Here is a 57,196-nt window from a genome sequence, read left to right as displayed (position 1 = left end):
GGATGACGGCGGAGAGCTGCGCTCTCCGCTGGAAGGGCTGGCGCTATAAGCCCAGTTCGCTCAGTGAAGGATGGTCGTGAGGGCGTCGGCCCTGCGGCCAGTGAAACAGCCGCTGTTCTTCACTGATTTTCAGATCGTTGATGCTGGCATAACGCTGCTGCATTAAACCCTGCTCATCAAAGGCCCAGTTCTCGTTGCCATATGAGCGATACCACTGCCGTTGCTGGTCATGCCATTCATAGGCGAACCGCACCGCAATCCGGTTCTGGTCAAAACTCCACAACTCTTTAATCAGCCGATACTGCTGCTCCCGCTGCCATTTTTGCTGCAGGAAGGCGATAATTTCTGCCCGGCCGGTCAGAAAGGTATCGCGATTGCGCCATTTGCTGTCCGCTGAATAGGCCAGAGCGACCCGCTCCGCATCCCGGCTGTTCCAGCCATCCTCAGCCAGCCGGACTTTTTCAATCGCCTGTGCAGCCAGGGTAAATGGCGGTAGAGGCGGACGTGTATTTTCCAACTTTCTCTCCTTAACAGCGCAGGCAAACGCATTGTCAGCATTCGTTACAGTCGTATCAGAGTTCCAGGGCGTGAATCTGGCAGACGGCACGCGCCGCTTCCTGACCTTTTTTCACGAAATGCTGAGTATAGAAGTCGATAAACTCGGCCGATGGCTGGAAATTATGCGGCGTGAGTGACACCGAGAAGACGGGCACATTGGTTGCCAGCTGTGCCTGCATCAGACCACTTACCACAGCCTGCGCGACAAAATCATGGCGATAGATGCCGCCATCCACCACCAGTGCTGCACAGACAATCGCATCGTAGTTGCCAGTCTGCGCCAGGCGTTGCGCCAGCAGCGGCATTTCAAAAGCGCCCGGAACATCCCATGTTTTAATCTCATATGAGGTACCGCGGCTTTCCAGTTCCTGTTCGAATCCTGTCAGAACCTGAGAAACGATTTCGCTGTGCCAGTTAGCTTTAATAAAGGCGACTTTCAACGGCTGCATGACTTACTCCAGTAAAAGGTGACATCCAGTGGTAACGGGCCAGATTGCGCCTCTGCACCCCGAATCAAAAATAGTGCGCCCGGCAGGCCAGTAACCTGCTGACAGCCTTCACTATACTGTAATGTAAAGAGTCTGTGTCCATCATTGTGATTATATGTAAATAACTGAGCGATGGCTTACCCGCTTATGCTGCAGCAAAAGCCTGCAACGTCTCCTGCAAGGTATTCCACACGCACGCTTCAGCCCGCCAAACCGCCTCACACCCTGTTGTTTGCGTAACAGCTTCCAGTTACGTTATTGCTTAAATAAAATACTGGATATTTGAACAGGTGTTTGTATAATTAATCGACTGCCCGCCGGGTATTGGTAGCGTTAGCGAGGGGTGAACCCATGATGATTTCAACTGAAAGCCTCAAATCTCTGGAACAATCGGTCACAATGAGCAGTCGTGAACTGGCTCAGATGACCGGTATTACACACGGAGAAGTGAAGCGGTTAATCAAAAGTCTGGAGACGGCTCAGCGTCTCTCCCAGCCGCTCAGCGTGAATGAGTATGAGCGGGAAGGGGAAGTGCGTCAGGAGTACCGTCTGTGCAAGCGTGACTCGCTGCTGGCCGTGGCACGCCTGTCGCCAGGCTTCACTGCAGAAGTGCTGGATCGCTGGCAGGACCGCGAGAAGACGACCCATCTGCCTGACTTTACCAATCCGGCTGAAGCCGCTCGCGCCTGGGCTGAGCAGTTTGAACAGCGTCAGGCGGCGGAGCAGCAGCTGGCTCTCTCGGCACCCAAGGCGGCGTTCTTTGATAACTTCGTTGAGGTTGATGACTCGCTGGGCTTTCGGCAGCTCTGCAAAATGCTGAAAGTGAAAGAACCGGAGTTTCGCCAGTTTCTGCTGGAGCGCAACATCATGTATCGCGCAAAAGGCACCCTGACGCCGCAGCACTACCATATGCAGGCCGGCTACTTTACGCTGCATACCGGCACGGGTGAAAATCAGCACGCTTTCTCTCAGGCACGTTTTACGTCTAAAGGGGTGAAATGGGTCGCCAGTCTGTGGGCAGGGCATCTCTCTGCTCAGCCAAAAGGCGCAGCCGCGTAACCGTTCCTGTGATCTTGCGGGCTGGCGCGGATGTATAAGTGCTGGCAGATGTGCCTGTAAAAGTGCAGATATAAAAAAAGGCCGCAACAGAGTGCGGCCTTTTTGGATCGTTAATGATCGATTATCAGGCGAATTACCAGCCTTTAATCGCATCACCCTTGTAAACTTCTTCGGCTTTGGCCGCGACTTCCGGTGACTGCAGCGCAGACTTCAGCTTCTGAATTTTATCGCTGTCTTTATTATCTTCACGTGATACCAGCGCATTGACGTAAGGCGATGAGGCACTTTCCATAAATAAGCCATCGCGGTGCGCTGATAATCCAGCCTGAGCCGAGAAATTAGTATTAATGATCGACAGGGTCACGTTGGGATCGTCTAAGGTGCGGGTCAGCTGTGGGGTGTCCACTTCAACCAGCTTCAGATTTTTTGGATTTTCGATGATATCCAGTGAGGTCGGCAAATAACCCACATCCGGTTTGAGTTTAATCAGACCCTGCGCCTGCAGCAGCAGCAGGCTGCGTCCCAGCGTGGTGGCTTCGTTAGAGATGGTGATAGTGGCACCATTCTGCAGCTCACTGATGTTCTTAATTTTGTGCGAATAGGCAGCAATCGGGAAGACGAACGTTTTACCCACTACCGCAAACTTATAGCCGCGCTCTTTAGACTGTGATTCCAGATAAGGCAGGCTCTGGAAGGCGTTTGCATCGACTTCTTTGTTATTCAGCGCTTCATTTGGCAGTACATAGTCATTGAAGTTAAGTACTTCGACATCCAGCTTATATTTATCCTTCGCCACCTGCTTTACCACCTGCCAGATTGCTTCATCAGGCCCGGTATTAATCGCTACTTTAACTTTGTTATCGTCATCTTTTGAGCAGGCGGATAATAGTAGAACAGAACTGGCGAGTAATGCCGTAAACAGACCTTTCATTATCAGAAATCCCTCAGGTGGTTGATGGCTTCAAAGATAATACAGAACTCACAGGTTGCGTACTGACTGAGGAATATATCTTATAACCACAACGCAAATATTGAACATTAATTAATCAGTCATTCAGCCAGTCCGCTAATGGCCGGTTTTCATCCCAGTATTCGCTGGCGGAAAATTCCTGTTAACAAGCTTATTAAAACGCAGGCGGGCATCAACACAGTTTTCTTCTAAGCTTACTTATCGGTCACTACTGGCATTCTATTGATTATTAACAGGGATTAACCATGTCGAAGCAAGATAACAGGATTAACGCGGTTGAAGTGATGCGCAGCAGCCAGGCCTGGAACGGTGACGTTCTTGAGGCCTATCCCACCGGCGAACCTGAGCTGACCGTTATGCGGCTCTCGCTACCTGCCCATACGTCATTGCCCTGGCATACCCATCCAATGCCGAATGCGGCGTTTATTCTTTCCGGCACCCTGATTGTTGAGGATAAAGAGAGCGGCGAACAGCGCACCTTCCATGCGGGTGAAGCCCTCAATGAGACGGTCAACAGCGCGCATCGCGGTTACACCCTGGATGAGCCAGCCGAACTGGTGATTACCTATGCCGGTGTAAAGGGGCAGGAACTGACCGAGCCACTGCCGGGCGAGCCGGAAGAGTTTTAAGCGCACTTACTTCATGACGCACCACGGTAGTGTCGCCCGCTGCCGTTTAAAAACCCTGCTCAGACTTGATTCGGATCAGTAAAGGGTGCGCCTGCACAGACCAGGATTAAACGCTCTCTGCTTCATCCACACCAATTAAAAAGGAATTTTCATGGATAAGAATGTTGCTCTGCTGCTTGCCCCTGGCTTTGAAGAAGCTGAGGCTATTATCACTCTCGACATCCTTTCACGTCTGGGCGTTCAGGTTACAACTCTGGCCTGTCAGCCCTATCGCGAAGTGAACAGTTATCATCATGTGAAGGTTGTCGCCGATGAGCTGCTGGAGGCGAATCGGGACAGGCTGTTTGATGCGGTGATTGTGCCGGGTGGTCCTGACGGCAGCAAAAATCTGGCGGCAAATGCGGCAGTGATAGATTTTATTCGCCGCCATGATGAGGCGGGCCGCCTGGTCTGCCCAATCTGCTCCGCAGCGGCCAGAGTGCTGGCGCCACAGGGTCTTTTAAGGGGGCGTCGCTATGTCAGTTCTGGGACGTCATCAGAAGGTGTCACCGATGGCGTTTACGTTAATGCCTCGGTAGTGAAAGATGGCAATCTGCTGAGTGGACAGGATCTGGGCGCGGCGTTTGATTTCGCCTTCGCGATCGCTTTTATCCTGACTGGCGAGGCTGATAGTGCCACCGAGCAGGCTGAACATATCAGTCACAAGCTTAAGGTGGATTTCGCTAAGCTTTAATGAGCGGTGTTTCGCGCCCTTAAAGCGACATGCTGACAGGGCGCAAAGACATCCGCGACAGAAAAGGCATTTACTCCCCGCCAAACCCCGCTTCCCGCAGTACCTTTTTTGCCTGCTCCGATTCTAAAAAATCCGCCAGCCGACGCGCCTCTGGCGTAATGACTGCACAGGCGTAGCGCGCAACAGAATTGAAAGCCGCAGGGATATCAACGACTTTCAGCCCGGCAATCTGGCTCAGGGCAGCCCGATGGCTGGCATAACCGATAAACAGATCCGCCTGATCATCGAGGATAATCCATTCTGCCGCCAGCATGCCTGCGGGAATCGGTGCAGAGTCGCGCCCACCCACCAGTGCCTTTGCGCGCTGGCGCACCGCTTCACCGGCTTTGCCCATCCGGGTGAAAAGGGCCTGCGCGTAGTCGCCAGAGGGATCGGCTGTGGGCGTAGAGGTTGCGATCCGCAGTGTGTCGCGGGTCACTAGCTGATACCAGTCGTCTCCCGCCTGTAGCCGATCGCTGCGAACCGTGATGCAGAGTTTATTAGTTGTGAACGGTATGACTGCCAGCGCTCGCCCAGCGTTCAGCAATTTTTGCGGATGCTCCTCACTGGCTGAAGCAAAGAGATCGCAGGGCTCACCGGCTTCAATCCGTTCGCGAAGCAAACCGGCGGGGCCAAACCGGGTTTCAACTGGCTCAGGAAAGTACGCCATCAGCGCGGGCCAGACCGCTTTCAGGCTGCCCGCCGCCAGTACGCGCATCACTCTGTTCCCTGATAAGCGGTGCGATAGAAGCGCTGATACCACTTATTGGCCAGCTTATTCATGTCCACATCCTGAAATTTCTGCGGATAGAGTTTTTTCGCCATCCACAATTCGCCAATCCCCATCGCTTCCGGCATTGGATAACCCCATGCTTTGGCGTAGTCCGGCATCAGCCAGACACGATGATTTTTTACCGCGTCGATAGCCTGCCACTGTGGTGAACTGTTGATTTCATTCACGACGGAGGGATAACGGTCCTGCACAAAAATCACCTGCGGATCCCAGGCGATGACCTGCTCCATCGACACGGTTTTGAATCCCTTTACAGTCGCTGCGGCGACGTTGACCGCGCCCGCATGCAGCATCATCAGGCCGGTATATTTCCCTGATCCGTAGGTGGTCAGTTCCGGGTTCGCCATATAGGCGCGAATGCGTTTTTCCGCCGGAACATCTTTCAGGCGATCGCTGACGATTTTGCGGCCCTCATCGGTGGCCGTAATCAGCGCTTTTGCTTCTGCCGGTTTATTGATGATCTCGCCGATAAGCGTAATCCCTTCACGCAGTCCTTTGTCATAGGCCATTTCCTCATCGCGGATAGAGGGGTTCATTTTTGCCTTTTCACCCGGCTCGTCATGACGCAGTGAGATAGCCACCACCGGAATGCCCAGCGCGGTAATGCTGTCGATCATCTCATGCGGCGCATAGTTGGTCACAAACACCACCTGCGGATGCAGCGCCACCAGTTTTTCGGGATCAACATGCGTCAGATCCCCCAGTGTCGCTTTCTGATTCAGCTCAGGAGCCAGGCGGGCATAGCTGTCGCCAAGCTGCTGCTTCCAGTTCGCCATCACACCGACGATTTTATCGGTCGCGTTCATCTGCACCAGCAGGTTAAGCGTCTGATGCTGAAGCACCACAATACGATCAACACGGTCAGGAATCGTGACCTGGCGGCCAGTCTGATCGGTTATCTGGCGCGATGCCTGGGAAAAGAGCGGAAGGAGTATCAGTAAACCGAGTGTGCATGCCTGCCAGAAGCGCTTCATTAACTATCCTCAAAATTCGTTATGCATTGGATTATATAACGATAAGTGACAGGCGTCACGGTCCGGGTCTGCATTCCGGCATAGATGTGAGTACGAAAAGAGACTGACTGAGGGTTCTGATATCTCTTGCCTGCCCGGCACTGATTATGTGCAACGCCCGTTACTGACTCACCATCACGGTGCCTTCTGGATTCTGCTCTCTTTATTTCTCTGATTTTACGTAAGTTAATTTCTGGCACGCCATTTGCTGAAGTCTGAACAGTAAGCAGCGTTCGACACAATTGATAGCAAATAGCTGGCTAGGGTTCCGGTTCACGCAGGTGAATGTCTGGTCCGAGAGCTGGCGACCTCTGTGAGGTTACACGGCGGGACAAAAGCCCGGGAGACAGCGGCACCAAATGGTGTCTTGCGCTGCTCCCGTTTTTTTGTGCCAACCAGAGGTCAACCATGAAGAATTCACCCCTCCTGACGCTTATTCTGTCGCTGACGCTGCTGGTCAGCGCGCCATCTTTCGCCGCGGTCAAAAAAGAGTTCAATATCTGCTGGACCATCTATGCGGGCTGGATGCCCTGGGGCACCATCAGCAACGAGAAAATCATCGATAAATGGGCCAGCAAATACGGCATCAAAATTCATATCACCCAGCTCAATGACTATATCGAGTCGATCAACCAGTACACCGCGGGTCAGTTCGACGGCTGCACCATGACCAACATGGATGCCCTGACCATACCTGCGGCGGGCGGCATTGATTCCACGGCGCTGATCACCGGCAGCTTCTCTGATGGCAATGACGGTGTGGTGCTGAAAGGCGTAAACAAAAAACTCAGCGACCTGAAAGGGATGTCTGTCTATCTTCCTGCGCTGTCGGTTTCGCACTACCTGCTGGTTCGCGGTCTGGAGAAGGCCGGTTTACAGGAAAAAGACGTTAAGGTCGTGAACACCTCCGATGCCGATATCGTCTCCGCCTTTGGTACCAGCGGCGTGCAGGCGGCGGTTGCCTGGAATCCACAGCTTTCAGTGATCAAGAATACCCCACAAACCACAGAGGTGTTCAGCTCTTCGGCCGTGCCGGGCGAACTGATTGACATGATGGTGGTGAATACAGAGACCCTGAAAGATAACCCCGCGCTGGGTAAGGCACTGACCGGGGCCTGGTTTGAGATGATGGCGAAAATGCAGGCCGGAGATGCGCAGGCGCTGAGCGCGATGGCTGCCGATTCCGGTACTGACCTCGCCGGATACAAGGCGCAGCTGAAAACCACCCACCTGTTCTGGACCCCAGCCGAAACCCAGACATTTGTTTCTTCCCCCGATCTGGCGAAAACCATGCAGCGCGTCGCCGCGTTCTCCTTTGATAAGGGATTACTGGGCGAGGGTGCACAAAGCGCTGACTTCATCGGCATGAGCTTCCCTGGCAACATCACCGTCGGTGATACAGCGAACATCAAACTGCGCTTTGACGACAGCTATCTGAAGATGGCCGCTGCGGGCAAGCTGTAATCACCGATCTCAGGAGTATTTGCCATGCGCCACATCAACCGCTATCCCCGGCAGGGAATGCGCCTGACGCTGATGCTATTACCTTTTGTGCTGCTGATCGCCGTCTGGTTTATCAGTTCGGCTGTGCGTCTTGAAGCCAACCCACACGACAAACTGCTGCCCGGCCTGTCACAGATGATCGCCGCCATTGATCGGATGGCCTTCACGCCGGACAAGCGCAGCGGCGAATATCTGCTGTGGGCGGATACGTGGATTAGCTTAAGCCGTCTGCTGACCGGCCTGGCGATCTCTTCACTGATTGGTCTCTGCATCGGTGTTGCTGCGGGCGTCTTCCCGATGAGTCGCGCGGCGCTGTCACCCTTTATGACCGTGATGTCGATGATCCCACCGCTGGCGCTCCTGCCGATGCTGTTTATCGTCTTCGGGCTGGATGAGCTGTCAAAAGTGATGCTGATTGTTATCGGGATTACGCCGATGCTGGCGCGCGACCTTGAACATCGGGCGCGGGAAATCCCCGCAGAGCTGTTTATCAAAGCACAAACCCTGGGGGCGAACAGCTGGACGGTGGTGCTGCGGGTTGTGCTGCCGCAGCTCTTGTCGCGGCTGATCACCTCGCTGCGGCTGTTGCTGGGATCCGCATGGCTCTTTCTGATCTCCGCCGAGGCGATTTCCGCAACCGCCGGACTGGGCTATCGCATTTTCCTGGTTCGTCGCTATATGGCGATGGATGTGATCATTCCCTATGTCATCTGGATCACGCTGCTGGCGTGGCTGATGGATCTCGCGCTGCGTCAATTGCACAAAGCCTGTTTCCCCTGGGCGGAAGGAGGCCGGGAATGAGTTTTATCGATATCAAAAATATCTGGCAGGAGTATGGCGACCACGTGGTGCTGGAACGCATCAATCTGCAGGTCAAAGAAGGTGAATTCTGCTCGCTGGTGGGGGCGTCCGGCTGTGGTAAGTCGACGTTTTTACGCCTGCTGCTGGGTCAGGAAAAGCCGACACGGGGATCGATCACACTGGATGGCGAACAGCTGCGCGCGGAACCCGATCGCAGCCGTGGCGTGGTGTTTCAGCGTTACTCCGTTTTCCCTCATCTCAACGTGCTGGATAACGTCGCCATTGGCCTCGAACTTCCGGCTTCACCGTTTACTGGCCGACTGTTTGGCACCCGAAAACGCCATGCCCGTGAGCAGGCAAAACAGATGCTGGAGAAAGTCGGGCTGGGCCATTCTCTCGATAAATATCCGGCGCAGCTTTCGGGCGGGATGCAGCAGCGGCTGGCGATTGCGCAGGCTTTTGTGATGCAGCCGCGCGTACTGCTGCTTGATGAGCCCTTCGGCGCGCTGGACCCCGGCATCCGCAAAGATATGCATGCGCTGCTGCTCCAGCTCTGGAGCGAAACCCGCATGACGGTGTTTATGGTCACTCACGACCTTGCCGAAGGCTTCAATCTTGGCACCCGGCTGCTGGTTTTCGACAAAGTGCGCATCGATCCTCAGGCCCCCAATGCCTGGGGCGCGCGTATCACTTACGACATCCCGCTTAATGAAACGCGGCTGTCGCAGCTGGCAACCCGCAACAAAAACAACATTTATCCCCTCAAGGAGACCGCTCAATGACCGCACTTTTTCATTCAGCTCCGAGCCTGCGCGAAGAGCAGCTGCCTGGCGGAGGGCACACCTCGCTGATTCTGCGCAAAGGGCAAATCCTGCGCCTGACCGACATCGAGGGCGGCGCGAACGTCAGCATGATGATGCTCAATCCCCACGAGAAAAGTGAACGCCTGAATCTGCCGGATACCCTGAAAGGCCAGCATACGGCTCGCCTGACCACCGGGCACTGTTTCTACTCCGACATGGGACGCGTACTGGCCGCGATTGTGGCGGATAGCTGCGGCTGGCACGACCCTTTTGGCGGCGTTCTCAACGCGGCGGAAGCGCACGATAAGTATGGAGCCGGACGCTATCAGGAGCTGCGCAACGGCTTCTACCGCAACGGCACAGATAATCTGCTGGTTGAGATGGGCAAATGGGATCTGGGCCTGGAAGATCTGCTGATGGTCGTCAATTTTTTCAGCAAGGTCACGGTTGATGATAAGGGCCGCTTCAGGTTCAGCGCTGGCAACAGCCGCGCCGGCGATTTCACTGAACTGTACGCACCCATGGACGTGCTGATGGTGCTGACCGCGCTGCCACATCCGCAGGATCCCGCCGCTGACTATCTCCCGCGACCGGTTCAGCTGAGCTGGTATCAGGCCGACGATATGCAGGCCGTCAGCGAAGCGATGGTCACGCGTGGTGAAAACCAGCGCGCGCTTCATAACACCCAACTTTTTGCCCTGTAAGGAGGCTGCGATGACCCTTATCAACTCTGATCGTCGTCCTGAAGATGCCGTCTATCGCCACGTGATACCGGCAGGCGAGCCGTGGCTGTTCGAAGTGAAAAAAGGGCAGACGCTGCGCCTGCTCGACCTCGAAGGGAATCAGGCAATTGATACCCTGTTCTATAACAGCGATAACCCGCGGGAACGCTACGATCCTCAGCGCACGCTGCGTCGTCAGGGAAACGTCTATCTGACCACCGGCAGCGTGCTCTATTCGAATCTCGGCAATCCGCTGCTGACTATCGTTGCCGACACCTGCGGTCGTCACGATACCCTGGGCGGAGCCTGCTCGCAGGAGAGCAACACCGTGCGCTATGCCCAGGATAAGCGCTACATGCACAGCTGCCGGGATAACTTTCTCTGTGCCTGCCTGCACGATGGCCGCCTTCACAAACGTGATATCGGTGCCAACATCAACTTTTTCATGAACGTTCCGGTTACGCCGGAAGGCGGTCTGACCTTTGAAGACGGGCTATCGGCACCCGGCAAATACGTTGAGCTGGTAGCCGAATGCAATGTGATGGTGCTGATCTCCAACTGTCCGCAGCTGAATAACCCCTGTAACGGCTGGAACCCGACGCCCGCCGAAGTGCTGGTGTGGAACTGAGTCAGCGTTGCCATGGCGACAAGCGGGACTGAGTTTCTCAGCCTTTTGCGCCAGACCTCTCAACACACCACCGGCGTACGCCTGTTACGTGCCGGTCAGCCCCGGGGACGGCCCCAGGGAATATCGAATTTTGCGGGACGACCCGCATCCCTGAGAGTTCGCTTATGTTTGATACCTTACTGATTGCTAATCGCGGTGCTATCGCCTGTCGCATCCTGCGCACGCTGCGTGCCATGCAGGTGAAAGGGGTCGCCGTTTACTCCGAAGCCGACCTGAGCAGTTTACATATCCGCGAGGCGGATGTGGCGCTAAGTCTTGGCGAAGGCCCGGCTGCACAAACCTATCTGGTGACGGAAAAGATCATCGCCGCCGCGCAGCAGAGCGGAGCGAAAGCGATTCATCCTGGCTACGGTTTCCTTTCGGAAAACGCCGCCTTTGCTGAGGCGTGCGAGGCTGCCGGTCTGATTTTTGTCGGCCCCACACCGCAGCAGTTGCGGACTTTTGGCCTGAAACACACGGCCCGCGCGCTGGCGGAAGCCGAAGGGGTGCCGTTGCTGGAAGGCAGTGAACTGCTGGCAGATATCAGTGAAGCCCGCCGCGCCGCAGAGAAGGTCGGCTATCCGGTAATGCTCAAAAGCACCGCGGGCGGCGGTGGCATCGGTATGCGTGTCTGTCGTGATGCGAATGCGCTGTCAGAGGCGTTTGAAACGGTCCAGCGCCTCGGCCAGAACAACTTCAGCGATGCCGGGGTATTTCTCGAAAAATATATCGAACGCGCCCGTCATCTTGAAGTGCAGATTTTCGGTGACGGCAAGGGCGAGGTAATCGCGCTGGGCGTACGCGACTGCTCGGTACAGCGGCGTAACCAGAAAGTGATCGAAGAGACGCCAGCGCCGAATCTGCCCGCAGGTATGGCGGAGGCTTTATGCGCGGCGGCTATCGCGCTGGGAAAAGCGGTGAACTATCGCAGCGCCGGAACGGTTGAGTTTGTCTATGACAGCGGGGCGCAGCAGTTCTATTTTCTTGAAGTGAATACCCGGCTGCAGGTTGAACATGGCGTCACGGAGCAGGTGTGGGGTGTTGACCTGGTGCAGTGGATGATTGAGCTGGCAGCAGGCGATCTTCCTCCGCTTCACGCGTTAGCCGCCACGCTGAATCCTCAGGGCCATGCCGTGCAGGCGCGAATTTACGCAGAAGATCCGGGGCGGCAGTTCCAGCCTTCGCCCGGGCTGTTAACCGAAGTTCTCTTTCCGGCAGCCGACGGTAAAACCCTGCGTATTGACCGCTGGGTGGAAGCCGGCTGCGAAGTCCCGCCATTCTTCGACCCGATGCTGGCAAAAGTTATCACCTGGCGCCCCACTCGCGAGGAAGCCATCGCCACCCTGGCACAGGCGCTGGCGGAGACCCGTTTCTATGGCGTAGAAACCAATCGTCTCTATCTGTTGCAGATTCTGGCCTTCTCGCCCTTTACGGCTGGCGAACCCTGGACCCGCTGCCTGGAGCAGCTCGCCTATCAGGCGGCAACGGTTGAAGTGGTGAGTGCCGGAACCCAGACCAGCGTTCAGGACTATCCCGGACGTCTGGGATACTGGGCGGTAGGCGTGCCGCCATCGGGGCCGATGGACGATCGCGCACTGCGTCTGGGCAACCGTCTGCTGGGCAATGAGGAGGGTGACGCCGCGCTGGAAATCACCCTGAATGGACCCACCCTGAAATTTAACACTGAGATTCAGGCGGTGATCTCTGGCGCGCCGCTCACTGTCACATTGGATGGCGTCGGACAGTCAATGAATTCTGTTTTTACCATTCCGGCCGGGGCAACGCTGAAGCTGGGCGCGATAAGTGGCGCGGGCGTCAGAAGTTATCTCTGTCTGAGCGGCGGCATTCAGGTGCCGGACTATTTAGGCAGCAAAAGCACCTTTACCCTTGGTCAGTTTGGCGGACATGCCGGACGGGCACTGCGTAGTGGTGACGTGCTGCATCTCGCTCCGCGTTCTGCAAGCGCAACCGGATCGGAACTGCCCGTCGGACTGCAAACAGAGCTTGCCACGGTGCGCACGCTGCGCGTCATTTATGGTCCGCACGGTGCGCCTGAGTTTTTTGCGCCGGAGTATATCGAGACGTTTTTTGCCACAGAATGGGAAGTGCATTTTAACTCCAGCCGCACCGGCGTTCGCCTGATCGGGCCAAAGCCAATCTGGACCCGCGACAGCGGTGGTGAAGCAGGGCTGCACCCCTCAAACATTCATGACAACCCGTACGCGATCGGCGCGGTCGATTTTACAGGTGATATGCCGGTGATTCTGGGGCCGGATGGCCCGAGCCTTGGCGGGTTCGTCTGCCCGGTGACGGTAATCGAGGCTGACCTCTGGCAACTGGGACAGCTCAAAGCCGGTGACAAAGTGAAATTTGTCGCGGTGGATATTCCTACCGCCCGCCGACTGGCAGAGGGCCGACGCACCGAACTGACCACGCTCCAGCCACAGGAAACAGACTGGCAGCCTGCGCCGCTGATTTCGCCCATCGTGATGACCTGCGGCGCAGCGGATAAATGCCTGGTGGCGCGCCTCTCTGGCGATATCCATCTGCTGCTGGAGGCTGGCGAGCCGGAACTGGATCTGGTGTTACGTTTTCGCATTCATGCGTTGATGCAGGCGCTGGAAGCGCAATCCCGCAACGGCATTATTGATATCACGCCGGGGATCCGCTCGCTGCAAATCCACTTTCAGCCGGAGACGCTGACGCCCGACGTGCTGCTGATGTGGGTGCGCGGTGAGTGGGAGAGGGTCTGCATTAGTGATGACCTTCAGGTTCCCACACGCGTGGTGCATCTGCCGCTCTCCTGGGACGATCCGGCCTGTCAGAAGGCCATCGAAAAATATATGACCACCGTGCGGCAGGATGCGCCGTGGTGCCCGAGTAATCTTGAATTTATCCGCCGTATAAACGATCTGCCAGATGAGCAGGCTGTCTGGAACACGGTCTTTGAAGCCAGCTATCTGGTGATGGGGCTGGGCGATGTCTACCTCGGCGCGCCGGTCGCCACGCCGCTGGATCCCCGTCATCGGCTGGTGACGACAAAATATAACCCGGCCCGCACCTGGACGGCGGAAAACTCGGTTGGCATCGGCGGTGCCTATCTGTGTGTGTATGGCATGGAGGGGCCAGGCGGCTATCAGTTTGTCGGCCGCACGCTGCAGATGTGGAACCGGTATCATGAAGTCGCCGATTTTGGCGGTAAACCCTGGCTGCTGCGCTTTTTCGATCAGATCCGTTTTTATCCGGTTTCAGCCAGTGAGCTGTTGCAGATTCGCCGCGATTTTCCCCTCGGTCGCTATCCGCTGCGCATCGAGCACAGCACGCTGCGGCTGGCGGAATATCAGGATTTCCTCGCCCGTGAAGCGCAGAGTATCGGTCGGTTTCGCGATCACCAGCAAGCCGCATTCAATGCGGAACGTGACCGCTGGATCGCCAGCGGGCAGGCCCATTTCGACAGCCAGGAAAGTGTGGCCGATGAAGGCGGAGACGCGCCGCTGCAGCCGGGCGAGCAGGGGGTTGAAAGCCCGGTTTCCGGCAATTTATGGCAGGTGCAGGCGACGGCGGGCAGCCGGGTGCGGGAAGGCGATACACTGGTGGTGCTGGAGTCGATGAAGATGGAGATCCCTCTTCTGGCGCCGTGCGACGGCATTGTTCAGCAGGTCAGCGTGCAGCCAGGCAGCGCTGTACGTGCAGGGCAACGCGTGGCGGTGATTGTTGAGGATAATGCGGAAAGATGATGACACCTGATCGCCTGGTGGCGCAGTGATAATCTGACCCTGTGCCCGCTGATGGTTCCAGACTGGCGGGCGCAGGCGAGTCCGATCACGGCGACGGGCTATTCGCAGCTCGCGCCCAGTTGGCTTAACCAGCTGATCATCGCCTCACTGCCTGGCTGGCTCAGGGTGCGTTGCGGCCAGACAAGGTAATAAGGTTTGCTCAGCGGCAGGCAAAGATCATCCACTACCACCAGGTCGCCCCGCGCCAGTTCCGCCGCGATAAGGCGTCGCTGCCCCAGCAGCACACCAGCTCCCGCGACGGCCGCATCAATCGCCAGCGAGGTCAGATTAAAGCTGAATGCGGGCTGCGGCAGAGGTTCGTCCATGCCTTTAGCCTGAAACCAGCTTCGCCAGTCCGGCAGAAAACGGCCTTCATTACCCCAGTCGAGGTGGATCAGCGGCGCCTGGCTTAAGATCGTTTCCGGCGTAAAGCGATGTAACAGAGCAGGACTGGCCACCGGCAGTACGTCATCATGAAACAACTTCAGCTTATCTGACTGCGGGTAACGATCCTCACCAAAGCAGATCACAAAATCGGCGGGCATCGCGGTGAAATCGACCTGAGAATGCGTACCGTGTAACGAGAGATCGATATTCGGGCAATGGTCGCGCCAGCTCGCCAGCTGGGGCAACAGCCATTTGGACGCCAGCGCCGGTAATGTGTAAACGGTGAGTTTTGGCGCGCTGGCCGCATGGCGGATGTTTTGCTGACCGAGATGCAGAATATCAAACGCCTCAGTGACATAGCGCAGATACTCTTTTCCGGTTTCGGTCAGCATCACGCCGCTCTGCGTACGTAAAAACAGGGCGCTGCCGAGTTGCTCCTCCAGCTGGCGAATCTGCTGACTGACTGCCGCCGGGGTTAAGGCCAGTTGAGCGGCCGCTTTTGCCAGGCTGCCCAGTTCGGCAGCCACTTTAAATGACTGTATGACACTGATCTTTGGCAACCTTGGCAATTGGGCAGGCATTAACACTTCCTTATCAGGGCATTAAGTTTTTATCGTTACGCAGCGTTGCAGGCGACCGGTAGAGTAACATCACACCTGCTCATCATGAGAATTGTTGCTATGCTTGGTTCCCTTGTCCGTCTCGATCTTCATCCACTGGCCGATCATGGCTGGCGTCAACGTTGTCGTGAGCAGTTAAACCAGTCCGGCGCGCTGGTACTGCGTCAGTTTTTAAAACCACACGCTTTAGAGGCGATCATCGAAGAGGGCAATGCACAACGTCACCAGGCTTATCACACCCGCAGCAAGCACAATGTCTATCTGATGAAACCTGATGACGCTTTCAGTGCTGAGCATCCGCGTAACAGGGATGTGATCAGCACCAAAGGCTGCATCACTGATGATGTTATCGCTGCCGACTCGCCGCTGCGCCAGCTTTATAATGATGAGCTGTTCAAACATTTCCTGTGCGATGTGCTGGGTGAAAAAGCGCTCTATACCTATGCTGACCCGCTTTCCTCGATCAACCTGCACTATGCATCACACGGCCAGGAGCTGGGCTGGCACTTCGACAACTCCTCATTTGCCATCACCTTACTGGTGCAGAAACCGCTCGCGGGCGGCGTGTTTCAGTATGTGAAAGATCTGCGGGATGCCGATGCCGGTGAGATGAACTTTGCCGGTGTCGACACAGTGCTGGAAGAACGCCAGACCGTTAACGCGCTGGAGATAGATGCCGGGGATCTGGTGCTGTTTCGCGGCCGTAATTCCCTGCACCGTGTGACCCCAACTGAAGGCGAGGTCACCCGGATGCTGGCCGTGCTGGCTTACAATACGCAGCCGGATATTGCGTTGTCAGAAACCGCGCGTATGACCTTTTACGGCAGACTATGACATCATGGCGTGTCTGCAAGGGCACGCCAGCCGCGCAGAAAGATTTGCTGCGTGCGGAAAGCCACCAATGCACGCCAGTCCGCATCTTCTGGCCAGAACCCCTCGACCAGTTGCTGCTTTATCACCTGGCCGCCCGCACTGGCAGGGTCGCCATAGAGGTGCAGCCAGTGATCTTCACGCACCCGCTGATGCATATCCTGCCCATCGTAAGTCCCGCATTCCACCACCAGAGGCAAAATCCGGGTGTCAGCCAGCGATGTCAGCAGATAGTGCGACAGATAGCCGGTTGCCGTTGCTGTCACACCAGTTACGCTGTCACGTCCGGCGCCAGTAAACAATAAGGTCAGCCACTCACCGTAAATGACTTTGCCCCAGTCATGCGCCGGATAACGCTGCTCCGCAATAGAGAGCAGCATCGGATGCCCCCATGCGCCAGCCCCGGTATGAAGGTCAAAGCTGATGATGGTTTTCACCACAGAGAGATGCTGTTCAACGATTGCCGCCATCGTAAGGTGTGACCAGCAGGGCTTCTCACCGCCGAAAAAAAAGCCGTCAGCAAAACTATACTGTCCGGCTTCTGTGACACGTTTAACCGCCTGCCAGCCCGCGCCCTCGAGTGCGTCGGCCAGTTGCCGATCGGCGCTTGCACGGTCGCCATGATAAATATCGTGCCACTGTGCATAATCCGGGTTAGCAGGAGGTGGCTGACTGAAATCGATAAAGTTACGGTTCAGATCAATATTGTCTTCGTTCACGCGCCGTAAATGCGCCGCGCCCCATGGATTGAGCAGATGAATCAGCAACAGCGCGGTATCAGCGGGCAACGCTTTTTCATCCAGCGTCTCGAGCCAGGCTATCTGGCAATCGGAACCATAATAGCCTTCAACGCCGTGAGTGCCGGAAACGACCAGCATCAGACGTGATGCGCTGGCCGGTCCTATCCGTGCCACGTCTGTATACAGGGCTTCTCCCAGAGGACCAGGCAGAGGATGCGGATAAGAGGTCGTTTCAGCACCTTTGCTCTGCGCCGCTGCCATAAAGCGCGCGCGCTGAACGTGGTATTCGGGCAACGCCATAGTCTTCATACTCCTGCGATTCTTCACGTTGTGCGGATCAGGGATAAACATTGAATTTAAAATATTTTTTGGTGAGCTGGTCATAAGTCCCGTTTTTATGCATCTCCGCCAGTGCCGTGTTAATCATCTTCAGGTTTGCCTCATCTCCTTTGCGTAGCGCGATACCCACGCCATCACCAAAAATCACTTTATCCACCAGGGTCCCTTTGATGGCGTACGGCTTGCCTTCGGCTGAGGTCAGGAATCCCTGTTCAGCAGAGACCGCATTGGCCAGGCTGCCATCAAGACGCCCGGCGACCAGATCCGGATAAACTTCCATCTGGTTAGGATAGGAGATGACTTTAACGCCCTCCGGCTCCCATTGGGTTTTGGCATAGGTTTCCTGGATGGTGCCCTGTGCCACACCGATCGTCTTACCGCGCAATGAGGCAACATCAGTCGTCAGCGTGCTGGCAGCCGGTGCCAGTAAAGCACTGGGCGTGTTGTACAACATATCGCTGAAAGCCACCTGCTGACGACGCTTATCGGTCATCGACATCGCTGACAGGATGGCATCAAATTTCTTCGCCTGAAGGGCAGGGATGCTGCTATCAAAACCCATTTGCACCCACTGGCACTTCACCTTTGCCTGAACGCAGATGGCATTGCCCAGATCAACATCAAAGCCCTGCAATGATCCATCAGCCGCCTTGAATTCAAACGGTGGGAACGTAGGGTCAACGCCAAAGCGCAGGGTCTGCTGCGCCAGTGCCGCGTGACTAACTGTTGTGAGCGAAAACAGTAATGCGAGGGATAAGCTCTTTTTCATGTTTTAATTCCCGGATGCAAATGAATTTAAGCGCGACATTCAAATTTAATAACATGCGACCTGTTTTCCTGCCAGCGAATAAACCGCAATCATCCAGATTAAAATCTTATGTTATTAAGGTACTGTGCGAATTATTTATACGGCGTTAATTTTTACTTAATACTGTGCATCAAATGACTGAGCCATACCAGGGTGTGGCGCAGGTCCGGGCCTGAAGCCGCAGGCGCTGGGGTTGGGGTTGGGGTTGGGATAATAAGACAAGCCCCAGCGCCAGTTTTTAGATTATCGCGCAGCAGTGATTTATCATGACAGGGAATTAAGTAATGCGCCTGCGTTAAACTGAATTGTCATTAGCCAGACAGTAAATATTTACCTTCCCGCCCTGCATAAAATAAAGTTTATGGGATTTAAATCAGTTGAGATAAATTAACGCTTAGCCCATCAGAATAATGTGATGGATGCGCTTATTTTCTGCTGTACAGCGCTAAACGTTCATGCAGGAAATCTATAAACGCGCGTACTTTTTCTGGCACATGACGAGTATTAGGGTAGAGCGCGTAAATTCCCTGACGGGGGAATTGATGATCGGGCAGTAGCCGTACTAATCCACCTTTATCAATCTCATCCTGCACCAGCCAGGCGGGCAGAATCGCCACGCCAGCACCGGCTAAAGCAAAAGCGAGTAAAGAAGAGGCACTGTCAGCCGTGATCATGGCAGGCTGAAATGCGCTCATCAGCACAGACTCGCCTTCGGGCGTGATCACCTGCCAGCTGAGTGGCGTCGATAAACGGCTATGCGCAATCCATTTTGCTGACGCGAGATGTGAAAGATCCCGGATAGACGCTTCATTCAGGCTGTTGAGATAACAAGGTGCAGCGACCGCCAGGATATCAAACTGATCGATAAGGCGGGCGTGATGACTGGAATCGGCAAGATGCCCAAGTCGTATCGCCACATCAAAGCGGCCGGCAATCAGGTCGTCGTTTTTTGATGATGAGACGTGATGTATGCGTAACTGTGGGTGTTGGGCTGCAAAGCCAGCAAGGGCAGGGACGATCACACGAGCGCCATATTCCAGAGTGGTTGTGATCCGGAGTGTCCCGCTTAATCCAGCGTGATCACTTCTCACATCCTCTAATACGCTTTCCGCATCCTGAAGAAGCTGAAGGCAACGATGATAAAATCTTTCACCCGTATCCGTGGCTGAAACGCGTCTGGTGCTCCTGATGAGTAACGAGACACCCAGCTCCTCTTCGAGATGTTTAATATTGAAACTCACAACGGCTTTAGTTAACCCGAGTGTCTGAGCTGCACCTGTGAAACTGCCTGCCTCGACTACCGCGACAAAGATCCCCAGCCGTTGCATATTGATCATCGTGAACTCCGTTAACGACATCTCATTGTCAAAATATCTTTGACAGTGTAACAACAGAAAGTGAATTTATCCCGATAATTTAAGCACCTATACTGCGCGCCTTACGCTGATCTGTCTGGGAAAAAAATGAGCTATCGTGTGCGCGTAGTCAGTGTCTATTTGCTGGGATTTTTTATTGATCTGGTCAACATGTTTATCGCCAATGTTGCTTATCCAGAGATTGGCAGACATTTTGATGCCTCCGTTAGCCAGCTCGCATGGATCAGTAATGGCTACATCTTAGGCCTGACGCTGGTCATACCGTTCAGTAGCTGGCTGGTACGGCGCATGGGCGCAAAACGTCTGTTTATGCTCTCACTGCTTATTTTCATTGCGGGCACCTGTGGTGTGGGGGCATCAACGTCAGTTTCTCAGCTCATCGCCTTCCGATGGATACAGGGCATCGGCGGCGGACTGTTGATCCCCATCGGTCAGACGATGACCTATGCGTTATACAGAAGCAATGAACGTGCGAAGTTATCGTCAGTCGTGATGTTGATTGCATTGCTGGCACCCGCCTTGTCGCCAGCTGTTGGTGGAATAGTGGTTGAGAGCCTTAGCTGGCGCTGGGTTTTTCTTGTGAGCCTGCCGCTCGCGGTTGCGGCATTGCTGCTGGCGGGATGCTGGCTCAAAGCAGACAAACCGGCGAACTCATCTGAACCGCTGGACCTGGTGGGTTTAGTCAGTGGTTGTGCCGCGCTCACGCTGATCCTTCTCGGACTGACATACCTGGGCGATGCTGAGAGGCTTTATCAGGGGGCGATGATGCTGCTTGCTGGCGTCCTTACTCTGGCTGGCTATGTGTGGGACGCACTTCGAAAAAGCCATCCACTCATTAACCTGCATCTGATAAAGGATCCGCTCTTACACACCGCAATGCTGATCTATCAGTTTATACCAGGCGTGTTCACCGGCGTCAGTATGATCACTATGCTATACCTGCAAAATCAATTAGGTATGCATGCCAGCATTGTCGGCGCGCTCATGCTGCCATGGTCTCTGGCTTCCTTTGCGGCAATTAGTCTGACAGGTAAGACGTTCAACCTCTGGGGACCACGCCCGCTATTTATCACCGGCTGTCTGTTTCAGGCGCTGGGTATTGGCCTGCTGGCGCTGACTGGCCAGACATCGGACACCTTAGTCTTTGTACTTGCTTTCGCCTTGATGGGATTTGGCGGCAGCCTGTGCAGCAGCACGGCCCAGAGTTCTGCTTTTATTCACATCACCGACAGCGAACTTGCTGATGCCAGCGCACTCTGGAATATCAATCGCCAGCTCAGTTTTTGTCTCGGCGTTACGCTGGTCAGCCTGCTGTTCAATCTGATTGCGAATAGCGGCATGCCTGAAGAACACGCTTATCACCTCTGTTTTGTTATAGCGGCACTCAGCGCTGTGATTCCGCTTCTGTGCTGTTTACGCATTTCAAATCAGAAGGTTATTTTTATGCTTAAAGGGGACCAAAAATGAACCGTTATTTTAATGAAGTACTGGACGCCCACGAATTGATTCGCAACTGGCTGGGTAACAAAGAAGCACATGATGAGGTATGTGAGGAACTTTTAGCGCGTTTTAGTCCTGCATATTCTATGGTAACACCGGGCGGTGCCTTACTGGATTTCACGACACTAAATGGGTTTTTCCGCACTCAGCGCGGTGCACGTCCGGGTTTAGCGATTGATATCTGCGACATGCAGATGGTTGCTGAGAGTGAAGGAAACGCCACTGTGGTATATAAGGAGTTGCAGCAGCTTCCGGGCCAGGAGGCCACGCTGCGGTTTTCTACGGTTGTGTTCGAGGTAAATAATGCTGGCAAGATTTTGTGGCGACATCTGCACGAGACTTCGTTTCCTAAGCCATAGATGCTGTCGATTCGCAGTGTGTCAGGGCGCGACGGGTTGAGAGCAACAGCGTGCAGGCTGAACCGCATTTCTTAAACCAGCGATGATCGCCGCTGTCTATCCTGAACCAATCGCCGTGAGAGATACAGTGGTGGTGAGGCGACGGCTTTATTGATCGTGAAAATTCCTCACCAGAGGCCGTTATACAAGGGGCTTCAGCAGGTTGTCTGAAGTCCACGGATAAGGTTAGCTTAGAGCTTTAGCCTTTATGTTACCGCCTTGCCTTAAGTGCGCATAATCTATCTTATGTTAAATAACATATCGCACATGTACTTCATTACGCTTTACCACCTTCGGCCTGCCGCCGATATTTTTGCGACAGGCGACCAAATACCTCTTCCGCGTTTTTGCTTTCGCCGCTGTTTATACCTGCGCTGACCGCTGTTTCCAGAGCATCAAGTTTCATCTGCTGCTCCCGTTCTTCCAGTGCCCTGAGGCCCGCACGGATCACTTCACTGGTGTTGTTATATCGCCCGCTTTCAATCTGTTCGCGGATGAACGCTTCGAAATAAGGACTGAGTGCTACGCTGGTTGGCATGATTCCTCTCCCGCTGAATTACTATCAGTTATTAACTGTTAGTATTTCAGAGTTACTCTTCTCTATCAACTTTCGGCTTAACACCCTTCCACAGGTTTGCCGGATGTTTACCTGCGTGTAACTTTGCGTTGACCAACCCCGCGACCTTATAGCATCGCCAGTATCCTGCGCAGATCTTTGCCTCTTTCCCGCATTTGTGTTGTCATCCCGTGACGGAACGCTGACCTGTAAACTAAAAACCCCAACAATTTAGCTGGGGTTATGATGGGTCGTTACTCTTTCGCTATTGGCGTCTCGCTCACATCAATCTTCGTTTCACCCTGAATGCCCTTAATGCGTTTCTCAACGTCATTAACCTGCTCGCTGCTGTGCAGCAAGGTGTAAGTCAGATCAAATGCCGTACTGGCACCCGGTTGCAGTTGCTTCACGCGTTTTTGTTCACGTTCAATGGTGACCGGATAGGCGTAACTGGTACCAGGTTCGATACCGGTCACGTAGCCCTGTTTCAGGGTGTCGGTATTTTTCCATAAGGTCAGCATCGGGAGTTGACGCGTATCGAACTGAATGGATGCGCCGCTGTTGCCCGCTTTATTTATCACCGCAGCAATGGTCTGATGATTGCTGTCTGAAAGTGGCTTGATGTTGAACACCATCTCATCGAAGTCTTTGGTCGGACCTTTATAGGTCTGCCACTCTTTTAACCCGGCTTTCGCGTAGTCATTGAATGGGCTGATGCCGGACATCGGCGCCAGGAAGCGTGCGCCCTCTTCCAGAATCGGTTTGCCGAAGTTGCTGTGATAGATGATCTGGTAATCGTGCGGATAGTCGGCATGGTTGGTTAACACATCATGCAGGCTGAAACTGTTGCTGCCTGGCACGTAACGCAGTTCGGTCATGGTCTGCAAATCAGCTTTCTTAAAGGTGCTCTCTTTAATCAGGCCGCGAATACGAATTTCGTGTGGTGCCGCATCTGCCACTTCAACTTCCAGCTGAGAAACCGGCGTATTCCCTGCTTTACCGTGCAGCGTATAGATTCGGCCTTCATCGGTGATCGGATGGCCGGTCCATTCGTAGCCGCAACGCACCATCATCTCGTTGAAACCATCCAGCCAGCCCAGACCGTTGCGGCTCTCAAGATTGATGTAGGCAGGATTGACGACCTCTTTAACCGGTGAATCCCAGCCCATGCGGGTGCCAAAGCCTTCAACACGCAGTAAGTTCATGCCACGTGTCGGGCTTAGCGTAATCGTCAGGCCATCCTCACTGCGGATCGTCAGTATTTTACTGCCTTCCTGCTTGCCGCCATGCAGGACTTTCTGTTCGATGCTGAACGGTTTGCCCTGAGACTTCAGCTCACTACTGGAAATCTTCCAGTTTCCCTGCTCGGTGCCCTGTTCAGCACTCGTCAGCACCCAGGTTTTTGCCGCTGCAGAGCCTGAAACCAGCACTGCAAGTACCGTTAACGCCAGTTTAATCTTCATCCTTCACCCCATTAGCTGAATCGTTTTTTCATTCCGTAAGGGAAATTTACTTAATGGGACTGAAGATAAACGTGATGATGCTCACCTGTTGGGAAAAGGCAGCGACTCAGACCTATTATTGTGGGCCAAATCACAGTGATTACGGCCAGAGAGGAATAACTACAGCGAATCAGGTGAAATTTGCTGACATTAGCTTTATTCGATTCAGCTAAAAATGAGGGATCTGATAAAGGACGGCTGGTGAAGCACCATAAAAAAAACACGAAAAAAATTCCTCAAACGCGCAACTTTTTCCATTTTTAAACGAACCTGTTATCAGGGACGTCAGACAACTCCGTCTGTTCGTCAATGGAGAGAGTAAAGCCAATGAAAAACACCCTGAAAACCCTGGCCGTCGCTACGCTGCTGGCACTGAGTGTTCCGGCAACATCTGCTTTTGCAGCGTTACAGGTCGGTGAAAAAGCACCGGACTTTAAACTGGAAGCCGCGCTGGCCGGTAAATCGACCACCTTCTCATTGCAACAGGCGCTACAGAAAGGCCCGGTTGTTCTCTACTTCTTCCCAGCTGCTTTCAGTGCAGGCTGTACGCTGGAAGCACACGATTTTGCTGAAGCGACCGATGAATTTAAAAAGCAGGGTGCGACCGTCATTGGCGTGACCGCGGGCAATACCGATCAGATTGCGAAATTCTCGCAGCTTGAATGCCGTGACAAATTTACCGTCGCAGCCGATCCCGGTGCCAAAGTGGCGGCAGAATATAAGAGCACCATGGAGATGAAAGGTCAGAAACTCTCAGACCGTACCTCTTACGTGATAGCGCCCGATGGCAAAATCCTGCTGAGCTTCACCGATAAAAATCCTGATACGCATATCCAGAAAGCGATGGATGCCGTTAAAAAATACCGTCAGGCCAATCCGGCATAACTTCATCTTCAGAGCAGGTACATCATGCTGACTGCGATTGCAGCCGCCTTCCTGGGCGGCATTATTCTGAACCTCATGCCCTGCGTGTTTCCGGTGATCTCGCTGAAAGCACTGAGCCTGATCCGCCATCACGAATCACCTTCCCACGCCAGAGCCGAAGGCCTGGCCTTTCTGCTGGGCGTAGTCGTGACGATGGTCGCTCTGACCGCAGTTCTGTTGCTGGCCAGGGCGGGCGGTGCATCGGTGGGATGGGGATTCCAGCTGCAATCGCCGCTGGTCATCGCCGCGCTGATTCTGGTGATGCTTGGGTCGGCACTGAACCTGCTCGGTCTGTTTGAAGTAGGATTATCGGTTCAGCGGGTTGGCGAAGTGGGAGGCGATCGCGGTGGTTTAGTCGGTTCAGCTCTGACTGGCGCGCTGGCCATCATTGTCGCCACTCCCTGCAGCGCGCCCTTTATGGCCAGCGCGGTAGGCTATGCGCTTACCCAGCCTCCGCTAATCAGTCTGGTGATCTTTATTTCACTGGCGCTGGGCTTTGCTGCGCCCTTCACTCTCATCTCATTCTTCCCGGTGCTGGCGCGGATTTTGCCAAAGCCGGGTGCCTGGATGATTACGTTAAAGCAGGGGCTGGCGTTTCCCATGCTGGGCGCGGTGGGCTGGCTGATCTGGGTACTTGAACGCCAGGCGGGATCGGCGGCGCTGGCTGCCATTCTGGCCTGCTGTTTACTGTTTAGTTTCGCCGCCTGGCTGTATGGCATGGCGCAGAAACGCCGTATGATGGGACAGCGTCATTGGGTGCTGCATGTGGCGACCGCATTCTTCCTGGCGCTGGTCGTGGTGCCGTTACTGAACCTGAACAGGTTTGCCGAAGCTCCGGCTGAAACGGCAACCGCCTCACACGCTGCTGCCGCTGTGGCGTGGTCGCCCCAGAACGTTGATGCCATCAAAGGTCAGGGCAAGCCAATACTGGTGAACTTTACCGCATCATGGTGTATTACCTGCCAGGTTAACGATCGTACTTCGCTTTCGACGCAGGCGGTAAAAGCGGCGATGGCGCGAACCAACACCATTTATATGGTCGCGGATTCCACCAAATACAATCCCGATGTTGAACAGGCGCTGAGCGATTTCGGACGCGGTGGATTACCGCTCTACGTGGTCTATCCGGCTGACGGCGGTAAACCTGAGGTACTGCCCCAGGTGCTGACGCCTGGCATTGTGATTTCAGCGCTGAATCAGGCAACAGAAAAAGGAAATAAATCCTGAGATTACTGATGAAACGATTGCCTGGCGCGTGGCCAGGGCGCGGCGACAGCATGCTGAACTGCTGATGATCGATGCCAGAAACTGATCAACGCGCACAGCAGTGGCCAGCATTAATGGCCCGGGCGCAGGCGGGTGACAGAGCTGCCTATAACCAGTTACTGAAAGCGATGGTTCCGGCCATCCGGGCACTGGTATGCAAAAAAATCCGCGATGAGGGACTGGTTGAGGATGTCATTCAGGAGACATTGCTGGCGATCCATCGGGTGCGGCATACCTACGATCCGCAGCGTCCGATACTCCCCTGGGTTGCTGCCATCGCCTCTGCCCGGGCCATAGATGCGCTGCGCCATCGCGGCCGTCGCCAGGAAGTACAGGATGAGGAAGAGCTGCAACGACAACCCGCTGCAAGTGCAGAGTCCTCAGCCGATACGGATATCCTCTCCGGTTATCTGGATAACCTTCCGCTGCGCCAGCGGGAGATCGTCGAATCTGTGCATCTGCGCGAGCAGAGCCTGGCGCAGGCAGCAGCTGAAACCAATCAGTCGCTCTCTGCGGTTAAATCTCTGTTGCATCGCGCAATGGTCAACCTTCGTAAATATGGACGGGGTCATCATGAGAAATCATGACCAGTTAATTAATCAGCTCAGCGCGTCTGCCCAGCCGGTGCAGCGCGTCTGGCCCACCGCCTGGCGCGTTGCGGGCTGGATTGCCCTTGCCCTGCCCTGTGGCGCGCTGACCAGCTGGGCATTTCACAGCCGTTTCACTGACTGGTCGCAGCCTGGCGCGTTTTTCGCGCTGGTTGCCCTGCTGCTGTCACTCATCATCGCGGGCAGCACGCTGGCGGCAGCCTTTACGCTGAGTATTGCAGGCAGAAAACCGATCAGCCTGCGCTGGCCGCTGCTGATGGCGATGATGTGGCTGGTTCTGAATCTGATCAATATGTCATCTTCAGCACCGCCATCGGGCGCGAACCGGTTGGGTGAAGGGATGCACTGCTATCTGTTTATGCTGTCGGCCAGTGTCCCGATGATGCTGATGTCCGTGTTCGCCCTGCAGCGCACCCGATCCCTCTATCCGGCGCGCAGTCTGGCGCTGAGCGGCTGCGGCAGTGCGTTTACCTCATCGATGCTGCTGTCGTTGTGCCACGATACCCATCTGCACGCCATCGATTTTTCTATGCATCTGGCTGCGGGCATCACCATCGTGGCGCTGACGGTGCTGGCAGGCCGCCGCTGGGTCAGGCTGGGAGAGTAATGGCACGCCGCTTCCGTTCCTCCTGAAGATGACTCCGCGCCCCGTTCAATGAAATTCTGTCAGGAGCGCGGATTGGGTAATTTTATGCATTCTCCCCCGCGCGGCTACGGCCCAGATCCAGGGTCAGAGAGACCGCACCGACAACCAGCATCAGCGCCATAATCAGTGAAAACGAGAAAGCGAGATGTGTGTAATGCGCCACGTAGCCAATCACGGCTGGCCCGCTCAGGACCCCCAGATAGCCCAGAGTAGTAATGGCAGGCACGGCGACCGCCTGCGGCATCACCGTCTGACGTCCGGCGGCGGAGAACATTACCGGCACGATATTGGCGCAGCCTGCGCCGACCAGGGTGTAGCCCAGCAACGCCATCGGCCAGGAGGCGATAAAGGTCACCATCGCCATGCCAGCGGCGGCAATCAGTGCGCCGCCCAGCACAACCGGTAAACGTCCCAGCGATGAGATAATCCGATCCCCGGTCAGACGCGCCACGGTCATCGCAATGGCAAAGCAGGTATAGCCCAGTCCGCCCAGTGATGCCGGAATGGCCCGGACGTCGGTCAGATAGACAGCACTCCAGTCCAGCACGGTGCCTTCGGTCAGGAAGACGGCAAAGCAGATGATGCCGATAATCAGTACGCTGCCGCGCGGAACAGCAAACACCGGGCCTTCAGCGGGGTTCGCGTAGGTCAGTAAGCCCGATGCGCTGACCAGCGTCATGATAATCACCGCCGCGACCGCCAGCAAACAGCCGGTCAGCACGCTAAATCCCATCGCCAGCAGCAGCGTCATAAAGCCCGCGCCGGCAATGCCGCCCACGCTATACATGCCGTGAAAGCCTGACATGACTGGCTTTTCCGCCTGCTTCTCCACCAGGATCGCCTGGATGTTCATGGCGCAGTCGGTCACACCGATGCCGACGCCAAAAACCAGCAACGCCAGCGCCAGCAACAGCGGGTCGCTGAGCACCGATAGCCATGGCGTACTGATGATGACCAGCGCGACAGCGACCAGAATCACCCGGCGGCAGCCAAAGCGGCTGGTCAGCCAGCCCGTCACCGGCATCGCAATCAGCGCGCCGACGCCAAGACAAAGCAGCAAGGTGCCGAGTTGCGCCTCATTAACGCCGGTATTGCCGCGGGCGAAAGGCACAATCACCGCCCAGGTCGCGGTTATAAATCCGGCTATAAAAAAGATGATGCGTGTTGCCAGCGTGGAAGAGACGTTATTAGCCATTGCATTCCTTTCAGGGATGTCGGGGAGAGCTGACAGGACCGAGAGATCGCTATTGACTCCCTGCCCGGCAGTGAACGATTATGCTCACTATAGCTCGATTGTGAATATTTTGAGGTTTATATGCTCGATTATGCAGCTTTCCCGCAGCAGCGACAAGCGCTGATTCGTGAGATATTGCAGGACAAAGGACGGGTGGTCTGCGCTGACCTGGCACGGCAATTGGCCGTGTCAGAGCACACTATCCGCCGCGATCTCCATGAACTCAGTAAAGAGGGTTTATGTAAAAAGGTCTATGGCGGTGCGGTGTTACAGCTTCAGGAGGCGGGCAGCTTTGTCAGCCGGAAAGCTCACGATCACGCAGCAAAAGCCCTGATCGCGCAGCGCTGTGCCAGCCTGGTGAAAGCCAATAGCTGCATCTTTATTGATGCCGGTACAACCAATCTGGCGCTGGCACAGGCGCTATCACCAGATTTGAATATCACCGTCGTCACCAATGCACCCGATATTGCTGCGCTACTGATCAACCATCCTGCTGCGGAGGTGATTATGCTGGGCGGGCAGATACAGAAGAGCACCGGCGGCGCGGTCGGGCAAACCGCGATCAACCAGATCCAGGGGATTCTGTTTGATCAGGCGTTTATTGGCGGCTGTGCCATGAGTCCGGAGGCCGGTCTGACCGGTTTTAACTATGCGGATTGCGAATTTAAGAAAGTCGCTATGGCGCAAAGCAATCAGATCATTGTCGGGCTGACAGCGGATAAAATCCCCGCAGTAGCGCGATTCAGCGTGGCGAAATGTCGTGAAATCTCAATGCTGGTCGTGGAAGAGAAGCTCGATAAAGAACTGCTTGAGGCGTTTGAAGCGGAAGAGATAACGCTTATTACTGTCTGATAGGGGTGATTAAATAAATCATGTCGCAGACGAACCCGATGAACGCACCCTGCCCTGGCTGTACTAATGGTCGACAAATCCGCACCCGATGCTGCCAAATTCCAGGCTTTGGCGTAGGCTGAAAGCTGGTTGGTTTCACTACACAGGAGATCACGATGCAAAATGAAATGACAGCACAATGCCACTGTGGCGCGGTGGCGTACCGGGTGACGCTGAAGGATGGATTTAATACGGTGCGCCGCTGCAACTGCTCGTTTTGCCGGATGCGCGGCGCGGTGGTGGTATTTGCGACAAAGGTGGAGCTGACCCGCGGTGAAGCGCAGCTCACAGAGTATCGTTTCAACAGCAAAGAGGTGGGCCACTACTTCTGTTCCGTTTGCGGCATTTACACCTTTCATCAGAGTCGCTCACAGCCCGATCAGTTCGGGGTGAATGTCGCCTGCCTTGAGGGGGTTTCGCCGTTTGATTTCACCGATGTCCCGGTCTCCGATGGTATCAATCATCCAAAAGATGGCGGCGCGGGCGGTGTAGCCGGTCATCTGATCTACACCCCCACGCAATCCTGAACGATCGCAGGCTGAACTACTCCCGTGTGGGCTTACCACTGAAGCGGGTAATCGGCTTCTGCTCTTCACGGTCAATCTGTTGTGAGAAGACTTCAAGCGCCGCGAATATGGGGCGCAGTCCGCGCCACAGATCCTCATCATTGAGTAACCGGATAATGCCGCGGATGCCCGGCGCGGCTTTATCCTGACGGGCCTCATCGCGCGCTGGTTTAACGGCCATCGCGGCATCGCGAACGGCCAACAGCAGATGATTAAACCGTTCTGGCGGCACGCTGCCCAGCGTCATCATCAGTAGCGAGAGATTCTGCAGCGCGTTCTGCGTACCCGGCTGATTAAGGCCCGAAACCAGGATTTTCCCCACCTCGCTATTTGATTTAACCAGGTCGTTCGCCAGCCGCAGAAAACCGTGCTGGTGAAGATTTTCGATTAGCTCATCCATCGCCTCCCGGGCGGTCGGCTCAGTGCGTGTTGGCGGGACCTGATATTTCATCCGTTCTGCCATTAGAATTTCTCCGGTTTTTCGACATGTTCAGGCGGTTCCCGATAGCCTGCCTGCTGCCATTTTTGCTCTATCGGCAGGTGATCCAGCGGCGTACGACTGCCGTGACGGAAGTTGTGTAGTGGCACCGGATTAGGCTGCGACCGGCGATCAACGCGCTTCATATTTACGGCAATCTCTTTATAAGCCGGTGTGTTGACGTCGGGATCATGATGTTCGCCGGTCAGGGCGTTGACGCCATCTTTGCCATGATGAATCGGCATAAACAGTACGTTTCCTGCCACACGCTCAGTGATCACAACAGGCACATCCAGCGATCCGCGCCGCGAGGTAATGCGTACCCACTCTCCTTCGTTCAGCGCGCGCTCGGCGGCCAGCTCCGGTGAGATCTCAACAAAGGCATTAGGCGACAGCGACATCATGCGGCCACCCTGCCCGGTCTGATTCATCGACTGGAAATGCTCCAGCATCCGGCCATTATTCAGCAGCAGATTATACTGTGAATCCTCCTGCTCGGCGGGCGGCTGCCAGCTCAGCGGATAGAGTCGCGCTTTGCCATCCGGGAAGTTAAACCGTTCCGTGTAGAGTCGCGGCGTGCTTTCGCCTGCGGCACTGACGGGCCAGAGCTGGGACTGCCAGCCGACCAGTTGCTCATAGCTGACACCCGCGAAAATCTCTGCGATGCCTGCCGCTTCCGCCATAATCGCGCCTGGGTTCGGGTAATGCCACGGATGACCGAGACGGGCGGCGAGATCGGTAAAGATCTCCCAGTCGGGCCGACTATCACCCAGCGGCTTCATGGCGGGTGAAAAGTGCTGGATCCGCCGCTCGGTGTTCACAAAGGTGCCCTCTTTCTCCACGCTGGGCGCACCGGGCAGCACCACATCGGCAAATTCGGCAGTGCGTGACATGAAAATGTCCTGTACCACCATAAATTCCAGCTTGCTGAAGGCGGCATGCACTGAAGTGGCATCGGCATCCGCAAACGCCGTCTCTTCACCGGTGATATACATCGCACGAATTTTGCCTTCACCGGCCTGCTGCACCATTTTAAAATTATCTGCACCAGGCTGATCGGAAAGCGCTTCAGGCGAGACGCCCCAGGCGCGCGCCCATTTTTCGCGCACCGCTGGGTCAGTGACTTTTTCATAGCCGGGATAGAGATTACTGAGGCAGCCAAAGTCGCTGGCGCCCTGTACGTTGTTGTGTCCGCGCATCGGATAACCGCCGGTGCCAGGCCGGCCATAGTTGCCGGTGACCAGCAGCAGGTTCGACAGCGCCGTACTGGTGTCTGCCCCGTGGCTGTGCTGGGTAATTCCCATCGCCCACAACACACAGGCACTGCCCGCCTGGCCGATCATTTCCGCTGCTTCAATCAGTTCTGATTCACTCAGTCCACATGTCTCACTGGCAAAGGCCAGCGTAAAGGGAGCGAGTGAGGCGCGGTACTCATCAACCTGGTTGACCCGCTGGGCCAGAAAAGCCTCATCCGCATAACCGTGATCGAACATATATTTTGCCATCGCCGAGGCCCAGACCAGGTCAGTACCCGGTCGGATGCGCAGATAACAGTCAGCACGTTCCGCCATTTCATGACGGCGCGGATCAACGACCAGCAGTTTCTGACCGCGATGTTTGTGGCTCTGTTTGATGTGTGAAGCAATCACCGGATGGTTCTCGGCCAGGTTGCTACCGACCAGCACGATCAAATCGGTCTGTTGCAGATCCTCAATCGTCCCGGCATCTCCGCCGTAGCCCACCGTGCGGAACAGCCCTTCTGTGGCCGGGTTCTGACAATAGCGCGAGGAGTTATCAACGTTGTTGGTGTTAAAAATTAAACGGGCGATTTTTTGGGTCAGATAGGCTTCTTCATTGCTGGCCTTGCTGGAGCCGATAAAGCCAATCGCATCGCCTCCATAATTCTGAGCGATACCCTGTAATCCTTCGGCAACCCGCTGTAGTGCTTCATCCCAGCTGGCAGGCCGGAAGTGGCCATTCTCGCGGATCAACGGCGTAGTCAGGCGCTCCGGGCTGTTGACGAAGTCCCAGCCGAACTTACCTTTAACGCAGGTCGAGATGCCGTTGGCCGGGGCTTCGGCGACCGGCTGAACTTTCAGGATATGGCGGTCGCGGGTCCAGATCTCAAAGCTGCAGCCCACACCGCAATAGGTGCAGACGGTTTTGGTGCGTTTGATCTCAGACTGGCGCAGCGCCACATCGATTTTCGAAACGCCGGTAATCGGCTCCATGCCGATGCTGTTTTCCAGCGTTTTAACAAAGTCGATCAGCGGACGCTTCAGCCCTTCATCCATCGCAGTGAACGGACCCGCATCGGGCTGCATGGTTTTTTCGAGCAGCGCATTGCACGGGCAAACTGTGACGCAATGTCCGCAGCTGACGCAGCTGGAACCGGCGATTTCCGTTCCGCCATCCCAGAGCACGCGAGGATGCGCCTGGGTGTAGTCAATCGACAGCGTCTCATTGACCTCGACATTCTGACACGCTTCGACACAGCGACCGCATAAGATGCACTGGTCAGGATCGTAGGTGTAAAACGGATTGGAATGATCTTTTGCGTAGGGCTTGGGCTCATGAGGATAGTACTGAATCGGAATGTGCATATCAGCCACGGCATTATGCAGCGTGCAGTCACCGGTGTTGTGTTCACAGACGGTACAGTAAAGCTCATGACGATTGAGCAGCCGATCCATTCCCTCCTGCTGCGCGGCCTTCAGCGCACTGCCTTCACTCTGCACCTCCAGCCCCTCTTCAGTGCGGAGCGTGCAGCCACGAACCCGCTCGCCGTTGGCATCTACCCAGCAGACATCACAACTTTGCAGCGGCGGCAACGCCGGGTGGTAACAGACATGAGGTAGTTTTTTCCCTTGAGCATCCAGAAAATCGATTAGCGGTTGATCAGCTAACCCTTTTAACCGTTCACCATTGTAGATAATGGTGCAGTAATTTTGACTCATATAAGCCTCATGACGACATTGCGACGAGCTACCGAATGGAAAATCTCCCTCTATTTAAAGGGTTGCTTCACAAGCTTAGTGAGGATTAACAGCCACGCCATGAATACCGCTACGCTTATCAAGGTTACTTGCTGACAGACAAGGCTTTTTTAAATGTAATGACTTTTTACCGGATAAAAACGGGTCAGCTTTTACCCGGCTGATAGTGAGAAACTGGCACAGAGGCTTCGCGTTGATAAGCATTTGCCGCACAATGGTGAAGTTTGGGGTTAATAACCAAACAAAATGTATGTTGTAACTATATAATCAACTAGCTTATTTCGCTATAAGACGCAGGGTAAAGATCGGCACGCTTATCAATCCGTCGTTTTGCCCTCAGGCAAATTAATTATCAGGACCGCCGCGAGTTGACAGACTACTCCCAAATTAATTACGTACCGCCACTAATTTATTCCAGTACATATCAGGCTGAAACGATTTAATCTGGATAACGGGTTTATGGATTATTTTAGCTATTAAACGGGACTATTCTCCTGCCCGTGAGTGAGCGAACAATTTATGGCATAGCTATGTCGATCAAATGACAGTTATCAGCATTGACGGCCAGAACAGTGGCGCTCCACCCCAGAGTTGACGCTCACATTTTAGTCATACCTATCAGCCATTTATCTTAATTTTAACAAGCTGATAATTATAAGATGATAATGATAACTGTTATGGTAATATCCTGTTAACCCTGCCCGACACTTTCTCATCAGGGCCTCTTTACGCGTCATGCTTAATTAAATTATCAGTAAATACCTGGCTGAAATGAGGTCCCTATGAATCCCATCGTTTATATCGTTGACGACGACGCTGCTGTGACTGCTGCACTGCGTAATCTGCTCACTGCCGACGATTACACGGTTATCTCTTTTTCTTCGGCTGATGATTTCCTGGCTCACGCTTTTACTCCCCTTCCCTGTTGCCTGATTCTGGATATTAATCTGCCTGGCGCAGATGGATTTGATGTCGCACAGGCATTGATCGATCGTGGCTACGCCATTCCCACTATCTTCTTAACCGGCTTCGGGACTATTCCGGTCACGGTGCGGGCGATGAAAACCGGTGCTTATGAGTTTCTGACTAAACCTGTCGATCCCGATCGTATTTTGCAGGCGGTTGCAGAAGCCTTACAGATCGCCGGGCAGAATATGGCCTCTTCCGAGGAGCGAAGGGAGATACTGGAGCGACATCAGACCCTGACACCGCGTGAAAGCGAGGTCATGCTGCTGGCGATTAGCGGCCTGCTGAATAAGCAGATTGCCGCCGAAATGGGCGTCAGTGAGATCACGGCAAAAGTTCACAAGCGGCGGGTGATGGAAAAGATGAAGGCGCGGTCGCTCACCGATCTGGTGCGGGCGGCAGAGCGGCTCAATATTGATCATACCCGACGCCGCTAAGGCCAGGCAGACACCTGTCCTCAATACGATTATCCCAGTGGCAGAGTGAACCAGAAACGGCTGCCGCCTTCCGCCCTGTTCTCTGCGCCTAACTCACCACAATGCTTTTTGATAATCCCTTTGCTGATGGTTAATCCCATGCCCATGCCACTTTTCTTCGTGGTGTAGAACGACTCAAAAATCCGTTCACGCACGCCATCCGGCAAGCCGCAACCACTGTCCAGCACCTCAAAACGCAGCGTGTCCGGCGTCGGGTTCTCTGACGTCAGCCGCAAAAGCGCCGCGCGCGGTAAATCGTCGGACATGGCATCAATGGCATTGATCACCAGATTCAGCAGCACCTGCTGAATCTGAACGCGGTCGCAATAGATATCCGCCTTTCCGGCCCTCAGTTTCAGCTCCAGCGAAATTCCGCGTCGCTCCAGCTCCACCCGGGAGAGCGCCAGAATATCGCGAGCGATCAGATGGAGGTTTTCCGAGGCAAAGCTCGATTCATGATTGCGGGTCAGCGCCTGCAGGCCACGAATTATCTCTCCGGCACGTTTTCCCTCTTTGATAATTTCATCCAGACTGCTGCTGGCATTCTCCAGCATCACCGGTTCACGCTTTAACCAGCGCAGGCTGGCACCGGCATTGGCCACGATCGACATCAGTGGCTGGTTAATTTCGTGCGCGATTGAGGCAGTCAGTTGCCCGACTGTGGTGGCGCGCGTTACACGGGCCAGATCTGCCTGGGCCATGCGCGCGGCATCTTCTGCCTGGCGCTGCGAGGTGATATCGGAAATGGTGCCGAAGTACTCTTTCACCTCGGGGAAGTTTTCTACCGGCTCTCCGATGCCTTTGATATAACGGCATTCCCCATCCGGCCTGAGCACACGGAACTCAGCCTGCATACTACGTCCCTGACTGACGCTGTGGGTCACCAGTTCGCTGATGCACTCATAATCATCGGGATGAACGCGGGTCAGAAAATCTGCCATCGACAACCCTTTTTGATGGGCTGGCAGGCCCAGAATACGGCCATACTCTTCAGACACCATCATCATGTCCTCTGCCACTTCCCAGCGCCAGGTACCGGTATGACTGATCTTCTCGCCGAGCATCAGCGAGGTTTTGCTGGCGCGTAGCTGCTTCTCAACCCTTCGCCGATGGTTGTTCTCCTCCAGCAGTTCAGCGTAGAGGCGCGCCGTCTCCAGCGAAACCGCCGCCTGAGCACTCAACGTTTTCACGATGTGGGAGTGTTCAGCCGTGAACGCATCGGGCATCAGGCGATTCTCCAGATAGAGCACCCCAACCATATTGGCCTGCCTGAACATCGGAACACATAACACCGCAGCGCCCGAGGCCACCAGGTAAGGATCCTGACTGAACGGACTGAACTCTTCCGGCTTGCCAGTACGTATCTCCTGACCGGTACGGATGACCGCGGCCAGTACCGATAGCGGCAGGTCAGTTGCGACGGGGCGCTCTTTGACAATCTGCACCCGCACGCCATCAGCCGTGCTTTCTGCCCAGGCCTGCGTTTCCGGAAGCGTACCATCCAGAATCCGGATGAGCCGACAGCGCTGGGCACCGGCCCGCTCCAGCAGGATGCGCATCAGGGTATGAATCAACCGATCAAGGTTGATCTCCTCCGTCAGGGCGCGCACGGCGGTCAGCACACTCTCCAGGTCGTAGAACGAGGCATCCTGCGTAAAGGGAATGGTCGCCACCGCACTGTTTTGCATCGGCGTGGTCAGATGCGGATAGTGCTGCTCAAGCTGGCGCACCATCGCCAGCGCGCCCCAGCTCTCCCAGCTTCTCATCGACGCTTTAACGTAAGCATCGGCGGCGGTATCTAGCTGTAATGATTTGCAGTAGCGGCCAGCCAGTTGATTCGCCAGCGCATGAATGTGCAGATATCCCCCCTGGCGGGAGAGACAGATCGCATTTTCATACTGCTTCAGCGCCTCGCCCGTGTTGCCCTCAAGACGCGCACATTCTGCCCTGAGCAGGGCATATTTATCAGCAAAGAGTCCGGGATTGAGGTCGGCCCAGCCCGCAAATTTGTCCAGATCGCAGCGCAGCGTGTTGCTGTCAGCCGCACCGGGCTGCAGACTCAGCGATAGTGCGCTGTAAAAATGCATATCCATCAGGTAGATGTAAGCGGGCACTGCGCTGGTCAGCGGACGAATTTCTGCAAAACAGCGCAGCGCCTCCCGGTATTCTGCCGCAAAGAAATGCGCCATTCCCCGATACAACCCCGCCCAGAACAGCACCATCGCTTTTGGGCCAGAGATCACGCCCGGCTCGCTGCCCGCCACCATCGGCAAAGCCCCATCGCGATCGCCTGCCCTGAACCCGTTGCTGTTCCGCAGTTGCATCACCAGCTGCTTCTGCATGACCAGCACGTTCTCAACATCGGGATAAAAGGTTTTGCGGGTAAAAGCGAGTCCGCGCTCAATGGAGGTCATGACCGACTCCAGATGATCGCCGCGTGTCAGCGTGTTCATGATCTGATGACGCAACGAGAGGCAGGCAAAGGAACGGTCTCCGTGCATCACCGCGACGCGAAAACTTTCACGGGCACTTTCTACGGCGACATCCAGCGGCTGCGTCCAGATCCCCAGCTGATCCAGAGGCAGCAGCGTGCGGGCTTTATAGCGGGTAAAGTCATGCCGCTCCACCAGCTCACGGGCCACCCGACCACAGGCATAGCCAAAATGCCAGGCCTGATAGCGTTCGCTGATCAGCACGCTGAACCAGGCGAGACCAAACGCAGAAGCACCGGTCACGCCGTGATCCAGCGTCATCTCCAGCATCCGGCAGACCAGCAACAGATGCAGCTGCGGGCAGTCGTAGGCGGAGACAAAAATGGTGCTGGCCATCAGGTTCAGCACCGACTCAGTTTCCTGATCGGTGTTGCGTGGCAGTCGGGAAAAAGCCGCTTGCGGGGAATCGCCAATCCGCGCCCTGATCGCCTGCCAGGCGGCGTCAATCTCCGCGTCGTCCGGATCACGCCTCAGATGTACACCAAATACTGCCAGCCAGGCGAGCGCAGTTTCCAGCGCCAGATGGTTATCGGACTGGCGCATATGAATTTCGGCAGAGAGACAGGCTGCCATCGATTTTTCACTGAGCGTGCCTGGTTCACTCAGCAGTCGGGTACAGAGCTTTTGCGCGGTCGTCAGATTACCGTGCAGAAATTCGCACTCCGCCTCATCGATGCCCAGCATAAAGTCATTGCCGGTCACCATCCGCTGGCTGAGTTGCTGGGCGCTGCGCAGATAGCGCAGCGCCGAGAGATAATCTCCGGCACGTTTCGCTCCCTGCGCAGCACGTAAACAGAGGGGATAATAGCGTTCACGGTCTGCGACACTAAGCGGCAGTTCAGCAATCATGCCGATGTGATAAGCCGCGCGGAACAGCGTCTCACTGTGATCGGCATTTACAACCGCGGCCGACAGCCATGCCGCCGCCTGTTGATGAAGAGAGTGTTGCTGCCGGAGGTCGAGCAGTAAAAACGCCGCGTTATGCACCCGGTCATGGGTAAAGGCGTAGTTCCCGCCAGTCAGGGTTATAAAACGGCCGCTGACGGCAGGCTCAAGCTGCTGCTGAATCCGCGATACGGACGTGGCGTTGATATGACTTAACAGCGACAGTTCACCGCTGGCCCCCAGACAGGCCAGCGAACCCAGCAGCTGGCGTGTTGCCTCCGGCATCCGCGCCAGCTGATTTAATACCAGCGTCGCCACATTGTCGGTGTACTGACGCGCAATCAGCGCCTGGCTGTCGTAATGCCACTTCAGCGGGTTCTGGCGATAGACAATCACCCCATCATCTACCGCCTGACGGAAGAACTCCTGCATCGAGAGCGGATTACCGCCGGTTTTCTCAAAGATAATCTGTGCCAGCTCACGATTGCCGCCGGGACGGGTATGCAGCATCCCCGCCAGCCAGCGGGTGATACTCTTAACGCTGAGCGGCTGCGGCGTCAGCGCCACGACCCGTGCCGCTGACGCTCTGAGCCGCAGCAGAAATCCGGCAATCATCGGACAGGGCATCGACTCCCCCTCCCGGAAAGCGAGCACCAGCATAAAGGGCAGATGCTCATTACGGGTAATCAGATTTTCCAGCAGTTGCAGCGTGGCGTTGTCTGCCCAGTGAACATCATCAATCAGCATCACCAGCGGACGGCCCGGCGTGGCAAACGCCTGGATAAGCGCAGACGCCATCTGATTAAACTGCTCGCGGGCGTCCGGGGCATGGCGCACCACCGGCTGCACCGTCCGGATATTCAGCAGCTGTTTTAGTTCAGGCACCAGTTCAATGGCTAAATCGGTATAACCACCCAGCAAGCGCAACAGGCGAACCCGCCATTTGCTTAGCTCCAGGGCTGACAATCCCAGCAGATAAAGCGTGACCGTGCGAAACGCTGAGGCGACTGCGGCATAAGGTGCGGCAGGCGAATGTTGATCGGCCTTGCTGGCTGCCAGCAGAATCTGTCTGTGCTGCAGGGTTTTCAGGGCGGAAGCGATAATGGCGGACTTACCCGAGCCGGGCGCACCGCTCAGCATCACCAGGCTCTGCGTGCCGGTACGGTTGACCGCATCCAGCGTCGTCAACAGCACCCGAGCCTGCGGATGTTGCGTGAAGAGTGTCTCGGGCCGGAAACTGGTGCTGAACCGCTCCTGCAGACCGGGCGTGAATGGCGCAATGGTGTTTTCTGCGGTCAGCGTCGCCTGACAGCGGCGTAAATCAGCCATCAGTCCCTGCACGGTCTGATACCCGTCAGCAGGTGACTTTGCCAGCAGACGCAGCAGAATCACAGAGAGCATCGGCGGCACATCCTCTCTGACCTGTACGGCTGGCCGGGGCGCGCTGGCGATGTGATGATGAATCCACTCCGCCTCCCCCGCATCCGGTGAGCCAAACGGCAGCTTACCGGTGAGATACTCATACAGCACGACACCCAGACTGTAGAGATCGCTGAGGCTGCTGACCGGATGCGGCGTGCGGCCGGTATGTTCAGGTGACATATAGGCCAGCGTACCGCCTGAGACGCGCAGGCTGTTTTTTTCCGCCGACTGCGCCGCCAGCGAGGCGAGACCAAACCCGCCCAGCCGGAACCGGCCATCGTCGCTGATAAAAAAATGGCCTGGCTTGATATCCCCATGCACGATGCCCTGATGATGCGCCTGGCCGAGCGTGTAGCAAAGCTGCAATGCAACCTGCAGGAAGTCAGCGATTTTATCGGGAGGGGTCGCGAGGTTATTCGCCAGGCTGCGAAACGGAAACGTGGGGTAGATCAGCGCATAGCGGTTGAGGTAACGGGTGGTGCCCGTCGCGGTGATGGCCCAGCGGGGCGAAAGATAAGCGGCCAGCGCTCGCTCATTTTTCAGCCGCTGCGTCGCCTGAAACGTGACGTCGTCACTCTGTCCGGTGGCGATTATCAGCGACTCACCTGAGTGACGGCGCGCCAGCATCCAGAGCAGGCAGCCATCCTGCGCCAGCGGCGTCAGCGTGTCGAAATCTTCAATCGCGATCCCTGCGTCGTCACTCTCCTGAAAATTAACCGAAAGCATGCTCATCAGCGCACCTTTCCCTGAGATAACTCGCAACGGATCAGTGTCAGCAGCGTATCAACATCAATCGGCTTTCGCAAAAAAGTCACTGCACCTAAGGCAATGGCATACCACAGGGTGGTCTCTTCCAGATCTGCTGAGATAAAAATCACCGGTGGCACACCTGCCCGCTGTTTCAAAATAGTGAATAGCTCAAAGCCGGACATGCCCTTGAGTCCGACATCGATGATCAGCATGCCCACCTCTGAAAGCGCATCGTCATCGCTCAGCAGCGCCTCACCTGACTCAAATAGTCGGGTCGAATAGCCGTCTGAATGCAACAGATTGCTGAGTCCACTGCGGACCGCGCGTTCATCGTCCACAATGACAATACGCTGTGACAGCGCCATGCAGTTATCCTCTGAAACGCCTCATCGTACGGCACGCGAGGACTTAAGGGTGGTCATCGCCATCGGGTGGCGGTGTCCCACTGATTTTTGGCACACACTCATGGCGAAACCACTTCAGCGTCACCGGCTGACGGCGGAACAGACGCGTACCCAGCGGAATCAACTGCTCGCCCACCAGCATGCCAAACAGTCCCACTAAAGCAATAACCGGCGGTGCCGGAGAGTTTACGTTGATCAGGGCATAGATTACCCCGGCAAGCAGCCCCACCGTGAGAGAAATAATGTAGGATTTCAACATGTTCAGCTTACCCGCGAAACAGGTGTAACAAACGGCGCATCGGATTGCTGCAGGGTGGTCGCATGCTCTGCGGGCAAGACTGCGTGCACCAGCGCCCCACCCAGCAACATCCCCAGCAACCCCACCAGCGCAATCGCGGGCGGAGCCGGTGAACGCACCTTTAGCAGGCCGTAAAGCAGGCCAATCAATACCCCTGCAGCCAGAGAAAGTAGTAAAGGATTCATAACCGGACTCCTGTTATGCCTGCTGACCGACAGACGTAAGCCGATCAGCAGGACGCCTCTTAGCGGACCGGTGCGTGAACCGGTGCCAGAGTACGATGTTCACTTTTCTGACGTGACGGCGCTTTGTGTACCATGGTGTAGGCATAATCCACACCAATGCCATAGGCACCTGAATGCTCTTTGGCGATGTTCATCACCGCATCGTAAGTGTCACGGTTGGCCCAGTCACGCTGCCACTCCAGCATGACCTGCTGCCAGGTCACCGGCACCACACCCGCCTGAATCATGCGCTGCATCGCGTAGTCGTGCGCTTCTTTGGTGGTGCCGCCTGACGCATCCGCCACCATATAGATCTCGTAATCCCCTTCCAGCATTGCGCACAGTGCAAAGCTGTTGTTACACACTTCCGTCCAGAGACCGGACACCACCACTTTTTTCTTGCCGTTCGCGGCCAGCGCATCACGCACTTTCTGGTCATCCCAGGAGTTCATTGAGCTGCGCTCCAGAATGTCCTGACCCGGAAACACATCCAGCAGTTCAGGATAGGTGTGGCCCGAGAAGCTTTCGGTTTCGACGGTGGTAATGATGGTGGGGATATTGAAGACTTTCGCCGCCTTCGCCAGCGCAACGGTGTTGTTTTTCAGCACCTGGCGGTCAATCGACTGCACGCCAAAGGCCATCTGCGGCTGCTGGTCGATGAAAATAATCTGGCTGTTATGTGGCGTGAGGACTTCAAGCTTAGCGTTGGACATGCGTTCACCCATAGAGGTTATGTAACGGAATTTTCGCCAATTGGCGCGGAGCAAAAGGACGGTCAGTGCAGGTTTAACGTCCTGCTGCTGGCTGTCTGGTCGCAGTGTAGGGCGACGGGCGAAGGCAAACTATTATCTCTGCGTATAACTATACGAAGGTATAGGTATCCCTCTGTATAACTAGACGACGCATTAACCCGCTCACCATAATCCGGCTTATTCGTGCCCTGTTATCTGCGGCACTTCCTGTCCCGCACTACGTCGGACAACCCCGTTGAGGAGGATCTATGGTTACGCTGGGTAAAGCAGAACTGATACTGACCCATGGCAAATTTCATACTGTTGACCGCAGCAATCCGGTGGCAGAAGCGGTTGCGATTCGTGATGGCAAATTCGTTGCGGTAGGCACACTGGCAGAGGCGATGGAGTATCACTGCGACGGCACCAAAGTGATCGATCTTAAAGGTCACACCGCCGTACCGGGCCTGAACGATTCCCACCTGCACCTGATACGTGGTGGTCTGAACTACAACCTTGAGCTGCGCTGGGAAGGGGTGCCGTCGGTTGCCGATGCGCTGCGAATGCTGAAAGAGCAGGCGCTGCGCACGCCGTCACCGCAGTGGGTGCGTGTGGTAGGCGGCTGGACCGAGTTCCAGTTTGCCGAGCGACGGATGCCGACGCTGGATGAGATCAACGAAGCGGCCCCCGACACGCCAGTTTTCGTGCTGCATCTTTATGACCGCGCCCTGCTCAACCGCGCAGCGCTGAAAGTCGTCGGCTACACCAAAGAGACACCGAACCCGCCGGGTGGCGAAATCCAGCGCGACAGCAACGGCAATCCCACCGGCCTGCTGATCGCCCGTCCCAATGCGATGATCCTCTACGCCACCCTGGCCAAAGGACCGAAACTGCCGCTGGAACAGCAGATCAACTCGACCCGTCAGTTTATGCGCGAGCTGAATCGACTGGGTCTGACCAGCGCCATTGATGCGGGCGGCGGCTTCCAGAACTATCCCGAAGATTACGAAGTGATCGCTGAACTGCATCAGAAAAAGCAGATGACGCTGCGTATCGCCTACAACCTCTTCACTCAGCGTCCGGGGCATGAACTGGAAGATTTTGAGAAGTGGACGGATATGCTGACGCCAGGCCAGGGCAGCGACTATTTCCGTCACAACGGCGCAGGCGAAATGCTGGTGTTCTCGGCCGCCGACTTCGAAGATTTTCTGGAGCCACGTCCGGACTTAGCGCCTGGCATGGAGGATGAACTGGAGCGCGTGGTGCGTCATCTGGTGGAACATCGCTGGCCTTTCCGTCTGCATGCAACCTATGACGAGTCGATCAGCCGGATGCTGGATGTCTTTGAGAAGGTCAACCGCGATATCCCGTTTAATGGTCTGCACTGGTTCTTTGACCACGCGGAAACCGTCACTCAGCGCAATATCGATCGTATCAAAGAGCTGGGCGGTGGCATTGCGGTGCAGCATCGCATGGCATTCCAGGGCGAATACTTTGCTGAGCGCTACGGTATTGAAGCCACCCGCCATACTCCACCGGTTCAGAAAATGCTGGAAACCGGCGTCCCGGTCGGACTCGGCACAGATGCAACCCGCGTCGCCAGTTATAACCCCTGGACCGCACTCTACTGGCTGGTTTCCGGTCGCACCGTGGGTGGCATGCAGATGTATGACGTCAATGCCCGCCTTGACCGTGAAACGGCTCTGATGCTCTGGACGCAGGGCAGCGCCTGGTTCTCCAGCGAACAAAATAAAAAAGGTCGGATTCAGGTAGGTCTTCTGGCGGATCTGGCCGTGCTGAGCAAAGATTTCTTCAGCGTGCCGGAAGAGGAAATTAAAGGCATTGAGTCAGTGCTGACGGTGGTGGATGGCAATATTGTCTATGCCGCCGGATCGTTCAGCGCGGATGCGCCGCCCGCTATTCCGGTTCTGCCAGAGTGGTCACCGGTGGTGAATGTGCCAGGTCACTATCGCAGCGCCCCGCCGGTTGCGCAGAGCCGTGCGGGTATGATGCCCGCCGTGCACCACTGCAGCGGCCCCTGCGGTGTTCATCGCCACTCGCATGAGATCGCCCGTGGTTCCAGCGTTCCGGTTGCCGAAGATAACGCCTTCTGGGGCGCGCTCGGCTGCAGCTGCTTCGCGTTTTAATCATGAATAACGCTATCACTCAATCGCCCCGCATCAACGCGGGGCTGTTCTTCCTGCGCCTGACCGGCAGCCTGCTGCTGTTACAGGTGCATGGACTGCCGAAAATTCTGCATTTCAGCGAAGAACTGACGCGTATAGAAGACCCGTTTGGTCTGGGACCGATGATGAGCCTGCTGCCAGCGATAGTGGCAGAAGTCATCTGCCCGATCTTTATTATTCTCGGCTGGGGTACCCGGATTGCCTGCCTGCCGATCATCGCGGTGCTGCTGGTCGCGATGCTGGTGGTACACCCTGGCTGGTCACTGGCGGAAGGCCAGTTCGGCTGGCTGCTGCTGATTATCTTTACCACGCTGGCGCTGACCGGGCCTGGCGGCTGGCGAATCGGCGCGGTGAAACATCAGGGGGTTCGTCATGGCGCAGGTTAATGATATCCACCAGCTGGCGCAGGAGCAGCCTGAGGTCCAGGCCACTGGCGAGATTTCGCCGTTACAGCCGCTACGCAGGCCGGTGTTCCGCATGCTGTGGATCGCCACCGTCGTCTCCAATATCGGTTCATGGATGAACGATGTGGGTGTGAACTGGAGCATGCTGACGCTGAGTGCCGATCCGCTGGCCGTGGCGCTGGTGCAGGCGGCCAGCAGCCTGCCGATGTTCCTGTTCGCGCTGCCATCAGGCGTGATGGCGGATATCGTTGACCGCCGCAAATATCTGCTGTTTTCCCAGCTATGGACCTTTATCGCCGCCTGTGGACTGACGGTGCTCGCCTGGACCGGCCATGTCACTCCCGAGGTGCTGCTGGTGGCAGCCTTCTTGCTGAGCGCCGGTGCCGCCATGAGTTCACCGCCCTTTCAGGCGGTGGTGCCGGATCTGGTGTCGAAACCGGAGCTGGGCGCGGCCATTGCCCTTAACTCACTCGGTATTAATATCAGTCGTGCCATCGGCCCGGCGCTGGGTGGCCTGATCCTCTCGTTCACGGGTCCCTGGATGGTCTTCCTGCTCAATGCGCTATCAGTGCTGGGCGTCACCTGGGTGCTCTGGCGCTGGAAGGCGGAGCCGAGCGTGCAGCGCCTCCCGCCTGAGCACTTCTTTCCGGCGGTGCGTGCCGGACTGCGCTACGTTCACGCGGCACCGGTGTTGCGTAATGTGCTGGTGCGAACCTTTGCCTTCTTCCTGTTTGGCAGCGCGGGCTGGGCATTACTGCCGCTGGTGGCGCGTAGTGAACTCGGCCTTGGCCCTGGCGGCTACGGCATCATGCTGGCCTGTATCGGTGTTGGCGCGATTACCGGCGCGGTGCTGCTGCCGCGCCTGCGTCGTCACCTTAGCTCCGATCGCCTGATGGTACTCGCCAGTCTTGTTTTCGCCCTGACCATGCTGGCGCTGGCTTTTGTACGCCACTTCTGGCTACTGAATGCGTTTGAATTTTTTACCGGATTTGCCTGGATTGCCGTGCTCTCGACGCTGAATCTCGGCGCACAGCGCAGCGCCGCGAAATGGGTAAAAGCCCGCGCGCTGGCGGTCTATCTGACGGTGTTCTTCGGCTCCATGACCGCTGGCAGCGCACTCTGGGGCCAGCTCGCCTCGCACTTCAGCATTCCGCTGTCGCTCTGCATCGCCGCACTGGGCATGGTGCTGGCCAGCAGCACCGTCTGGCGCTGGCGGCTCGACCAGGATCCCGATCTCAATCTCGATATGATTGGTGATGGCGTTAACGCGCCCGCACTGGATATTCGTCACGAACGCGGCCCGGTGATGGTGAATTACGAATACCGGATTACTATTGATGATGCACATGCCTTTACCGTCTGCATGCAGGATATGCGTCGGGTCAGGCGTCGCGGTGGCGCCATCAACTGGTCACTGTATGAAGATATTCTGCAGCCCGGCATTTTCGTTGAGACGTTTGTCGTCGGCTCCTGGGTTGAGCATCTGCGTCAGAAAGAGCGCTACACCATCAACGACAAAAAGATAGAGCGACGAGTTTTCGCTTTTCATCAGGGTGAACATTCACCCGAGGTTCGCTATCTGGTGGCGCCAGCGTGACTGGCACACCATCTTTTCATCCATCACGTCATACAGAGGGCAATACCATGAGCACCTTTAAAACGACCGACGGCACACAGATCTACTTTAAAGACTGGGGCACCGGTAAGCCGGTTCTGTTCAGCCACGGCTGGCCGCTGGATGCCGATATGTGGGACAGCCAGATGAACTTCCTGGCGGAGCACGGTTATCGGGTTATCGCCTTTGATCGTCGTGGATTTGGTCGTTCTGATCAGCCCTGGACCGGTAATAACTACGATACCTTTGCTTCTGACATCAACGATTTAATCACCCATCTCGACCTGCAGAACGTGACGCTGGTGGGTTTCTCAATGGGTGGCGGCGACGTCACGCGCTATATCGGCAGCTATGGCAGCGATCGCGTCGCGGCACTGGTGCTGCTGGGTGCCGTCACGCCAATCTTTGGCAAAACGGCAGACTACCCGCAGGGTGTCGATATGTCGGTGTTTGAAGGGATTCGTGATGGTCTGCTTAAGGATCGCGCGCAGTTTATCAAAGAGTTCGCTACGCCGTTTTATGGTACCAATGCCGGACAGACCGTTTCTGATGGCGTCATGACGCAGACGCTGAACATCGCGCTGCTCGCTTCGCTGAAGAGCACCGTTGATTGCGTCACCGCTTTTGCTGAGACCGATTTCCGTGCTGACGTAGCGAAAGTGAATGTGCCGACGCTGGTGATTCATGGCAGCAACGACCAGATCGTTCCGTTTGAATCCACCGGCAAAGTGGCAGCGGAGATGATTGAAGGTGCTGAACTCAAGGTTTATGACAATGCGCCGCACGGTTTTGCGGTGACGCATCAGGATCAACTGAATCAGGATCTGCTGGCGTTTCTTAACGCGCAGTGATGCAAAAAAACTGCGCGGTGGAAGCCGCGCAGTTTTCATTTTAACGGGTTGGATGATTCACTTCGTTGGGACGCAGATCGAATAACAACACCTCCGCTCCTTCACCGTGACTGAACGACAGCGTTTTCTCATTGCGAACCCGCGCACCGTCTCCGGCATTAAATTGCAGGCCATTTACCCTGACACTGCCGCGCGCCACATGAATATACGCATAGCGGTCGTCCGGCAGAGTGATTGTCTGCTGCTCATCTCCCTGGAACAGTCCCGCATAGATGCGAATATCCTGGCGCACCCGCAATGCCCCGTTTTCACCTTCCGGCGAAATAATCAGTCGCAGATTACCGCGTTTATCCGCTTCGCTAACGGAGACCTGCTGGTAGCCTGGCGGACTATTTTTCTCTGCCGGCACCACCCAGATTTGCAGAAAGTGAACACCCTCGGTACCCGAGTGGTTGAACTCACTGTGAGTCACACCGCTACCGGCACTCATCAGCTGCACATCCCCGGGAACAATCACAGAGCCGGTGCCCATGGAGTCTTTATGCTCCAGCGCGCCCTCCAGCACATAGGAGATAATCTCCATGTTGCTGTGAGGATGGGCGCCAAAACCGCGACCTTTGGCTACCCTGTCATCGTTGATCACCAGCAGATCTGAGAAGCCCGCCTGCTTTGGATCCCAGTAATTTGCAAAAGAGAAGGTGTGACGTGAATTCAGCCAGCCGTGATCGCCCACGCCGCGTTGCTCTGACAATCTTTGCTCAATCATATTCTGCCCCTTCGTTGATTCGGGAAGTGCGAATGCCCTTCGATGGAAACAGCATATAAGTAAACCAGGTAGTCACACAATGGCGTGAACTGGCAATGACTGTCGCGTTTTAGTAGACAATAAAGACGAGGTTATGGCGGGGCCAGGTTTTGCGGATTAATCCTTCAGCTACTGGCTCGCACCACCAGCTCACCCTGCATGATCACACATTGTGGCGGAGAGTCGGGCCGGATGATTTTTTGCAGCACCAGCTCACAGGCGCGACGGCCAATCTCCCTGGAGGGCTGACCCAGAGTCGTCAGCGGCGGCGATACCATGTCGGCCAGTTCGCTGCCGTCAAAACCCACCACGGCAATATCCTTAGGTATCCGCAGACCCGCCTGCTGTATCGCCGCCATGGCACCCGCTGCCAGCGTATCGGAAACCGCAAACACGGCGTCCGGTCGTGTCTCGCCCGCCAGCAGCTGATTCATCGCGGCTTTACCGGCGCTGAAGCTTAACTCACTGGCGTAAGCGATGGCCTGCCATGCCAGTTGTTGCTCTTTGAGTTGATGTGCGTAGCCCTGCTGACGCAGGCGGGCATATCGGTAGCGGAGGTCGTGATTGATCAGCGCAATGCGCTGACGTCCCTGTCCGGCCAGATAGTGCACCACTGACTGCGCAGCGACGTCATCATCAATCCCGACGCAGGAGATCTGGCCATTATCATCATGTTCGGCGCACTGAACCCAGGGTGCCGTGCCTATCAGCTGGCTCAGCTCCGGCAGCTTGCTGAATGCATCCATGGTGATAATGCCATCCACCATCTTGCCGGAGAGCAGTTGCAGGCTGGATCGCGAACGGGCAATATCGGCGCCCGAGTTACACAACAGGATGCGATAGCCATTTCTCTCCGCCTGCTCCTCAATGCCTTTGACCACCTCTGCGCAGAATGGGTTAGAGATATCGGAAACCAGAACCAGAATCATCGAGCTGCGCGCCGTACGCAGCTGGCGCGCCAGCAGGTTAGGCTGATAGTTGCTCTCTTCGATTGCCTCAAGGACTTTCTGCCGGTTAGCCGGTTTTACGCTGTCGCTGTTATTCAACACACGGGAAACGGTGGCAACCGAAACACCCGCCATCCGGGCGATTTTCTGAATAGACATAGCGATCCCTCTGTTTTAAAACTCACCCACAGAAAACCTTTGAATCCATGCCGCCTCAGACGTCGCGATCCAGACCCAGCTGATGGCGCACCGAAGGGGCGTTCTCTGCTAAAGCAAAATCATCAAAAGCGCGGTCAGCCACCGGGATAATATGCCGGCGGATAAATTCCGCCCCTTCACGCGCCCCGGTCTCGCCATCCTTCAGACAGCACTCCCACTCCAGCACCGCCCAGCCGTCATAGTCGTATTGGGCCAGTTTGCTAAAAATGCGGCTGAAGTCGATCTGGCCATCGCCCGGCGAGCGGAAGCGTCCGGCGCGCGCCAGCCACGGCTGATATCCGCCATATACTCCGCTGCGTCCATTTAACTGGTACTCCGCATCCTTAACGTGAAAGGCTTTGATACGCGGATGATAGAGGTCGATGAACTGCAGATAGTCGATGTGTTGCAGAAGAAGATGGCTGGGATCGAACAGGATATTGCAGCGCGGGTGGTGATTCACCTCTGACAAAAAGCGCTCAAACGTGACACCGTCATGCAGGTCTTCGCCGGGATGTATTTCATAGCAGAGATCCACACCGTGATGGTCAAAGCTGTCCAGCACCGGCAGCCAGCGGCGCGCCAGCTCAGCAAACGCCTCATTAAACAAGGCTTCATGGTGTGGCGGCCAGGGATAGAACCAGGGCCAGGCGAGCGAGCCGGAAAAGGTGGCATGTGCGCGCAGGCCGAGTTTTTCAGAAGCAGCAGCCGCACGCTTTAGCGTAGCGATGGCCCAGTCGGTGCGCCGGGCGGGATCGCCTCGCAGCGCGGCAGGCGCAAAATTATCAAAAGCGAGATCGTATGCGGGGTTCACGGCAACCAGTTGCCCTTCCAGATGCGTTGAAAGCTCACTGATCTCCAGCCCGAAACCGGCCAGTGTTCCCCGCACCTCGTCGCAGTAAGTCTGGCTGATCGCTGCCTGCTCAAGGTCGAAAATAGCGGGCTGGTGGCAGGGGATCTGCAGTGCCCGGTATCCCAGCCCGGCGGCCCACTCCGCCAGCCCCGCCAGTGAGTTAAAAGGCGGCTGGGTGGTAATGAATTGAGACAGGAAGATGCCGGGTCCCTTAACTGTTTTCATCTGTGACTCCTGATTTCAGTTACCGCTTAATCACGGTATTTGAATGAGAAGAAGAAAATAATCGCAATCACCGCAGCTGCCACGGAAGGGATCCACCAGAATATTGCCCAGTTCTCTGGGCTGGCGTTACCCGCCACCAGCTGATTGTAGAGCGCACCGGAGATTTGCGATCCCAGCAGCATGCCGATGCCGTAGGTGAACATCACCACCATGCTCTGCGCCTGCCCCTTGACCTTTTCACCGGCGATCCGATCGGTGTAGATGAATCCCACCACAAAGAAGAAGTCATAGCAGACGCCATGCAGCAGAATGCCAAGGTAAATCAGCGTGCGCGTCTCATCACTCATGCCCAGCGCGAAAAGTGCATAGCGGACAAACCACGCTGTCATCCCAATCAGCAGCATGACTTTCACGCCAAGACGGCGAAACAGCAGTGGAATAATCAGCATGAAAACAATTTCAGACATCTGACCCAGTGACATCAGGGTGCTCACTTCCCGGATACCGGCATCCGCCAGCCAGGAGGCGGTAAAGGCGTAGTAGGTGCCGAGCGGAATAGAGATCAGGGTGGCACATACAGCGAAGACCAGGAAATGACGCAGTCGCAGCAGTGCGAAGGCATCGGCGCAGAAGAGATCGCGGACTTTTAAAGGCAATCCTTTGGCTGGTGCCGGCGTATTTGGCAGCGTCAGGCTGTAGATCGCCAGCAGTACCGAACAGAGCGCCGCCAGCTGGAACACTGCCACGCTGTCAGCAATGCCCGTTACGCCGATAAAGATCCCCGCCACGATCCAGCCGATGGTGCCGAAGACTCTGACGATGGGAAAGCTTTTCTCGCTGCTGGCGAGGCTGTGAAAGGCGATGTTATTTGAGAGCGCCAGGGTCGGCATAAAGCAGAGCGTATAGCCAAATAACAGTGCGATCAGCTGCGCCCCATTCTCCGCGATTAGCGCCTGGGGCACGAACCAGAGAATCGCTGCGCCCGCCAGGTTCATCACCGCCATTACTTTCTGTGAGGGAAAAAAGCGATCCACCAGCATGCCGAGCACAAACGGCGAGAGAATTGAGGCGATGGGGCCGGCCGAAAACGCATCCCCAATCAGCAACGGCATGTTGTGACGGGTCATTACCAGCCCCAGCGTCACCGACCAGCTGCCCCAGATAAAGAACTGCATAAACATCATCAGAGAGAGGCGCGGCACCAGCAGCTTATGCTGCATCTGCTGGCCTGCTCTCTCCTGCACTGTTGCAATCATGGGAACCTCACGAATAAGTAATCGATTACATTCTGATTGCTCACAACGTAAACGAATGCAGCCGACTGTTCCTTCGCCGCGATCACAAATTATTAACTCTGCGTTATCACTCTGTAAATAACAAGGCGATGCCGGGCGGGCCGATCAGCGACTGGCATTAACTACCCGCGCTTTACGGAAGCGGTAACGCTCATACAGCACCGAGTAAAGGCCGCCTGCCACCACCAGAATCGCACCCATCACCGTGGTGGAGGTTGGCAGATTGCCGAGCAGCAGATAACCCACCGCCACTGACCAGATTAAGGTGGTGTAGTCGAACGGGGCCAGCAAGGACGCTTCAGCATAGCGCAGGCTCAGAGTCATCAGAATCTGAGTAATACCGCCCAGCAGCCCACATCCCACCAGTAACGCCAGCTGATTGCCATGCGGCACTTTCCAGCCGCCTGGCAGCGTGACCAGCGACGTTAAGGCCGTGGTGATAGCGAACCAGAAAGCGATGGCGCCCGGCTTCTCTTTGCCGTTAAGAAAGCGGATCTGCACCAGCGCACAGGCGGTACAGAAGGCCGCCATCAACGCCAGCAGAATACCCGCCGATGCAGAAAGGGAAAATGTTGCCTGACGTGTCAGTGTGAGATGCCCGGAGAACATCACCAGAATGCCACTGAAACCGGTAAAGACCGCGACCCAGCGATGGTGACGCACTTTTTCGCGCAGAAATAGCGCCGCCAGCAGCACGGTAAACAGCGGCGCGGCATAGTTGATAGCCGTGGCGTCGGTCAGAGAAATGTAGAGCAGCGACAGATAACTGAAATAGAGTCCACCGGTTCCGGCCAGCCCGCGCACAAAATGCCCCCGGATATTGCGGGTGCGAATGCCGTCCAGCACGCTGCCCTGCAAGCGCAGCCAGATTAACAGCGGCACCAGTGCCAGCAGCGAGCGAAAAAATATTACTTCGCCGACCGGTATCGCCCCATCGAGTTCTTTTACACAGGCCAGCATCAGCGTGCTACTTAATGCAGCGGTGATCTTCATCGCTATGCCAGCGGAAGCGTTCATACGATTTTTGTTCTCTCAAAAGGGAAAATAAGCAGGGGAATCAGCACACTCTTATCCATATTGTCATAATGTCGTACACCAATCTGCCGCGATTACTCTGCAGACGGCATTTTATCTTTTTTTGCCGCAGCATCACGGCATGAAGAGGCATGTAGTCCCGTTTCCCGGCTGGTACACTCTGCCTTCTGCCCTGCTTTATGGGCCTCTTCTCTTAAGGAACGGGAGTCACCGATGTCCACGCTGCGTTTACTGTTATCTGAATCCAACGATCCCTGGTTTAACCTGGCGGTAGAAGAGTGTATTTTCCGCCAGATGCCGGCCACCCAGCGGGTGCTGTTTTTGTGGCGTAATGCGGAAACGGTGGTGATCGGGCGGGCACAGAATCCGTGGAAAGAGTGCAACACCCGACGTATGGCGGAAGATGGCATCCGGCTGGCACGTCGCAGCAGCGGCGGTGGCGCGGTATTTCACGATCTCGGCAATTGCTGTTTTACCTTTATGGCCGGCAAGCCGGAGTATGATAAAAGCGTCTCGACTGAGATCATTCTGCGCGCACTGACTTCGCTAGGCGTACCCGCGGAGGCTTCTGGCCGTAATGACTTAGTGGTGAACACCGCTGACGGGCTGCGCAAAATATCCGGTTCAGCCTACCGTGAAACGCCGGATCGCGGTTTCCATCACGGCACTATTCTGATGGATGCCGACCTCTCTCGCCTGGCGGATTACCTTAATCCGGATGTGAAGAAATTGCAGGCGAAAGGGATAACCTCAGTGCGCGCCAGAGTGACCAATCTGGCGGAATTAACGCCGGGTATCAGCTATCAGGCGATCTGCTCTGCGGTGACGGACGCATTTTTCAACTATTACGGTGAGCGCTGTGAGCCAGAGAGGATCTCTCCCGACGCCCTGCCCGATCTGCCGGGTTTCAGAGAGCAGTTCGCAAAGCAGAGTAGCTGGGAGTGGAATTTCGGTCAGGCACCCGATTTTTCGCATCTGCTGGACCAGCGTTTTGTCTGGGGCGGTGTGGAGATTCATTTCGATGTAGAACGCGGCGTGATCAGCCGCTGTCAGATCTTCAGCGACAGCCTTAACCCTGCGCCGCTGGAAGCGCTTGCGCAGCGGTTGCAGGGTGTGACCTATCGGCCCGATGCCCTTGAACCGGTGCTGAATCAGCTTATTGCGGATTTTCCGGAGCAACGCGCGGAGCTGACAGAATTGCAGCAGTGGCTGGTCGCCAGCGTGCGCTGAACATTTTTTTACTGGCCTGCGCCGATATCTGGCGCGGGCAAAAAACATCGCGTAAGCATCAGGCAAATCATAAACGCAAAAAACCCGCACAAGGCGGGTTTTAATTAATTATCAATATCAGGCTTATCTGCTGAGGCTATTGCCATCACGCGTTGATAAGCACTATTGATAATTAAGGCTTACATAGGGACAACGTTTGCCGCTGAAGGACCTTTAGCGCCGTTTTCAATAGTGAATTCGACCTGCTGACCTTCGTCCAGAGTTTTATAATCGTTGCTCTGAATTGCAGAGAAATGTACGAATACATCTTTGCTGCCATCCTGAGGAGAGATAAAACCGAAACCTTTACCAGCGTCAAACCATTTTACTAAACCAGTCATTTTATTAGACATCGATAATTCCTTAATTTATGAGCCACAAAGTGGCGAAGATGGCCTGTCTTTCAGAAGGTAACTTACCAGGCTTTTAGGAGGAGACTCATGAATAAGGGTATCTTGTGATATCGCTTGCACTGAGGACTGCTTTACTAAAACTGCTTTGATAAGGTCTGTGTTCCAAACCGATGACGCTATTAAGCCACGCCTCGCCGACATTAGCAAACATTATTTTAATTTACTTTTAACATCCAGACGTCCGGAGCGCCCTTGTTGATTTTCCGAGCATTTTGAAATATCAGGGCTGACAGAATGATAATTTTCGCTGAACGGTCAGAGAGTCAATAATAGTGCGGTTAATCATTGCTGAAAAATTATACGGTGGCCATGTAGCGATAAAGCGCAGCGTAAACAGTATCGCTGCGCCCTGCTTTATAGAACTCAGGCCAGTTGAGTCTGCTGACGGGCAGCATGTCGCGCCGTGAGCACAAACACCATCAGACCGGCCACGCCCAGCGCAACACCCACCCACGCTGTTGAGATCCAGCCATAGCCCAGCGACACCGTCAGGCCCCCAAGATACGCGCCCATCGCATTGGCAATGTTCAGCGCCGAGTGATTCATCGCAGCCGCCAGGGTTTGCGACTCATTGGCGACATCCATCAGGCGAATCTGCAATGACGGCAGCAACACTGAGCAGGTGCCGATCAGGAATGTGGCCAGCAGGCCGGTTGCCACATGCTGAACCAGCACCGGGAAGGCCAGCATCACCAGCACGTTCCATAACAGCGTCCAGCCAATAATATTCAGCACCGGACCATCAGCCAGACGGCCACCCACCAGATTACCGATGATCATTCCCAGCCCAAACGCCACCATCGCCCAGGGGATCAGCGAGGGGGAGATGCCAGCAATGTTAATCAGCGTCGGCGCGATATAACTGAAGATGGCGAACATCCCGCCAAATCCTACCGCCCCCACCAGCAGGGTCAGCAGCACCTGCGCGTTTTTCAGCGCGCCCAGTTCCCGCAGCGGATGCGCATCCACATCGCCAGGCGTGTAAGGAACATAGCGGCCAATCAGCAGGCAGGTCAGCAGTCCAATTGCGCCCACAAAGGTGAACACCACGTGCCAGCTAAATAACTGCCCTATCCAGGAGCCCAGCGGCACACCAATCAGGGTCGCCACCGTCAGTCCCAGCATCAGTGACGCCAGCGCGCGGCCACGACGTTCAATCGGCACCAGCGAGGCGGCTACCAGCGATGCCACACCAAAGTAGGCGCCGTGAGGCAGCCCGGTCAGAAAACGCGCCACGAGCAGGCCGTGATAGCTGTCGGCCATCGCGCTGGCAACATTACCGATGCTGAACAGCGCCATCAGGATCAGCAGCAGCGATTTACGTGCCATTCGCGCCGCCAGCACCGCAATAAACGGCGCACCGACCACCACGCCCATCGCGTAACTGGCAATGGCGTTGCCCGCCTGCGGCTCGGTAATCGCAAGGGAGCGTGAAACATCTGGCAGCAGGCCCATCATGATGAACTCACCGGTACCGATGCCAAAGCCGCCCAGCGCGAGGGCCAGTAATGCCCAGCGGACAAAACCGGCATCGTCGGTTTTATGATTTTTTCTTAACAAAATTGATTCCCAATGGCCAGAACTGAAAAACTGAAGTGAGGCGGAGAGAGAAAGCAGAGCGTGTTCCCGTCCGGTTGAAGCGGGCAGACTATAAAAAGTCAGGCTGCGCTTAGCAACCCATTTATGTGATCTGGCGCACAGTGAAGGCTGCGGTAACATGGGTCTTTATCCGTGCAACTCTGGCGCATAGCGACCTGTTTAAGATCACAATCCGGAAAGCTACGCAGGCCTGAGTCGTGAATCTCTGTTTAACTGACCTCTCAGCGCTTCTTTTGCATAACAGGATCAGCAGATGACGACCAGAGTTATCCTTCTTACCGGTGCCAGCGGGCGCATCGGGCGCACTTTCTTTGCGGCCAGCCAGAACAACTACCGTTTTATCCTGACCGATTTACGTGAGCCGGATTACACGATACCCGCACCCCATCGTTTTATTGTGGCGGATCTGTCACAACCTTGTGCGGCGGAGAAATTACTGGCTGAAGAGCCTGTCGATACCGTCATCCACCTCGCCGGTATCCCGGATACGCAGGCCAGTTTCGACGATCTGCTGCCCGCCAATATTCTCTCTACGACCTGGATACTCAAGGCAGCAGCTGAGCACCGCTGTCGTCGTCTGGTCTTTGCCAGCAGTGCGCAGACCATTGAGGGCTACCCGGCGGATGTCCAGATACATCCCGGCATGGCCGTCTCTCCCGCGAATCTGTATGGCGTCACCAAATGTTATGGTGAAGCACTTTGCGCCTTCTATGCCAGCCAGCACGGGTTGAGCTGTGTGGCGCTGAGAATCGGGGCGTTTGAACCTGCACTGGATAACAGCCTGCATAATGCACGGGATTACAGCGCATGGCTGAGTCCGGAAGATGCCGTCAGATTGCTGACTGGCGCCGTCGAGGCAGAGAAGATCACCTTCTTTATTGGCTACGGCATTTCCGATAACCGCTTTAAGCGCTTTGATCTGACACAGACGCGAGAAGTGCTGGGCTATACGCCATCTGATAACGCATTCAGAGCATTTGCGCCAGGTGAGCTGGATTATTAGCCCCTCCCCTGAGCCGTGATCGCTTTCGGTCCCGAGTCGGCTCGTTATTCTTCATCTCCGTGCCGCCGGCTGGTCCGGCGGCTGCTTCAGCCCTCAACTGAGACAACGCCGAAAAGAAGGCAGCGGCTGAATCGGCCAAATCAGTGTGTGCCGGTATTCACCCGGCGACCTATGTCTTTCAGCTGGGAATATTTTTCCAGCAGCTGTGGACCGTCATCCAGGCTTATGGCAAACATCCACATATAGGTCATCACCGAATAGATGTGACCCACATTGGTCCCGCCACGGTTCGACATTACCGCAATGGTGACAGCAAATAGCAGTGCCGCCACGCTACCGATGGCCAGATAACCCCAGGCTTCCCGATCGGAGAGACGGAGCACACCGCTCCGGCGCATATTATCCGGCAGATTTCATCTGTCGGTGTCACCATCTGCCGTAGGGATAGGTTTTCTCTTTGATAAAATCCTTTATGTCCTGATCATAACCATCCGGAATGCTGTAGTTAAAGTCAATGCGCGAAGGCACGTCTTTGCAGGCATCCAGTTTATCCCCGGACAGCGTGGTGATTTTTACCGGTTTGACTGGCAT

The 57,196-nt window shown here is 55.6% G+C and carries 51 protein-coding genes, 1 pseudogene and 1 riboswitch; of the genes and pseudogenes, 25 read left to right on the top strand and 27 right to left on the bottom strand.

Annotated features, from left to right (window positions below; genetic code table 11):
* Positions 1 to 43: 43 nt before the first annotated feature.
* Together OK409_RS20135 and OK409_RS20130 are read right to left on the bottom strand one after the other, a co-directional pair.
* Positions 44 to 517 (bottom strand): DUF1348 family protein, encoded by a 474-nt coding sequence (locus OK409_RS20135; RefSeq protein WP_167433064.1) that lies wholly within the window; start codon positions 515 to 517, stop codon positions 44 to 46.
* 55 nt (positions 518 to 572) lie between these two features.
* Complete coding sequence (locus tag OK409_RS20130; RefSeq protein ID WP_010247107.1) at positions 573 to 1,007, bottom strand: 6,7-dimethyl-8-ribityllumazine synthase; 435 nt, start codon at positions 1,005 to 1,007, stop codon at positions 573 to 575.
* Positions 1,008 to 1,397: 390 nt separating this feature from the next.
* Between OK409_RS20130 and OK409_RS20125 the strand changes: the two genes are divergently transcribed.
* The gene (locus tag OK409_RS20125; RefSeq protein WP_010247108.1) at positions 1,398 to 2,105 is read left to right on the top strand and encodes a phage antirepressor KilAC domain-containing protein; all 708 of its coding nucleotides are present in this window, start codon (positions 1,398 to 1,400) and stop codon (positions 2,103 to 2,105) included.
* Positions 2,106 to 2,238: 133 nt separating this feature from the next.
* Here the strand turns inward: OK409_RS20125 and OK409_RS20120 are convergent, their stop codons facing one another.
* Entirely contained in the window at positions 2,239 to 3,036 is a 798-nt protein-coding gene (locus tag OK409_RS20120; RefSeq protein WP_010247110.1) for a MetQ/NlpA family ABC transporter substrate-binding protein, read from the bottom strand.
* Positions 3,037 to 3,320: 284 nt separating this feature from the next.
* On the opposite strand from OK409_RS20120, the gene OK409_RS20115 reads away from it, so the two are divergent.
* Together OK409_RS20115 and OK409_RS20110 are read left to right on the top strand one after the other, a co-directional pair.
* A complete protein-coding gene (locus tag OK409_RS20115) occupies positions 3,321 to 3,704 on the top strand; it encodes a cupin domain-containing protein (protein WP_264367403.1) in 384 nt (127 codons plus the stop codon).
* A gap of 151 nt (positions 3,705 to 3,855) precedes the next feature.
* Complete coding sequence (locus tag OK409_RS20110) at positions 3,856 to 4,437, top strand: DJ-1/PfpI family protein (protein ID WP_010670359.1); 582 nt, start codon at positions 3,856 to 3,858, stop codon at positions 4,435 to 4,437.
* A gap of 70 nt (positions 4,438 to 4,507) precedes the next feature.
* On the opposite strand, the gene OK409_RS20105 is transcribed toward OK409_RS20110, so the two are convergent.
* Both OK409_RS20105 and OK409_RS20100 read right to left on the bottom strand, forming a co-directional pair.
* On the bottom strand, positions 4,508 to 5,194 hold the full coding sequence (locus tag OK409_RS20105; RefSeq protein ID WP_264367402.1) for a molybdate ABC transporter substrate-binding protein: 687 nt from the start codon (positions 5,192 to 5,194) through the stop codon (positions 4,508 to 4,510).
* Entirely contained in the window at positions 5,194 to 6,243 is a 1,050-nt protein-coding gene (locus tag OK409_RS20100; RefSeq protein WP_158132318.1) for an ABC transporter substrate-binding protein, read from the bottom strand. The genes OK409_RS20105 and OK409_RS20100 overlap by 1 nt, the downstream gene beginning before the upstream one ends.
* Before the next feature lie 288 nt (positions 6,244 to 6,531).
* Positions 6,532 to 6,630: riboswitch (guanidine-I (ykkC/yxkD leader) on the top strand.
* Between the two features lie 60 nt (positions 6,631 to 6,690).
* Here OK409_RS20100 and OK409_RS20095 point away from each other — a divergent pair.
* The 6 genes from OK409_RS20095 to uca all read left to right on the top strand — a co-directional run bounded on the left by OK409_RS20095 (position 6,691) and on the right by uca (position 14,515).
* Entirely contained in the window at positions 6,691 to 7,746 is a 1,056-nt protein-coding gene (locus tag OK409_RS20095; RefSeq protein WP_264367401.1) for a putative urea ABC transporter substrate-binding protein, read from the top strand.
* A gap of 24 nt (positions 7,747 to 7,770) precedes the next feature.
* Positions 7,771 to 8,586 carry an ABC transporter permease gene (locus tag OK409_RS20090; RefSeq protein WP_264367400.1) on the top strand — a complete coding sequence of 272 codons (816 nt, stop codon included), beginning with the start codon at positions 7,771 to 7,773 and terminating at the stop codon, positions 8,584 to 8,586.
* Positions 8,583 to 9,368: an ABC transporter ATP-binding protein gene (locus OK409_RS20085; RefSeq protein ID WP_129063356.1), complete on the top strand. Its 786-nt coding sequence runs from the start codon at positions 8,583 to 8,585 to the stop codon at positions 9,366 to 9,368. Before OK409_RS20090 ends, OK409_RS20085 begins: the two co-directional genes overlap by 4 nt.
* The gene (locus OK409_RS20080) at positions 9,365 to 10,093 is read left to right on the top strand and encodes an urea amidolyase associated protein UAAP1 (RefSeq protein ID WP_256843843.1); all 729 of its coding nucleotides are present in this window, start codon (positions 9,365 to 9,367) and stop codon (positions 10,091 to 10,093) included. The genes OK409_RS20085 and OK409_RS20080 overlap by 4 nt, the downstream gene beginning before the upstream one ends.
* A 10-nt stretch (positions 10,094 to 10,103) precedes the next feature.
* On the top strand, positions 10,104 to 10,739 hold the full coding sequence (locus tag OK409_RS20075; protein WP_010670353.1) for an urea amidolyase associated protein UAAP2: 636 nt from the start codon (positions 10,104 to 10,106) through the stop codon (positions 10,737 to 10,739).
* 164 nt (positions 10,740 to 10,903) lie between these two features.
* On the top strand, positions 10,904 to 14,515 hold the full coding sequence (gene uca / locus OK409_RS20070; RefSeq protein ID WP_264367399.1) for an urea carboxylase: 3,612 nt from the start codon (positions 10,904 to 10,906) through the stop codon (positions 14,513 to 14,515).
* Positions 14,516 to 14,613: 98 nt separating this feature from the next.
* Here the strand turns inward: uca and OK409_RS20065 are convergent, their stop codons facing one another.
* Positions 14,614 to 15,522 carry a LysR substrate-binding domain-containing protein gene (locus OK409_RS20065; RefSeq protein ID WP_010670351.1) on the bottom strand — a complete coding sequence of 303 codons (909 nt, stop codon included), beginning with the start codon at positions 15,520 to 15,522 and terminating at the stop codon, positions 14,614 to 14,616.
* Positions 15,523 to 15,621: 99 nt separating this feature from the next.
* On the opposite strand from OK409_RS20065, the gene OK409_RS20060 reads away from it, so the two are divergent.
* Positions 15,622 to 16,395, top strand: a complete 774-nt coding sequence (locus tag OK409_RS20060; protein WP_264367398.1) for a 2OG-Fe(II) oxygenase family protein — start codon at positions 15,622 to 15,624, stop codon at positions 16,393 to 16,395.
* Positions 16,396 to 16,397: 2 nt separating this feature from the next.
* Here OK409_RS20060 and OK409_RS20055 read toward each other — a convergent pair whose 3' ends face one another.
* The 3 genes from OK409_RS20055 to OK409_RS20045 form a co-directional block, all read right to left on the bottom strand.
* A complete protein-coding gene (locus tag OK409_RS20055) occupies positions 16,398 to 17,471 on the bottom strand; it encodes a M14 family metallopeptidase (protein WP_264367397.1) in 1,074 nt (357 codons plus the stop codon).
* A 37-nt stretch (positions 17,472 to 17,508) separates the two neighbouring features.
* Positions 17,509 to 18,279: a transporter substrate-binding domain-containing protein gene (locus tag OK409_RS20050; protein ID WP_264367396.1), complete on the bottom strand. Its 771-nt coding sequence runs from the start codon at positions 18,277 to 18,279 to the stop codon at positions 17,509 to 17,511.
* Positions 18,280 to 18,743: 464 nt separating this feature from the next.
* Positions 18,744 to 19,655, bottom strand: coding sequence for a LysR family transcriptional regulator (locus OK409_RS20045; protein WP_122459806.1), 912 nt, complete (start codon positions 19,653 to 19,655; stop codon positions 18,744 to 18,746).
* A 126-nt stretch (positions 19,656 to 19,781) separates the two neighbouring features.
* On the opposite strand from OK409_RS20045, the gene OK409_RS20040 reads away from it, so the two are divergent.
* Complete coding sequence (locus tag OK409_RS20040; RefSeq protein ID WP_264367395.1) at positions 19,782 to 21,161, top strand: MFS transporter; 1,380 nt, start codon at positions 19,782 to 19,784, stop codon at positions 21,159 to 21,161.
* A complete protein-coding gene (locus OK409_RS20035; RefSeq protein ID WP_163799904.1) occupies positions 21,158 to 21,553 on the top strand; it encodes a DUF4440 domain-containing protein in 396 nt (131 codons plus the stop codon). Before OK409_RS20040 ends, OK409_RS20035 begins: the two co-directional genes overlap by 4 nt.
* Before the next feature lie 316 nt (positions 21,554 to 21,869).
* Here OK409_RS20035 and OK409_RS20030 read toward each other — a convergent pair whose 3' ends face one another.
* Both OK409_RS20030 and OK409_RS20025 read right to left on the bottom strand, forming a co-directional pair.
* Positions 21,870 to 22,130 (bottom strand): type II toxin-antitoxin system ParD family antitoxin, encoded by a 261-nt coding sequence (locus tag OK409_RS20030; protein ID WP_264367394.1) that lies wholly within the window; start codon positions 22,128 to 22,130, stop codon positions 21,870 to 21,872.
* 272 nt (positions 22,131 to 22,402) lie between these two features.
* The gene (locus tag OK409_RS20025) at positions 22,403 to 23,611 is read right to left on the bottom strand and encodes an aldose 1-epimerase family protein (protein ID WP_264367393.1); all 1,209 of its coding nucleotides are present in this window, start codon (positions 23,609 to 23,611) and stop codon (positions 22,403 to 22,405) included.
* Between the two features lie 366 nt (positions 23,612 to 23,977).
* On the opposite strand from OK409_RS20025, the gene OK409_RS20020 reads away from it, so the two are divergent.
* The 4 genes from OK409_RS20020 (at position 23,978) to OK409_RS20005 (ending at position 27,055) form a co-directional block, all read left to right on the top strand.
* Positions 23,978 to 24,535 (top strand): peroxiredoxin, encoded by a 558-nt coding sequence (locus tag OK409_RS20020; protein WP_010670341.1) that lies wholly within the window; start codon positions 23,978 to 23,980, stop codon positions 24,533 to 24,535.
* Positions 24,536 to 24,559: 24 nt separating this feature from the next.
* Positions 24,560 to 25,801, top strand: coding sequence for a protein-disulfide reductase DsbD family protein (locus tag OK409_RS20015; protein WP_264367392.1), 1,242 nt, complete (start codon positions 24,560 to 24,562; stop codon positions 25,799 to 25,801).
* A gap of 71 nt (positions 25,802 to 25,872) precedes the next feature.
* A complete protein-coding gene (locus OK409_RS20010) occupies positions 25,873 to 26,427 on the top strand; it encodes a sigma-70 family RNA polymerase sigma factor (RefSeq protein ID WP_010247151.1) in 555 nt (184 codons plus the stop codon).
* Entirely contained in the window at positions 26,414 to 27,055 is a 642-nt protein-coding gene (locus OK409_RS20005) for an NrsF family protein (RefSeq protein ID WP_010247152.1), read from the top strand. The genes OK409_RS20010 and OK409_RS20005 overlap by 14 nt, the downstream gene beginning before the upstream one ends.
* 82 nt (positions 27,056 to 27,137) lie before the next feature.
* Here OK409_RS20005 and OK409_RS20000 read toward each other — a convergent pair whose 3' ends face one another.
* The gene (locus tag OK409_RS20000; protein ID WP_050679360.1) at positions 27,138 to 28,289 is read right to left on the bottom strand and encodes an MFS transporter; all 1,152 of its coding nucleotides are present in this window, start codon (positions 28,287 to 28,289) and stop codon (positions 27,138 to 27,140) included.
* 120 nt (positions 28,290 to 28,409) lie between these two features.
* On the opposite strand from OK409_RS20000, the gene OK409_RS19995 reads away from it, so the two are divergent.
* Both OK409_RS19995 and OK409_RS19990 read left to right on the top strand, forming a co-directional pair.
* Positions 28,410 to 29,180 carry a DeoR/GlpR family DNA-binding transcription regulator gene (locus OK409_RS19995; protein WP_264367391.1) on the top strand — a complete coding sequence of 257 codons (771 nt, stop codon included), beginning with the start codon at positions 28,410 to 28,412 and terminating at the stop codon, positions 29,178 to 29,180.
* A 155-nt stretch (positions 29,181 to 29,335) separates the two neighbouring features.
* Complete coding sequence (locus tag OK409_RS19990; protein WP_033769017.1) at positions 29,336 to 29,746, top strand: GFA family protein; 411 nt, start codon at positions 29,336 to 29,338, stop codon at positions 29,744 to 29,746.
* 16 nt (positions 29,747 to 29,762) lie between these two features.
* Here OK409_RS19990 and OK409_RS19985 read toward each other — a convergent pair whose 3' ends face one another.
* Both OK409_RS19985 and fdhF read right to left on the bottom strand, forming a co-directional pair.
* The gene (locus OK409_RS19985; protein ID WP_060679143.1) at positions 29,763 to 30,248 is read right to left on the bottom strand and encodes a DUF1641 domain-containing protein; all 486 of its coding nucleotides are present in this window, start codon (positions 30,246 to 30,248) and stop codon (positions 29,763 to 29,765) included.
* Positions 30,248 to 33,220, bottom strand: a complete 2,973-nt coding sequence (fdhF, locus tag OK409_RS19980) for a formate dehydrogenase subunit alpha (RefSeq protein ID WP_264367390.1) — start codon at positions 33,218 to 33,220, stop codon at positions 30,248 to 30,250. The genes OK409_RS19985 and fdhF overlap by 1 nt, the downstream gene beginning before the upstream one ends.
* Before the next feature lie 821 nt (positions 33,221 to 34,041).
* Here fdhF and OK409_RS19975 point away from each other — a divergent pair.
* Complete coding sequence (locus tag OK409_RS19975) at positions 34,042 to 34,662, top strand: response regulator transcription factor (protein WP_033760375.1); 621 nt, start codon at positions 34,042 to 34,044, stop codon at positions 34,660 to 34,662.
* A 29-nt stretch (positions 34,663 to 34,691) separates the two neighbouring features.
* Here OK409_RS19975 and OK409_RS19970 read toward each other — a convergent pair whose 3' ends face one another.
* The 5 genes from OK409_RS19970 to OK409_RS19950 are packed head-to-tail and all read right to left on the bottom strand — an operon-like array spanning position 34,692 to position 41,889.
* A complete protein-coding gene (locus OK409_RS19970; protein WP_264367389.1) occupies positions 34,692 to 40,232 on the bottom strand; it encodes an AAA family ATPase in 5,541 nt (1,846 codons plus the stop codon).
* Positions 40,232 to 40,615, bottom strand: coding sequence for a response regulator transcription factor (locus OK409_RS19965; RefSeq protein WP_033769026.1), 384 nt, complete (start codon positions 40,613 to 40,615; stop codon positions 40,232 to 40,234). The genes OK409_RS19970 and OK409_RS19965 overlap by 1 nt, the downstream gene beginning before the upstream one ends.
* Before the next feature lie 43 nt (positions 40,616 to 40,658).
* A complete protein-coding gene (locus OK409_RS19960; protein WP_010247172.1) occupies positions 40,659 to 40,913 on the bottom strand; it encodes a XapX domain-containing protein in 255 nt (84 codons plus the stop codon).
* A gap of 2 nt (positions 40,914 to 40,915) precedes the next feature.
* A complete protein-coding gene (locus OK409_RS19955; RefSeq protein ID WP_022624301.1) occupies positions 40,916 to 41,137 on the bottom strand; it encodes a XapX domain-containing protein in 222 nt (73 codons plus the stop codon).
* A gap of 59 nt (positions 41,138 to 41,196) precedes the next feature.
* Positions 41,197 to 41,889: a hydrolase gene (locus OK409_RS19950; protein ID WP_010670331.1), complete on the bottom strand. Its 693-nt coding sequence runs from the start codon at positions 41,887 to 41,889 to the stop codon at positions 41,197 to 41,199.
* Between the two features lie 287 nt (positions 41,890 to 42,176).
* Between OK409_RS19950 and OK409_RS19945 the strand changes: the two genes are divergently transcribed.
* Genes OK409_RS19945 through OK409_RS19930 form a run of 4 tightly spaced genes read left to right on the top strand, consistent with a single transcriptional unit; the run spans position 42,177 to position 46,963 of the window.
* Complete coding sequence (locus OK409_RS19945) at positions 42,177 to 44,054, top strand: amidohydrolase (RefSeq protein WP_022624300.1); 1,878 nt, start codon at positions 42,177 to 42,179, stop codon at positions 44,052 to 44,054.
* A 2-nt stretch (positions 44,055 to 44,056) separates the two neighbouring features.
* Entirely contained in the window at positions 44,057 to 44,479 is a 423-nt protein-coding gene (locus tag OK409_RS19940) for a DoxX family protein (protein WP_033769030.1), read from the top strand.
* On the top strand, positions 44,466 to 46,094 hold the full coding sequence (locus OK409_RS19935; RefSeq protein WP_264367388.1) for an MFS transporter: 1,629 nt from the start codon (positions 44,466 to 44,468) through the stop codon (positions 46,092 to 46,094). The genes OK409_RS19940 and OK409_RS19935 overlap by 14 nt, the downstream gene beginning before the upstream one ends.
* A 47-nt stretch (positions 46,095 to 46,141) precedes the next feature.
* Positions 46,142 to 46,963: an alpha/beta fold hydrolase gene (locus OK409_RS19930; protein WP_010247190.1), complete on the top strand. Its 822-nt coding sequence runs from the start codon at positions 46,142 to 46,144 to the stop codon at positions 46,961 to 46,963.
* Between the two features lie 40 nt (positions 46,964 to 47,003).
* Here the strand turns inward: OK409_RS19930 and OK409_RS19925 are convergent, their stop codons facing one another.
* The 5 genes from OK409_RS19925 to OK409_RS19905 all read right to left on the bottom strand — a co-directional run bounded on the left by OK409_RS19925 (position 47,004) and on the right by OK409_RS19905 (position 52,303).
* The gene (locus tag OK409_RS19925) at positions 47,004 to 47,729 is read right to left on the bottom strand and encodes a pirin family protein (protein WP_031590637.1); all 726 of its coding nucleotides are present in this window, start codon (positions 47,727 to 47,729) and stop codon (positions 47,004 to 47,006) included.
* Positions 47,730 to 47,893: 164 nt separating this feature from the next.
* A complete protein-coding gene (locus OK409_RS19920) occupies positions 47,894 to 48,874 on the bottom strand; it encodes a LacI family DNA-binding transcriptional regulator (RefSeq protein ID WP_264367387.1) in 981 nt (326 codons plus the stop codon).
* 55 nt (positions 48,875 to 48,929) lie between these two features.
* Positions 48,930 to 49,991, bottom strand: a complete 1,062-nt coding sequence (locus tag OK409_RS19915) for a sugar phosphate isomerase/epimerase family protein (RefSeq protein WP_264367386.1) — start codon at positions 49,989 to 49,991, stop codon at positions 48,930 to 48,932.
* 26 nt (positions 49,992 to 50,017) lie between these two features.
* Positions 50,018 to 51,247, bottom strand: coding sequence for an MFS transporter (locus tag OK409_RS19910; protein WP_179256669.1), 1,230 nt, complete (start codon positions 51,245 to 51,247; stop codon positions 50,018 to 50,020).
* A gap of 144 nt (positions 51,248 to 51,391) precedes the next feature.
* Entirely contained in the window at positions 51,392 to 52,303 is a 912-nt protein-coding gene (locus OK409_RS19905) for a DMT family transporter (protein WP_031292565.1), read from the bottom strand.
* A 231-nt stretch (positions 52,304 to 52,534) separates the two neighbouring features.
* Between OK409_RS19905 and OK409_RS19900 the strand changes: the two genes are divergently transcribed.
* Positions 52,535 to 53,551: a lipoate--protein ligase A gene (locus OK409_RS19900; protein WP_010247208.1), complete on the top strand. Its 1,017-nt coding sequence runs from the start codon at positions 52,535 to 52,537 to the stop codon at positions 53,549 to 53,551.
* A 179-nt stretch (positions 53,552 to 53,730) separates the two neighbouring features.
* Here the strand turns inward: OK409_RS19900 and cspA are convergent, their stop codons facing one another.
* Both cspA and OK409_RS19890 read right to left on the bottom strand, forming a co-directional pair.
* Entirely contained in the window at positions 53,731 to 53,943 is a 213-nt protein-coding gene (gene cspA / locus OK409_RS19895; protein ID WP_003855207.1) for an RNA chaperone/antiterminator CspA, read from the bottom strand.
* Positions 53,944 to 54,366: 423 nt separating this feature from the next.
* Positions 54,367 to 55,563 (bottom strand): MFS transporter, encoded by a 1,197-nt coding sequence (locus OK409_RS19890; protein ID WP_122459825.1) that lies wholly within the window; start codon positions 55,561 to 55,563, stop codon positions 54,367 to 54,369.
* Positions 55,564 to 55,855: 292 nt separating this feature from the next.
* On the opposite strand from OK409_RS19890, the gene OK409_RS19885 reads away from it, so the two are divergent.
* Positions 55,856 to 56,605 carry an NAD-dependent epimerase/dehydratase family protein gene (locus tag OK409_RS19885; RefSeq protein WP_264367385.1) on the top strand — a complete coding sequence of 250 codons (750 nt, stop codon included), beginning with the start codon at positions 55,856 to 55,858 and terminating at the stop codon, positions 56,603 to 56,605.
* Positions 56,606 to 56,745: 140 nt separating this feature from the next.
* Here the strand turns inward: OK409_RS19885 and OK409_RS19880 are convergent.
* Positions 56,746 to 56,985: pseudogene (locus OK409_RS19880) on the bottom strand (hypothetical protein); the annotation flags it as partial.
* Positions 56,986 to 57,196 lie beyond the last annotated feature (211 nt).

It is taken from the genome of Pantoea sp. RG18 (assembly GCF_025910075.1).
GTDB classification, from domain to species: Bacteria; Pseudomonadota; Gammaproteobacteria; order Enterobacterales; family Enterobacteriaceae; genus Pantoea; species Pantoea agglomerans.
This window is presented reverse-complemented; position numbering and strand designations above follow the sequence as displayed.

Coding starts and splice junctions, on each gene's coding strand:
- OK409_RS20025 (WP_264367393.1), bottom strand. CDS start 23,611: ATGAAGATTAAACTGGCGTTAACGGTACTTGCAGTGCTGGTTTCAGGC.
- OK409_RS20110 (WP_010670359.1), top strand. CDS start 3,856: ATGGATAAGAATGTTGCTCTGCTGCTTGCCCCTGGCTTTGAAGAAGCT.
- OK409_RS20010 (WP_010247151.1), top strand. CDS start 25,873: ATGCCAGAAACTGATCAACGCGCACAGCAGTGGCCAGCATTAATGGCC.
- OK409_RS20045 (WP_122459806.1), bottom strand. CDS start 19,655: ATGATCAATATGCAACGGCTGGGGATCTTTGTCGCGGTAGTCGAGGCA.
- OK409_RS19965 (WP_033769026.1), bottom strand. CDS start 40,615: ATGGCGCTGTCACAGCGTATTGTCATTGTGGACGATGAACGCGCGGTC.
- OK409_RS20020 (WP_010670341.1), top strand. CDS start 23,978: ATGAAAAACACCCTGAAAACCCTGGCCGTCGCTACGCTGCTGGCACTG.
- OK409_RS20055 (WP_264367397.1), bottom strand. CDS start 17,471: ATGGCGTTGCCCGAATACCACGTTCAGCGCGCGCGCTTTATGGCAGCG.
- OK409_RS20085 (WP_129063356.1), top strand. CDS start 8,583: ATGAGTTTTATCGATATCAAAAATATCTGGCAGGAGTATGGCGACCAC.
- OK409_RS19985 (WP_060679143.1), bottom strand. CDS start 30,248: ATGGCAGAACGGATGAAATATCAGGTCCCGCCAACACGCACTGAGCCG.
- OK409_RS20080 (WP_256843843.1), top strand. CDS start 9,365: ATGACCGCACTTTTTCATTCAGCTCCGAGCCTGCGCGAAGAGCAGCTG.
- OK409_RS20125 (WP_010247108.1), top strand. CDS start 1,398: ATGATGATTTCAACTGAAAGCCTCAAATCTCTGGAACAATCGGTCACA.
- OK409_RS20115 (WP_264367403.1), top strand. CDS start 3,321: ATGTCGAAGCAAGATAACAGGATTAACGCGGTTGAAGTGATGCGCAGC.
- OK409_RS20120 (WP_010247110.1), bottom strand. CDS start 3,036: ATGAAAGGTCTGTTTACGGCATTACTCGCCAGTTCTGTTCTACTATTA.
- OK409_RS19915 (WP_264367386.1), bottom strand. CDS start 49,991: ATGAAAACAGTTAAGGGACCCGGCATCTTCCTGTCTCAATTCATTACC.
- OK409_RS19975 (WP_033760375.1), top strand. CDS start 34,042: ATGAATCCCATCGTTTATATCGTTGACGACGACGCTGCTGTGACTGCT.
- OK409_RS20105 (WP_264367402.1), bottom strand. CDS start 5,194: ATGCGCGTACTGGCGGCGGGCAGCCTGAAAGCGGTCTGGCCCGCGCTG.
- OK409_RS19935 (WP_264367388.1), top strand. CDS start 44,466: ATGGCGCAGGTTAATGATATCCACCAGCTGGCGCAGGAGCAGCCTGAG.
- OK409_RS19990 (WP_033769017.1), top strand. CDS start 29,336: ATGCAAAATGAAATGACAGCACAATGCCACTGTGGCGCGGTGGCGTAC.
- OK409_RS19945 (WP_022624300.1), top strand. CDS start 42,177: ATGGTTACGCTGGGTAAAGCAGAACTGATACTGACCCATGGCAAATTT.
- OK409_RS20090 (WP_264367400.1), top strand. CDS start 7,771: ATGCGCCACATCAACCGCTATCCCCGGCAGGGAATGCGCCTGACGCTG.
- OK409_RS19995 (WP_264367391.1), top strand. CDS start 28,410: ATGCTCGATTATGCAGCTTTCCCGCAGCAGCGACAAGCGCTGATTCGT.
- OK409_RS19920 (WP_264367387.1), bottom strand. CDS start 48,874: ATGTCTATTCAGAAAATCGCCCGGATGGCGGGTGTTTCGGTTGCCACC.
- OK409_RS20065 (WP_010670351.1), bottom strand. CDS start 15,522: ATGCCTGCCCAATTGCCAAGGTTGCCAAAGATCAGTGTCATACAGTCA.
- OK409_RS20075 (WP_010670353.1), top strand. CDS start 10,104: ATGACCCTTATCAACTCTGATCGTCGTCCTGAAGATGCCGTCTATCGC.
- OK409_RS19970 (WP_264367389.1), bottom strand. CDS start 40,232: ATGAGCATGCTTTCGGTTAATTTTCAGGAGAGTGACGACGCAGGGATC.
- OK409_RS19905 (WP_031292565.1), bottom strand. CDS start 52,303: ATGAACGCTTCCGCTGGCATAGCGATGAAGATCACCGCTGCATTAAGT.
- OK409_RS19930 (WP_010247190.1), top strand. CDS start 46,142: ATGAGCACCTTTAAAACGACCGACGGCACACAGATCTACTTTAAAGAC.
- uca (WP_264367399.1), top strand. CDS start 10,904: ATGTTTGATACCTTACTGATTGCTAATCGCGGTGCTATCGCCTGTCGC.
- OK409_RS20015 (WP_264367392.1), top strand. CDS start 24,560: ATGCTGACTGCGATTGCAGCCGCCTTCCTGGGCGGCATTATTCTGAAC.
- OK409_RS20050 (WP_264367396.1), bottom strand. CDS start 18,279: ATGAAAAAGAGCTTATCCCTCGCATTACTGTTTTCGCTCACAACAGTT.
- OK409_RS20100 (WP_158132318.1), bottom strand. CDS start 6,243: ATGAAGCGCTTCTGGCAGGCATGCACACTCGGTTTACTGATACTCCTT.
- OK409_RS20040 (WP_264367395.1), top strand. CDS start 19,782: ATGAGCTATCGTGTGCGCGTAGTCAGTGTCTATTTGCTGGGATTTTTT.
- fdhF (WP_264367390.1), bottom strand. CDS start 33,220: ATGAGTCAAAATTACTGCACCATTATCTACAATGGTGAACGGTTAAAA.
- OK409_RS19960 (WP_010247172.1), bottom strand. CDS start 40,913: ATGTTGAAATCCTACATTATTTCTCTCACGGTGGGGCTGCTTGCCGGG.
- OK409_RS20000 (WP_050679360.1), bottom strand. CDS start 28,289: ATGGCTAATAACGTCTCTTCCACGCTGGCAACACGCATCATCTTTTTT.
- OK409_RS20130 (WP_010247107.1), bottom strand. CDS start 1,007: ATGCAGCCGTTGAAAGTCGCCTTTATTAAAGCTAACTGGCACAGCGAA.
- OK409_RS20095 (WP_264367401.1), top strand. CDS start 6,691: ATGAAGAATTCACCCCTCCTGACGCTTATTCTGTCGCTGACGCTGCTG.
- OK409_RS20035 (WP_163799904.1), top strand. CDS start 21,158: ATGAACCGTTATTTTAATGAAGTACTGGACGCCCACGAATTGATTCGC.
- OK409_RS19900 (WP_010247208.1), top strand. CDS start 52,535: ATGTCCACGCTGCGTTTACTGTTATCTGAATCCAACGATCCCTGGTTT.
- cspA (WP_003855207.1), bottom strand. CDS start 53,943: ATGTCTAATAAAATGACTGGTTTAGTAAAATGGTTTGACGCTGGTAAA.
- OK409_RS19955 (WP_022624301.1), bottom strand. CDS start 41,137: ATGAATCCTTTACTACTTTCTCTGGCTGCAGGGGTATTGATTGGCCTG.
- OK409_RS19885 (WP_264367385.1), top strand. CDS start 55,856: ATGACGACCAGAGTTATCCTTCTTACCGGTGCCAGCGGGCGCATCGGG.
- OK409_RS20005 (WP_010247152.1), top strand. CDS start 26,414: ATGAGAAATCATGACCAGTTAATTAATCAGCTCAGCGCGTCTGCCCAG.
- OK409_RS20060 (WP_264367398.1), top strand. CDS start 15,622: ATGCTTGGTTCCCTTGTCCGTCTCGATCTTCATCCACTGGCCGATCAT.
- OK409_RS19910 (WP_179256669.1), bottom strand. CDS start 51,247: ATGATTGCAACAGTGCAGGAGAGAGCAGGCCAGCAGATGCAGCATAAG.
- OK409_RS19950 (WP_010670331.1), bottom strand. CDS start 41,889: ATGTCCAACGCTAAGCTTGAAGTCCTCACGCCACATAACAGCCAGATT.
- OK409_RS19940 (WP_033769030.1), top strand. CDS start 44,057: ATGAATAACGCTATCACTCAATCGCCCCGCATCAACGCGGGGCTGTTC.
- OK409_RS19925 (WP_031590637.1), bottom strand. CDS start 47,729: ATGATTGAGCAAAGATTGTCAGAGCAACGCGGCGTGGGCGATCACGGC.
- OK409_RS20030 (WP_264367394.1), bottom strand. CDS start 22,130: ATGCCAACCAGCGTAGCACTCAGTCCTTATTTCGAAGCGTTCATCCGC.